Below are 57,287 nucleotides of genomic sequence, written 5' to 3' on the forward strand. Positions count from 1 at the left end.
AACTATAATATAGTAACATACATTAGTCAACAAACTATTCTATTTTCACTAAAGATGAAAATATGCTAAATCAATCTTTATCGCTCTCCCTATAATCCGCACGGTATTTCTCTTCAGTCGAAGAATTGCTCTTGGTCTGATCCTTATTTTTCTCTTCTTGCTGTTCCATATTCAGGTCCTCCAAGGGGATGGGGTCCACGGTCTGCTCTTCTTCATACTGGTCAAGCAAACTTTCCTTCTCCGTCGGGTATTGTTCGGGATTATCGTGCGCATGTGCCTTATTCGGTTCTTTATTCTGACCCTGAACTTGATTTTTCATTCTTAAACGCCTCCTCTGGTTTCATTACCCTTTCTTTACCTTTTCTGCATGTCTTCTAAACACAGCAAAAAGACCACCCCGAGGATTTGGGCAGCCTTCAATCTCAATAATTAAGCATCGACCTCTTCAAAACTTAATCTTGCTTCAAAAATAATATTCTGCACATCTGCTCCTGATCGTCCGCGAATCCAGATTACGCCATCTATCGCTTTTGTTCGTTCCACAACCAGTTCTTCCTGCATTCGAATTTCCCGGTGATACGATATCTGCATGCCTGTCAGACGAGCAGCAAGTTCTTCAGCAGTAAGTGCGTCACAGCACACATCGGCATATCTCGCATTATTCATATGACCGTTGCTGTCCGTGCTGCTGTATCGAACGTTCAGGCGATAATCTTCCTGTGGCTCCAGTCCTGATGGAAGCATCACTTTCTCCGGGGGTTCACCCAGCGATAATTCGGGATGTGACTTCACTTCAAACGGCAGTGCTGCTGGTCTGAGGAGCTTTCGTTTCTCCAAATCGACAAGCGCCCAGGAAGTCCGTGCCTCCGCGATGTGATTCCCCTCTGTGTCGGTAAGAACATAATCTCTCAGCCACATGACTCCTTTGTTGCCTTTATACCAGGTCTGGAGACTGACTTCTTCCTCCAATCGAGCTTGGCGGATTATAGTCAAATCCGTTGTAATTAACATCCAGCCCAGCCCCTGATCCAGCATTTCCGATACCGTAATACCCATCCGGGCCAGATCGCGGTCTGCTGCAAGCTGCATATGTTCCAGCAATGCGGAAGGCTTGTATAATGACTTATAGTCCGATTCGGATGATCCAATTCTGTACTGAAATGCATAAGGTAGTTCCGTTGTCATTCCATTAAAACCTCCTTCGGTTTGAACCAATTGTGTGTATTGATAAGGGTAAATATCATGCCGTATTCCATCACTGGGTCCTGTGTAAGCGAGTACGATATAGATCAGGTGCACAGCCCACGTTTTGTTTGAATATGCGGCTGAAATGTGACAAACGCTTAAACCCCGACAACCTACTTGCCTCAGTAACCGAAATATCCGGTTGAAATTGAAATAACAGTTTGGCCTGATTAATACGGCGGTCATACAAATATTTGAATATGGTGCTGCCTGTCATTTCTTTGAACAACCCCGCCAGGTAAGGCTTGGATAAATGAAGCTCGTTCGCCAGATCATCCAAACCAATATCCTGCATATAGTGCGTATCCACATAACCCATGATGTGCTGGACATGACGCTCCTTATCCGATGAAGGGCGATGATCCACCACGATCCCATGGCAAATGCCAGCCACAAAATATAACAGGTCGCACAAACGTACTGTCATTCGTTCCTGTCTGAACTCGCCTGAATGGACCGATAGCTGATCCAGGTTCAGCAGCAGGGATTCGAATTCCGCCCGGATGTCACCCGTCAGATTGATTCGGCAGTTTCGGAGCTCATCAAAAGGCATAAGTACCTCGCTGATTCGATCTGGATGAAGGCTGCTGCGAATAAGTGATGGATCAAAGTGCAGTGTTGTGCGTTCATATAAGCCGCCAGGTACCGGATGAGCCCGATGAAGCGTCATCCCATGCATTAGAATCAGATCGCCAGGTTCCAGGCTGTACACACGGTCACCTATAATATAGGTGCACTCTCCGGCATGAAAATAATAGACCTCATAGTGCGGATGAGAATGAAATCCGTCTGACGCCCCGCTGGAAAAATTGCGCGTGGAACGATAACTGTATTCCAGCGGTGCATTAAACTGATGCATACGTGTCATTTTGAGCGCCCCCTATGGGAGAGGTTTTCTTATCTAGAATAGAAGCCATGAACGTACCGCTGTTCACGGTTCAACTCATGGCCTCTTCAAAATCTCTATAATTACAACAATTGCTCAATGCTGGCCTGAACTGCATCCATGGAATCCACAGGTTCGAAGCGTTTGACTACTTGCCCGTCGGCATTGATCAGAAACTTCGTGAAGTTCCACTTGATTGCATCTCCGTGCAGCCATTCAGGTGCCTTGTCCGCGACCATTAATTTCAACAGTTTGGCTTGCACATCGGACTCGTCAAATCCTGCGAACGGTCCTGATTTTTTCAGGAAGTCATACAGGGGATGTGCCGTATCGCCATTCACGTCCATTTTAGAGAACATGGGGAATTTCACACCATAATTAATCTGGCAGAACGAAGCCGCATCTTCACTGCTTCCGGGCTCCTGTTCAGCAAACTGATTGCATGGAAAACCGATAACCTGAAGACCTTGATCCTTATACTTATCGTACAGCTTCTGGATATCATCGAATTGATGTGTATATTTGCATTTGCTTGCCGTATTCACAATCAGCACGGGCTTTCCTTCATATTGATAGAGCGGGAATCGTTCTCCGCTAGTTTTGGTAACTGTAAAATCATAGATGGTTGCCATAAATTGGTGCACCTCGTTGTTATGTAGTATGTAGAATGATACGTGTCCTCTATTATATACGAAATGATCTCTGCTGTATTAAAAAAGTATGGACATCATCATTTCAGTACTACCTTAATGGATAGAGCAGTTGGATCGGTTCTTTGATAAGTGTCTCTTGGAACAGATAATTATGATCCGCTCCTACTATACACAGAATTCTCTTATTCGGATTCGAATCCATTATGTTTTTCACCCGCTGAATCATGATTTGATTACGCACGACCCAGCGAATGTTGTGAGCTGTTGGATTGATCTGTTTTAACCATTCATATTTCAGGCGGGTCATCTCATCAAACTCCACCGAGTTGAAGGGGATGTCTCCAGCTGCATGTGTACTCATTTGTTTGAGAAACCATTCATCGTCTTTTTTCTCCAACTCTTTACGTTCCACTTCAGAGTAACCTCCAAACGGATCGAAATGATTCCACACATCTAGTTCAAACCAGTCAATGGGTACAAATTCAATCTGGTTTTCCTCACATAATGGAAATATGAGCTCCCAATATTCGCTTGCCGGCTCTCCCCAATATCCCTTACTATTGCGGTCCTTGATGTATTTCTGCCAGCTTAACGGATGTACTTCTCCGCATATGATATCCGGTTTAAATTCAGTTATAAGAGATTCGTATAGGGCGAGTGAACAATTATATTTTTCTCTCAATTCCGGATTATGAATGGTTCCAAGTATACCTACAACAGTCATTTTCTTCACCTTCCTCTAACAAAATAAGCTGCCCGTTGAGGCAGCGTTTTTTCCAGTTCTGAAGCATTTGCCATATGAAAATAAACCATACCATTTTCATAGAAAAAAAGTTAAAACTGACCTGTAGCAAGCATACGCTCTCTGGTAATAGGAATAAGAGATAACACAACCTCTTGAGCTGCGTTGTAATCATTGCTGGATAAGGCGTGCAGCGTATCCCGATTAATCCCGATCGCACTGTAGTGTTTGATATGTGGAGTTCGTTTGAAGCGGACGATGGAATACATGTAGAGTTTATCCCGAAAGGAATCAAATGTGTTCAGCATGACGCCATTATTCAAGGATTCAACGATCTCCCGCATGAAAAGAAAATGATGTTCGGTATATAAAGGATAATCATTCCTTTTCTCGGCGGTTCGCTGAACCTCCACATGAGCTGCGAGCGATTCCAGATTTAAATAGATCTCTCGGTTCGGGTTTTTCATCATTTCAAAAGAGTAAAAAAGCATAGACTGAATCTGTTCGATGAGATCAAGAAACTCCTTTCCTCCTACATCCTTAACCAAGACACCGCGATTTTTGAGAGCAGTTACATAACCTTCTGATTCAAGACGAGCAATGGCATGACGAATCGGTGTACGGCTCATCTGGTACTCCTCCGCCAATTCGTTCTCGGATAGCAGGGTTTCGGGCATTAATTCTCCGCAGACCATTCGCTCACGCAGCATCATGTATGCTGTATCGACAAGCGATATTTTGTTCATATCATAATCCCTTTCTCCCATTGATGAGGACTTCATTTGAATTTTAACGTGATCTACACATTTCACCCTATATTACCAGTCTTAGAAGAAGTTGCGCAACCAGACGGAGGCAAGAAGGAGTCCAGCACTGTATTCCAGTGTCTGGACTCCATTTTTTTAAACCAGGTATTTGTTTTGAAGAGCTGTCCTCTGCTCTACAGTAATGCCTAGTCCATCTGTAAGATAATGCTCGAAAGTCCCGTAGTTCTCGTCGATTGCTTCGAGTGCAGCTTGTATGAAGGCCGCTTTCATCATCTCCGGAATCGCTCCCTGTAGTTCAGGCATTTGATCCATATATTTCTGATAGTCCTCGTTGCTTCCCGATAGGAAACGCTGCATGAGTCCGTCCACTGCGAGATTCGTCAGCTCGTAGTCTTCAATAACAACTTCTCGCGGCACACCCAAGGTAAGAAGAATCAATGCACATACAACTCCGGTTCGATCTTTACCCGCGGCACAGTGGAATAAGGAAGTATCCCGCTCTTCTTTTAATAGTTCATTGAGGATAAGTGCACATTTTTCCGTATTTAATATCATGGCTTTGTAGCCGGCATGCAGATCATGTCCGATCTTCTGCATTTCCTCCGGACTTGCTTCCGCCATAAAGGGAATATTCGTGTTGATCGCATGACCAATGGCTGGGCTTGGACGGCTGGCTACTTCAAAATCGCTGCGCAAATCACAAATCCAGTCAATGCCTAGCGCAGATGCCGTTTGCAGGTCCTGCTCACTAAGCTCATGCAGATCAGCAGATCGCAGCAGCGTGCCCCAACGGGTCGTGCGGCCATCTTCTGTAAGGTAACCGCCCATATCCCGGAAATTAATTACGCCATCCGTGTAGATCATGCGGTCGTTAATGGTTGACACCGACCCATTCGTAAACTTCACATGATAATAGTTGCGGCCAGGAGACACCGTTCTCGTAAATACCGCTCCTGCCGGATCAATCTGTATATCTAGCAGCGTGCTGCTGGATTCAATAAATTCCGGACTAACAGAATGGTAAACTGCCTCCACCACCATGTTCTCTGCCATATTCCAGGCTAACGCTATCCCGTTATTTTCGCTATACTTAGCCTGAACCGTAGGGCCTTGTTTTAAAAGTGAATTAGATGTTGACATTGTTCTTCCTCCTCAAAGTAATATTCATCATTATGAATGTAATGGATTAGTTCTGACGTGTTTTAAGCTTCATTTTGTATCGGTTTGCCACAAACTCCACGCTGAATACCATGGCGAACACGACCAACCCGACAAATAAAGCTGCTGCAAAGTTATAGGATTTCATGGCATGAGTCATCTCATATCCAATACCTCCTGCGCCAACCGCACCAAGAATTGTGGATTCGGCAATACCGCCTTCTAGCTGCAGCACGCACCAGGCAATAAAAGCTGTCTTCACTGTAGGCAAAATACCTTGCATGACAATCTGCAGCCAGCTGGCACCCGTCGACTGCATCGCTTCGAGTACGCCCTTGTCGATTTCCTCCAGGGACTGGGCAAATACTTTGACAAGCATACCTGCCGCTGAGACAGCAATCGCAAGCACTCCGGGAAGCGGTCCAAGACCCACAGACACGATAAAGATGAGAGCCCACACGATCGTAGGAATCGCACGAAGCAAGGAAGCCGCACTACGAATGATCCAAGCAACGAACGGATGAGGCGTCAAATTGCTTGCAGCCAAAAAGGAGAGAAAGAACGCTACGACGATCCCCAGCACTGATCCAAGAATGGCAACTTGCAATGACTCTACAGCCGCGAGCAGGACATGGCGCCAGGCTGAGAAATCAGGTGGAAACATAGTTCCCATGTAACCGCCGAGTTTCGTAAAGCCTTGGGCAATCTTGGCATAGTCGAACTGCAGCTGGACGAGACTGAACACAAAAAGCACAGCAATTAGCGGCAGACCAATGACTAACAGCTTGTTCCTTTTCGGCTTGGGTGGCTCTGGCATGGAAGTATACAGCGTAAAAGATGGCTTCACTTCGTTCATTTGCATACTCATATGATTCGCTCCCTTACGCGATTGGTGATCGTTTCCACAACAAGAACGATAACGAGTACAAGCAGCACGGCCATGCTGGCTTCCTGATACTGAAACAACTTCAGTTTGGATTGCAGGATAAATCCGAGGCCACCGCCTCCAACCATACCTACAATCGTGGATGCACGTACGTTGATTTCGAAGTTGTACAAGCTCCAGCCGATAAATCCGGGAAGGAATTGTGGAAATACGGCTTGGGACAACACTTGAAAATAACTTCCGCCGGCAGCACGAACCGCTTCTACCTGCCCCATATCAATCTCTTCAAGCACCTCGGCAAAGGAACGCGTCAGCATACCGATCGAGATCAGGATCAGTGACATTGTACCGACTACAGCACCCAGTCCAAACGCTGCAACAAGCAGTATCGTCCAGATAATGACCGGAATGTTACGAAACAGCGATGTAGCTGCACGAACAAATACCTGAAGGTAAGGGTGCGGGCTTGTCGTGGCTGCGGCTAAAAAGGATAACATTCCTGCTACAACCGACCCGATGACCATCGCTACCACACTCATATAAAGGGTCTGCAGTGCAGGTTCTATGAGCTGGGAAAGCGAAGAAAGATCAGGTGGAAGAAAATCAAAAAAGATAAATCGGAAGCTCTCTCCTATCCCTGCGAATAAAGCTCCGAATGAAAACTCTGCGCCGATGGAAGACCAGATGATAAGAGCCAACAGCACGATAAAGAACAATATCGTCTGCATGCGTTTCATTTTTCGGGCAGATTGCAACTGAGCCGCATTCATGTCAGGCTGTCTCCTTCACTTGGGGATTGGTCTGGTTGTAAATGAGCCGGATCATATCTTCCGTCAGTTCTTCAGGTGTTCCGTCAAAGACCTTGGACCCTTTATGAATGCCGATGATACGTGTTGCATATTTCTTCGCGATATCCACCTGATGCAGATTGCACAGGCAGGCAATGCCTTCCTCTTTGCAGATCGTATACAGATAATGCATGATCGTCTCCGAGGAAGCAGGGTCGAGACTGGCTATCGGTTCATCCGCCAGTATCAAATCCGGCTTCTGCGAAAGGGCACGTGCAATGCCTACTCTCTGCTGCTGACCTCCACTGAGCTCATCTGCTCTCTTGTACATCTGTTCATGTAAACCAACACGGTGAAGCATGACCTTGGCTGCTTCTGTATCTGCTTTGGAGTAGAGACCCAGTGCGCCTTTGAGCGGATTCATGTAGCCTAATCGTCCATGCAGCACGTTATTAAGAACGGATACCCGTGTGACCAGATTATACCCCTGAAAGATCATACCCATATGGCGTCGAAGTTCACGGAGCTTTTTCCCCTTGATGCCCATGGTTTCACTGCCTTTAAACTGGATCTTTCCGTTTGTCGGCTCGATCATTCGGTTCAGGCTTCGCAGCAAGGTGCTCTTCCCGGCGCCGCTCGGTCCAATGACGACAACGAATTCTCCGGCAGCAATCGTAAGGTTCAAGTTATCAAGCGCTTTGGTTCCGTCAGGATATACCTTGGACAACCCTTCCACCTTTAAAAGTGTCATGTTATTTCCTCCTTATCTTTCACGTTTGAATTCTATTTCTTCAACAGTTCCTCTGGGGACATATCCAGTGCTTTGGCGACTTCCCGGATTGGATCAAAATCACTGTCACTGCCTTCTACAAAACGGGCTGCACCTACACTTTCGAGGAATTTAGGGTTTTTCGTATCATAGTCCAGCATGAGCTCACGCAGCTGTGTAACCAATTCTTCTGGCAAGTCTTGACGATAAAGCAGTGGAGCACCGCCAACGATCGGATCCGACTCGGCAATCACGCGGAAATCTTCTTCTTTAATAAGTCCTGATTCTGCCATCATCGGCACCATGAGACTTGACGTACCAATCGCATCCGCATTGCCGTTTGCCAGTGCAAGCAGTGATTTGTCATGTCCACCAGAGAACGCTACACTGCCGAAAAAGGAATCCAGCTCCTTATTGGAAAGACCCAGCTCTTTCATTAATGTGGCACGTGGGTACAAATTACCGGAGGTTGATGCTGGATCAGCAAACAAAAAATCTTTCCCTTTAAGGTCCTGTACACTTTGATATGGAGAGTCATTACGAACGAGGATGACCGTATTCGATTGTTGATCACTTTCGGAACGGACAAGCAGCTTGGCATTGGCTCGTTCCGTAGCGATGATGTAACCAAACGGCCCGATCAGTCCAATTTCGATTTTGCCTGCACGCAGGGCTTCGATGACCATGTTATAATCTTCAGCTACAAAAATTTCAGCAGGGATACCGGTTGCTTCTGTAATATCTGTTGCTAGCTGTTCCTGGGAACGGTTCATCTCGCCCTCTTCGCTTGGCATAATACCGATTCGGATGACTTCGGGCATTCCACCTTCACTCGAACTTGAGCTAGCTGAGGCCCCGCATCCCGACAGGATGACAAGCATAAATACAAGCGAGAGGATCAAGCTTTGATAACTTTTACGTTTACTATTTTTCACAATGTATACCCTCCTGAAATGTGGTTGATTTCATACCGGATATTTCTCTGGTACACAAGTAGGATACAAGTTGAATGTAAGAAGAATGATTTGGTAAATCATCGGATTTGTAAAACATTCAAGGGTATTAGTAGTCCTGAAATTAAATAAATGCACTAAATGATGTGATAAACAACTATCTTCAGGGAGGAGATTTGTTAGTTTCTGAATGGAAAGAGAAGTATCGATTTACTCATATAGGAGGGATGGATCATTTCCGAAACCTAAAAAAGAAGCAGAAAATGAACGGCTACACAAGCCCGTCATTGTCTGCTCATCCTTTAAATTATTTGGAAATAAAGCTGTGAAGGTTCTCTCTGCTATTTTACAATCCTGAGAAATCATAAGCTGCGTTTAGTCCTATTCTCTTTTTACAATTCCATAATAGATCCAGGTTTTCGTATTGACCCTCTTTCTTCACATGATCCATGAGGACACCTTCCTGGTTCATGCCAATCTTTTGAAGAACTTTTCCAGATGCCGGATTAGAAGCAAAGTGTCGCCCATATACTTTATGATATTTTTTCACATGGAAAGCAAAATCAAACATCGCTTGTGAAGCTTCTGTCGCATAACCCTTTCCCCAATACGCCTCACCGATCCAATAAGCAATTTCGCCATGATCATACCGATGATCACAAGATAAGGCTACCGCACCATATAGTGTTCCTGCTGCCCTATTGCAAATCGCAAATTCATAGTGTTTCCCTTTCTCGAAATTCTGTCGATGATACTGAATCCAGGATAACGCACAATCCAGCGTGTAAGGGTAAGGTAACGTAAGCGTGCTTTTATAAATATTGTAGTTGTTACACAGTTCAGTGACGGTGGCAGCATCAGATTCGTCGAACAATCTCAGGCACAGCCGCTCCGTAATCAACGTTTGTTGAATGTCATCATAATGCATGAGGGCTCTCTCTTTCCGCGATGCTTCACTTTTTATTTCCTTCATAAAAGTTATGAGTGGAGAAACTCATGTTTTTTGTTATCCCTTAAGATGATCAGTTTGTGATGATATGGATGCAATCTTTTTTCAAAATCCACCCGATTTCTCTCGAAATCCCTTGTCCATTTGTACATCATTTTTAACATCTGTACATCAGATGTGTAATGACTCTTTTCAATTCCTAGATTTTGTTTAATAAATCGCAAGAAAATTCTCATTTTCCGTTTCCACAACGGTGTATCCAAAAAGATGATCGTATCTGCCATATCCCATAAGCATCGGTAAGATGCCCGATCCGTTCCTTCGAATATCCATGCTCCGTGAAGGTCAATGTCCTGAATCACAGCAATTTGCTCATCCGGTGTACGTTTATTTCTACCATAAAGTGTCTCATGATGGACGATCGTATCCAGCTCATACCACGGTATATTTATTTTTTGAGAGATTTCCTTAGCCAATGTCGTTTTGCCACTTGCCACAATACCCAGGATTAAAATCTTTTTCATTTAAATCTCTCCTACGAATTACGCTCTTTTAACCGTTCCGAACGAAATTTTCATACTGGGTGCATACGTTAGCCAGGACTCCTGATTGAATCTCTTGGAAAACGTTAATTCAGCTTCATATTGCTCGCGTGCTTCCTCTGGCTGTAATTCTCTATTCACTAAGTTGTCTAAGCTCTCATCGGAATCATCAGGTTCCTGGCCAAACCCTTCTTCTCTCAATGAACCAAACAAAGCGCTTTTGCTGTCCATATCCATGTTCTGATCCAAAAAGTTAACCTTATCACTCATCCTGCACTCCACGTTCTGTAAACCCAATTGACTCATTCGTATAGGCAACCTTATCCCAATGTTCCCATCCTTACCTGTACGTCTGTAGTCGTTCTCAAATAGCTTTTGCAGGACGCCTAACTTCACTATTTGGCTTTGTTCAACATCATCCAGATGACAGTTCGCCATATTACCAATCCAATGTGGTTCGAAACAGATGACCTTTCCTTGATCCTTCACACTATCAATCATCTTCTGTAGGATCACTTCTGAGTTATTCATATGTAATAAAAAAGCATGACTCACGGCAATGTCATACTTCTCTTCTACGTCTAATTGTTCTATGTCCCCTGATATAAACTCAGTCTGAAATGGAACGTTTGAGAACATCTCTCTCGCTTCTTTTATCAATTCCTCCCCCTTGTCCACCCCCGTATAGCTTGAACCTTCAGGTAACAATGGAAGGAGTTTAAGACCTAGATATCCGAACCCGCAACCATAATCAATAATGCTTACAGGATTGGTGATTTTCCACACGCACTGTACAAGAAATTGCAGGTAATCATCATTATAATAGAGCCCCCGCGTATTCCTCAGATATTCAATTTTGTTGTCCCAATAGTATTCAGACATCATTCCATGCTCCCTCCCTTTGTACGTTTTTTATAGATCTACTGATATATCGTTATTTACCGTTCCCTCAAATCATTTGGAAGTCTTACCATGAATCGATCCTGGTTTCTATGGAATTGATACTGTTCGTATAGTTCATGTGCATCTAATGTTCCGAGTAATCCCATTACATTTTTGAAACGGTCCGATTGTGTAATAATTTCAATGAGTTTCTTGCCAAGTCCCTGTCCTCGATATTCCTCATGGATAAAAACATCACAAAGCCAAAACATGGTAGCCTCATCAGTTACCACCCTTGCAAATCCCACTTGGATCTCTGCTTTGTAGATTCCATAACATATGGAAGAATGGATGGATTTCTCAATGATTTCTTCTGAGCGCTTGTTCGCCCAGTAGCTCCTTGCAAGAAAGCCTTTTACCGTAGGAAGGTCAATCTTCTCTTTGTTATCACTAATAAGATATTCTCCATATACAAAATCCATTGACCCATCTCCTCCGGATATGTTTCGTTCTTCCTACGAAAATTTTCTCCCTAAAAACAATGCCAATCTGTGTTCTTTATAAATTGTTCCGCCTGATCTATCAATTGAATTTTTAATCTTATTTAATAAGATATCTTTTTGTTTATAGGGAAGCTGTCTATGCTTCGAATTCGTGTTAAGTAATGCAACGTAGTCGCCGCTTGAATATGTAAGAATTTCAGTATATTCTCGCACCATTACATTGGTGAAGATTCCTGTATCTTCCGTGATTGCTCTTCTTTCTTCGATGGTTTCTTCGGGGGTTTGGAACGTTGAATCGTCCAAATGTGGTGCAAGTTCTTTATAGTGAGATCGTATTTCGTTATGGAGCTCATCAAACATGGGCACATGTATGGTCCAAAAAAAGGCAATGGAACCCGAACTCTCAAGAAGTTCCCATACTTTACGATAACCAAACTTGGGTTCGATAAAATGAAATGCTGTGCCTGAAATGGCTAACTTGAAAGGACCCCTTCACCGCTCCATTCTTCAAACGAGCTATGAATCACCTTGATCGTTTCGTAGGATTTAAATTTCTCTGCAGTGAACTGGGCCAATCTGTCACCATATTCAATACAGGTAATTTGTTTGTAATCTCTTTCGATCATTCCTCCCGTGGCTTGGCCTGTCCCACAACCAATCTCCAGAATTTTATCTTCTCTATCCAGATTTGAATAATCAAATATATCGTTATACATTTCATTTGGGTAGGTAGGTCTATATTTTTCATATTCATTTGCAATTGAATTAAACGTCTCTTTATTCTCCAATTCAATAACCTCCTACGGTTCTAATTTAGTATTCATCTAAATGAACTGAAGTGAATGGCAAGTATAATCAAAATTGTTGGGTCATCCATTCCTCTCTTAATAATCCCATACGGATCGAATCATAGTATGTATTATTGTAGAGGCGGCACTTCCGAAGTCTTCCTTCCAGCTGCATACCCAGTTTCTCTGCGACCTTCATCATTCTTTCATTTCCTGACCAAGTTGTTAATCCTACTCGGACTATAGGTAGCTTATTGAACAAATAGTCGATCCACATCTTCAAAACAGCCGTTCCATATCCACCATTCCAATACTCAGGTTTATATATGACGATCCCCACTTCCATCCAATTGGACGGTTTGTGCTCCCAATAATAATTCACTGTGCCCACGATCTCATCATTAATTTGAATAATCATTCTGTGAGAGGGCTCACTGTCTTTTAGCATTTCCTTACTCGTATATTCTTGAAAATCAGTATAACTGACATGCTCCAATGGAAAATAAGGAGCGTCCCACTTTTTCCATTCCGGTTGTTCCTCTTCATATATCAGCTCGTAGAGCTGAGGGATATCATCGTGCGCTATCTCCCTAATTAGAACGTTATGATTTAACACCATGGTTTCACTAATGATCATAGAGTTTTAACTCCTATTCTTTTTCGATGTATTAGTCCTATGCCTATCAGTAAATCAGATAAGGGCCGAACTGCTCTGTTGCACCTACGGGTATAACGACGGTATCCAGGTTGTGTTCAGTTAATTGTGTAGTGGTGTTCGTATAATCTAACAATATAAATCACCCTTCTTTTAATCCATTTTGTTACTGAATTGTCTGTAACTCCATTACGTTCATGAAGATCCAGCTTTCACATCTATAATTCCAATTCATATTTAAGCTGTTTTTTGGAGTTGCCTCCGATTACTTCAACCTTTTCTTCCGTTTCTTTAAATCCACACTTCTCATAGAACCCTATTCCTATATCATTGTCTTTCGCTACCCAGGCAAACAGATACTTTATCGGTGCTAACACTTGAATATATCTCCGAATGAAGCCTGATCCAATTCCCAGCTTGTGATATTCTGGCCGTATATAGATTCGGGTTAATTCATACTCTTCTTCATGAACTTGAGTTGTTTGGGCAAATCCAGCGATGACGTTGTTATATTCTGCTATCAAAAACTTTCGTTTGGAACTTTGCTGGTCTCTCTCTACAGAACGACTTAAGTTCTCAGTCGAATAAGCAACACTTAGAAAGTTATGAATGTAATCTTTGGAGTATATGTCCCCATAAGTGAACATCCACGTATCACGAGCAATGGTTTGGATATGAGGGATATCCTCATTCGTAACAAATCGATATATAATCATGTGGTCACCCTTCTTCCAATTCACATTTTGACACCTATTTATCTCTCCTCCGATAACTTCCCGGAAAGCCGGAAACGAGCAGCACAAATCCGATAAAAAACAGGAAGTAAACAAGCAAGCCTGAACCATTGTCATTCATTGATACGATCTCTCTTGAATTGCCACCGGACGCATAACCTGCTTCCACAATCGCTGCAGATAGCCTTACGGAGATTCGCTCTATGGTTGCCAAGCCTACACTTCCCAACATCAGCGCCGCACCTAGTATCTTATTCGTATTACTCATAAGTTAGCTCTCCTATTCAGTAAATTCGACATAATCTCGTTATTTTCATTAAGGAAGATTACACTTGCAGAGACGATAAATTTCATAAAAATCCCCCCTTGTGATTGATTTACTACCGACTCTCAATTCTAAAAAATATCCTTCAAATCTATGTAATCATATTTACTATTATTTTTAACAACTCACCAACTTCATCCATGATAACCCATATAATGCCATTTGCGAAGCCATCTAATAAAAAAAGGCAACCTGGCTGCAGGCTGCCCTCTCCACATTGAAAATAACTCATGAACTATTGATTCACTTGAATAACGTTTACTTCGCGCCGGTGCTCCAGACAACTCTTTCACTCATGGCTTTATGCTGCGCAATCAGGCAAAGCTCTGCAGCTTTAAATGCATGTTCCTGTGTCATAGCTGTCTCCGTCCGCTCCAGACAATCCCGGATGAGATCTCCGAAGAACGGATAGCCGACCTGTCCTTTGACACTGTAACGGTATTCACCTTCATGGTTAACCAGATAGACCTGATCTCCCACCGGCTCTCTCGCGACGTCGATATATTTCCGCAATTCAATGTACCCGTCAGTTCCCAAGATGACAGTACGCCCATCTCCCCATGTCCCGAGACCGTCTGGTGTGAACCAGTCTACCCGGAAGTAACCGGAAGCCCCATTGTTTCCAATGAGAGACGCTTCGCCGAAGTCCTCCAGTTCAGGGAATTGTGGATGATGGAAGTTATGCACCCGGCTGAACGCCACTTCCGCATCCGTGCATGAAGCGAACGTGAGAAACTGTTCAATCTGATGACTTCCAATGTCACAGAGGATGCCGCCATATTTATCATGCTGGAAAAACCACTCCGGCCGGCCTGGAGCATTCAATCGATGCGGCCCTGTGCCCATCACCTGCACAACCTTACCGATGGCTCCTTGCTCAATCAGCTGCCCGGCATAGATCGCACTTTCCACATGCAGACGCTCACTATAATAAACCATGTATTTCTTCCCGGTCCGTTTCACTTCTTCCCTAGCCCTTGATAATTGGTCCAAGGTAGTGAATGGGGCTTTGTCCGTAAAATAATCCTTGCCTGACGCCAAAACTCTCATGCCTAGTGGCGCACGTTCCGAAGTAATGGCTGCTCCGGCCACTAACTGCACCTGATCATCTGCCAGCACTTGTTCTTCCGAAGCTGCGGCCTGTGCTTGTGGGAACTGTTTGCGAAATGCCTCCACTTTGGCTGGATCAGGATCATATACCCATTTGAGCGTTGCCCCTGCCTCAACCAAACCTCCAACCATACCATAGATGTGCCCATGATCGAGTGCTACAGCAGCAATAATAAACTCACCAGGACCGCATACAACCTCTTTTTTCACACTTTTGGGTGCATAAAACATTCCATCTTTAGCCACGTCATCTCCACCTTTTATTAGATTCAAGTACAACGATTGATATAACAGGCCTACTTAAATGTTTGCGTCAGGTCCGCAGGCTGGCTGCTGCTGTAACCTTTGTCTTTCTTGGTGTTCGAACTAGCAATACGCTCCTGCAAATGTTCATAAAATAACTCTTCATCGATAGGCAGCTCAACCCAATTGTCCGTCCAGGTCGAGAGAAGCATCGCATTGGACAAGGTTAATCCGTGTATACCTTCTTCTCCTGGAGCAATGAGCGTGGCACCTGTTCGGATGGCGTCAATCCAGTTACGAATCAGTCCTGGGTGGCCGGATTCAGTACCCGTAATCGGAACTTCACACTTCCAGCATTCCGGCTGTCCAAAACCTCCGGTAAACCGTTTATTGAATTCTGGCTCGGACTCCCGAAGGCGCCAGAATGTCAGCTGACCATCTTCAATCACGATTTTACCGCGGTCTCCGTTAACCTCGAATCGGTTGGTACCGGGAGCTTCACCCGTAGTAGTTACAAATACGCCTGTTGCTCCGTTTGCGTACTCCACATAAGCTGTCACATCGTCTTCCACTTCAATATCCCGGTACTTTCCGAACGAACAAAATGCACGCATTCGTACAGGCATCATGCCGATGGTCCACTGCCACAAATCAAGCTGGTGAGGATCCTGATTGATCAGCACGCCACCGCCTTCACCTGCCCAGGTTGCCCGCCAACCGCCGGAGTCATAGTAACTCTGGGATCGGTACCAATTCGTGATGATCCAGTTCGTGCGTCTTACTTCCCCCAGTTCTCCTGAAGCAATAAGATCTCTCAGTTTGATATACAGAGGATTCGTCCGCTGATTGTACATCATGGAAAACACTTTGCCGCTGGCTGCAGCAGCTTCGTTCATCTTGCGCACCTGTTTGGTGTAAACACCGGCTGGTTTCTCGATCATGACATGCAGACCGTGCTGAAAAGCCTGAATGGCCTGTTCCGGGTGATCATAATGAGGTGTTGCAATAATGACCGCATCAATGGTGCCGGATGCCATCATCTGCTCTGCATCCTGCCAGTAACTGACCGAAGCCGGGAAATTACTGGCTACCCAGCTCTCCATTTCCTTTCGGACATCACATACGGCTACCAACTCTGCACCAGGCACATCTCCGGCAATCAGCGTTCTGGCATGTGCGGCACCCATGTTTCCAATACCAATGACGGCTACTCGAATTAAACTCATACCTGTACCTCCTCTTCCACACGACGCTCAATTTCGCCAAATACCTCAGCAAAATGCTGTAACATCGCCTGAGAATTAAACTCTCCACTGAAATCTTCAATACCGTAGTATCCGTCATATCCCACTGATTTCAGGTCACGGAACACTTGCATCCAATCCACGATACCTTCAGTCAGCGGTGACCAATGACATCTCCATTTCGCGGATACAGAACTCCCTGCACTCTCTCCGCTTTGTTCCTCCTTGTACCAAGCTGCATTCTTCACATGGACGTGGGCAAGGTAAGGACCCAATAGTTCCAGTCCCATTCGATAATTTTCATATCCTTCGTGTACCATGTTGCCTGGATCATACAACACGCCAACATGCTGGGCATCCAGCGACTGCACCAGTCGGTAGGCCAGTGAAGCGGTTGGAGCGATCGTTTGGTGATGCGTCTCTACCACGGCTTTGACGTGATACTGCTGAGCCATCTCCTGCACTTCGGATAAATACCTAACTGCTCTGCTGTACAGCTCCGGATAACTGGTTTTACGGTCATATCCCGGCACACCTACACGCATCATGGACGCACCCAGATCAGCAGCTGCCTGAAACGCCTGCTCGGTCGCTTGAAGATCTCCACAGCTCAGATACGGTACTAGTGCAATGGAACGTCTACCGTGTTTTAAAGTGGCTTCACGAAAATCAGGGACCTGTTCCTCCCATTTGGCCGGATCGATTGAACTCCGATTATGCCTCCAAAAAGATGGTTCCTCCGTACGTGCGTCTTCCGGTATTCCGCGGAACCTCCACTCGATTCCGTCGATACCTGCTGATGCTGCCGCTGCAGCCAGTTCTTCTGCGTTCAGGTCAGGCGTCGCTACAGTAAATACAGACAGTTTCATCTTGGTCATCTCCTTATGTAAACGTATTCAAATTTATTGGATAAACGAATTGTATCATTCCTGCATATGCACAAATAGTGTTCTGCTCCAACAGATGAATTAGAGATAAACGTGAGGCAACATTCCCCATTCAGGGATAACTGTAACTTGGCTGCGGTGGATGTCACCATACTTCTCCAGGGTATATTCCTACGCAAAAAAACATCCCTGTTCAGATGTTCATTCTGAATGGGGATGTCATAAGTTATTTCATTAATTTAGTCGTTATCTATTTTCGATCAAAAAACACATGCTCAGCATGCAATTTTCCAAGACGAGTCGTCATGATTCCAAACGAATACTGCGGCTGGCGGCGCCGATCCGTCGGTGAACCCGGATTGAATATTAGCACATCGTTGACGGTATGCATCAAGGGAATGTGAGAGTGGCCAAATATGATGGCATCTACCTGCTGACCGGCAAATGTATGAATGGCATTCTGCTCAGTCGTTTTCGATCCCTGGTGGCCATGAACCAGACCTAGACGCAAACCGTCCGCCTCCACGATGCGGGAAAAGCCCAGCTTCTTGCCAATTTCCGGCGGATCCGTATTGCCTGCTACGCCTGCAACCGGAGCATACTCGCTTAACAGCTTGTATACACTCCAATCCGACCAGTCGCCTGCATGTAATATGAGGTCAGCCTCCGGCAGAGCTTGGAGCAATGGCTCCGGCAGCTGCTTAGCTCTTTTGGGCAAATGCGTATCCGAGATCACGATTATTTTCATATCCAAGCACACCTCCCTGGTTCAGACGATACCCTAATCAGCAGAAGGAGGCACAGTCTCCATCTGTGAGCAGGAACGTTCCATATCTTCAAGCGTAATGGATGCGAAGAACTGTTCGACTTTTGCCTCTGCCACCTGATACAGATTCGTCAGCAGACTGTCTATGCGAAGACCAACATCACAATTGGGGTTGCAATTGCCATGAATCGGAAATAGCGGACCTTCGTCCTTGGCAGCCTGATAGATCATGGCCAAGGTAATTTCACTAGCCGGCTTGGCGAGATAAAAACCTCTCGTTCCGGGAGAGGAATCGACCAGACCTGCCTTTTTCAGTCCGCCCAAAATACGTCGTACGACAACAGGGTTGGTGTTGACGCTTCCTGCAATCATTGCGGAAGTGATTCGTTCAGGCGCGCTGAAGGACAACAACAACAAACAATGCACACTGACCGAAAAATGTGTACTCATGATTAACCACCTTTAACGTAATATAATCCTGGTGCTTCAATCTATTCAGGGAACAGACTCTGTTCCGGACGTGCCTTGATTTTCAACTGCCGCACGCTGTATTCCAGCTGCTTCACAATATCATCCAGCTGTTTGCGATCGATTTTCGTCGGATCATCCACGGGTCTGGCCGTCGACTTAAGATCCCGAATGGTGAGCTGCTGCTCCTGCCATTTATCCATCAGATCAGCAATATTGGCATAAAAGCGTTCGTAATCCTTGATGACCAGGTCAAGATATGCATCGACTTCATCCGGATCATAGCCACGGAGCTTATAATTGAATTGTTTTTCATGAATTGATAAGGCATCGAGCTGTACGCCCAGTTGTTTAAACAATTGTCTCTGTTTATCCAATCTTCGTTTCATATGTTCATCCATCTTGACAACCTCCATTATAAGAAAAACGTCTATCGACGTATGTTCAAAAGCAGCCGGGACCGTCTCTTCAAGGAGCACGGTGCAATACGACTTCACGGGGAAATCGCGGCAGTTTCTCTCTCTATTTTTTATAACACATTATCGGCCAGATATAAAATCAAACGCCTCTTCAAAGACGCAAAAATGATTGTAAACCGCCAAAATCGGGTAAGGACAGACTACACACCCCTAAAGCGGGAAAGGAGCATGTCGTTATGAGTACATTAACCAAAGATCAACTTCAGGAACTTAAGAGCGCCCTTCTGGAGCAGCGGGATAATCTGCAGCGTCATTTTGAATCCAACATGGAAGATGGTGCTCCAACTGCGTCGCTCAAAGATTCTACAGGCGAGCTGTCATCATACGATAACCACCCGGCTGATGCGGGGACGGAGACGTTTGAACGCAGTCGTGATCTGGCCGTAGACGATACATTAACAGATGAATTTAACCAGGTGATCGATGCCCTGGAGCGTATGGAAAAAGGAACTTACGGAACATGTGTCACTTGTGGACAGGATATTCCGTTTGAGAGGCTTCAGGCCATTCCATACACGGCCTACTGTATTGACGATACACCGAACCGTGAGCTCAGCAATGACCGCCCTGTGGAAGAGCAGGTGATGACCATGCCCCCAAGTGGTGCCGGTGAGGTCAGACAGCGGAATGCCGGCAAGTTTGATCATGCCGAAGCCTGGGAAGCTGTTGAGGATTACGGTACATCCAATTCGCCAGCTACCGCAGCCAAACGTGAAGTTCGAGACTACGATGAGAACATGTAGTTCTGACAATGATTGCCGGCCTCTCTCTCCATGAATATAAGGTACGGTTGAGCAGTCATCATTGGTCCTCATCACACATCAAAAAGCCGCCTTCAGGCGGCCTTTTCTTTGTTGTCGCATCGGTCTCCCTAGATCAACTTTCCTTTGCATTGTCATTCGAATCGGAACTCTGATCTCCCGGCTGATGAGGTGGGACTTTACTTTTCTGTGCTCCAGTCGGTTCATCCACATGTTGGGACAACGTGGTAAACAGCTGAAAAACCTCCTGATCTTCCTTCTGTTCATTCCGCTTCGTATAAGGCTCACACATTTTCGTGATATCCCTGTACAGCTTCTCTACTTCCTCACGGCTCGCATATAACGTCATGTCCGAGATTTGTCCAAACATGTTCTCACCATGCTCCGCCTGTTTCATAAACATCTGGCGGCTCTGTTCGTACATTTCATTTAACAGTTTAAGCGTCTCTGAACGAAAAACCTGCTTCAGCGGCGAGTGGTCCTCATCTTCATGACGAAGATGAATTTCTCCCTGAAAGGGTTCGTAGTATTTGGCAATGATTCCATTAATCTCTCGTGTGGATACGATGGTAAGCAAACCGATCTTCTCCAGCTTTTTCACGTGATAATGTACTTTCGCGGGCACTTCTCCCAGCTTATCAGCTATTTCTTTCACGGTAGAAGGCCTTCCCTGTTTATTAAACATATTCAGGATCTGGATCCGATACGGGTCGGAGTAGATCTTGATCTCCTCGATCGTTGACAGTACTTTCTGCTGCATACCTGTATCCTCATTTCCGGGGTACCTGTTGTCCTTATATATGCATATTATACCGTTCAGTCCGGTCCCCGGTCAAAACAGGTCTTACAGAAAGATACAGGAATTAGGCTATAAACAACGCCGGAATGTTTTGCTGAGCAGGAGCCCTATGGCTGACATGGCAAGCAAAATGCCAAAAGCAATAAATAAGACAGGCGTGGACAGCACTTCTGCTGCAGCACCCGCAACCAGACTTCCAAGCGGTACAGCACTTACACAGAGCATACTTTGTAGTGCAGACACCCTGCCGAGCATACCGGCTGGCGTAACCTCCATTAGATATGAGGCAAGAGGTGTTGTAGCTAATGGTATGCCGAGCCCCATCATTAGGCAAAACATAGCTGCAAGCGGTAGTTGATAAGTTGACATATACGCAGGAAGCGCGGTCATGGCATAACTAAGACCCAGCATGATGATTCCACTAATAATCAATACACTCTTCCGATAGCTGCTGCCTCTGTGAGTCATCCACAATCCACTCAGCACCATGCCTCCCACCATTAACCCGCTAAGCAAACTTAAACCCCATGCTCCAGCTTGCAGAATATCGATAACATATGGAGTTCGGAGAACATTGAAGGGCATCAGGCAGAAGTTAACGAAGGCAAATAAAATGGAGGTAATCAGCAGCAGGGCGTGTTTGCGCATGAAATGAAAGGCTTCGACCATTTCAGAAAGCAAACTTCTGGGAGTATCTGTGGAAGATGACTTCTCCGCGGATACTTCTTCCGTACCGGGATCGGATGGATAGACAACCCGGCTCATTAGCACAGCACTTAATGCAAATAGGCCAGCATCCATCAAAATCGTCCACGTCATTCCGACAGTTGCAATGAGCGCACCTGCTACGGCAAGCCCGGCAAGTTCAGCCAGTCGAGTAGCCGACGACGACATAGCATTGCCGGAAAGCAGCATCGATTGCGGCAGCAATCGCGGTACACTGGACATTTCGGCAGGTGATGAGAAGCATTCAAGCAACGAATTCAGAATCGTGACGACGAACAAATGCCATACGTGCAGTTCTCCCAAACCAAATAACAGAGCAGTTATACCTACAAGCAGTCCCCGGCCCGAATTCGTCAGAACGATGACCTTCTTGGGAGACATGCGATCCACGACCGCTCCTGCAAAAAGGCCGAGCAGAATATTCGGCAGAAAGTTGACTGCGAGCAGCGTACCCATCAATAGTTTGGAACCTGTCAACATGTACACCATCCAGCTATATGCAATGGAGTCAATGGAATCACCAAACCTCGCTACCATCTTCCCCAGCATAAACTGCATATAAGGTTTAACTCGTATTAGCTCACCAATCCCTTGCTTATTTACCGCTGTGCCTTCGCTCATTATCCATTCCGCCCTTCAACGTTAAAATAATTTTAATGTTAATATTATTTTAACGGAGAATTTCTGGAAATCAACCCCTTCGTGAAAATTTTTTTAACGTTTAGTCGATTGAGTTTACACTAAAAAACTCCATCCTGAAGGATGGAGTCTGGTTTACTCATTTTTCTAATCGTTTTTTTAAATCAACGAAACGCGCTGCCGTGTCCTTGCCGATTGCAAACAGGCATCAATCACCCGCATATTCGCTATCGTATTATCCGGAGTAAACGGCAGTGGTGTTCCATCTAGCACAGCTGCTGCAAAAGTTTCCGCCTGCAGAACATAAGAATTGGATACGGATACCCGCTCTTCCCGACTGACCGAATCCGTGTGAACGATAATTTGCGGTGGGATATCACTATTTTCCCAGCCGAAGACTTTTGGCAATTCAATTCGTCCGTCTGTTCCGAGGATCTCCATCTCCGCCCTCCCGGAAGCCCACATGCCGCAATCAAACGTTAACGCCACGGATCCCGGAAATTCCACGAGCCCCGAAGCCATCATATCCACTCCATCATGTTCATCGGAAAAAAGAGCATGTACCGTAACTGCTTCGGGTTCCTGGCCCAGGTACATCCGTGCTGCGGAAATGGGATATACACCAAGGTCAAAGAGCGAGCCTCCACCCATTTTCCGTTTGAACCTTACATTATCCTTATCATCCGCGGTATTACATGTGAAGTTGCCATGGATGGCACGAACAGCACCAATCTCTCCACTCGCGATAATCTCCTGAACACGCCGATGCTTGGGATGATATCGATACATGATCGCCTCTGCAAATAGAACGTCGTGCTCCTTGCATACCTGAATCATTTCGGCAGACTCGTCCGCATTCAGTGCAGCTGGCTTCTCGCATAATACATGCTTTCCGGCCTGAGCTGCTTTGATCGTCCATTCCTTGTGCATATGGTTAGGCAACGGGATATATACGGCTTCAATATCCGGATCCGCAATGAGCTCTTCGTAACTTCCATAGCATCTAGCAATGTCCAATTCTTCGGCGAGCGCTTCAGCCTTCTCCTTGCTTCGACTCGCAATAGCAAGCACTTCTCCCCGTTCGGATTGCTGGATTGCCGGAATTACCGCATTCTTGGCAATGGTGGAAGTACCGAGTACTCCCCACTGTAGCTGCTTATTCATGCTCATCTTCCTTTCGTCCCGTAATTGTCCTCTTCTGCCTTGTGCAGCATGCCTAGACAACGGTCTAGGTCTGCCTTGACCTGCTTTTTGTACAATTCGGCTTTTTCCGCTCCATCATCCGTAAAGTGATATAAAACGATTTCCTGAAAATCCACTTTGGGATCGCTGCCCTTCAACTTCTTCGTCCGATAAAATACACCCTGCTGTACCAGTTCATGCAATGCCCGATATACCTCACTCTGAGGCGGAACATAACCGTAATCTTTAAATTCCTGCTTCATGGCCTCCAGCATTTCGTAACCATATCCTCTGTGCTGTTCAACCATGGTAATGAGATACAGCTTGATAAATGCCCGCTGGGCGATCATAAAAGCCATGCTTGTTCCCCCCTATCCTCTACCGCTCTACTTCATATTATAAAACTTGTGTTCGGTTTCTGCCATCATTCTCCGTTTTTCCCGGATAAGCAGCAGGTGAGAAAAAAGCACAGGATAGATACGCAGAATCGTGTGGTAGAACGCTATTAGGGTTATTATTATGAATTTTTCATATAATGATTTTTTAAGACGAAAATCCAATTAAGTTTCAGTTCGACAAAAGCAACTGCTGTCTTGCATCCACAACTATAGATCACTACCCTCAAGAAGATGACTTCTATTGTGAATTTTTCATTCATTGCCTCTTTCACTTTCTGAAATTGTCCTTCGGTACTGTGCCCACGATCCATTTTCCCCAGCTTACACGCGAAATGCACCAAGTGAGCACACAGGATAGAGCTAAAGCAAGTACCCATGTCAGAATCATTCGTACAGTCGGATTTAGGCCCCATGCAACGTAAACATATTCATCTGGAATATAACTGTAGCGCAGCATGAGCATATGCATGAGATAACCGCCATAAGAAACGCTGCCGATCCATCCAAGCCAGCCCACGGCCAGTTGATTATGCAGTTTGCCTGCGAGCTGATACATGACCATGATCGACGCGATTAGAAAGAGAGCCATATCCGGCCTGATCAAGCTAACGGTATAAAATGTGATCTGAATGCCTTCCGGCTTTTGAAATTCCAGCATTAATAGATATGTAAACCGAAGACCCATGGTTATAAACACCGTCCAATATACCCAGCGCAGCCGATGAATCCACTTGTTCCAGCTTTCAACAGATAATCCGGCAGCAGCACCTAGTACAAAATAAAAGAAGAAATACAGGAAATTGCGGTCGGCATAGGTTGTAAATAGATCGGTCAGTACTGGAATATGGAGTCGCTCCATGACTCGTGCAATATTCCCCAATTGATCGGCTAACAAGAGGTATGCAGCTCCTGTAATCAGGACAGCAATCAGGCGTCCATGTGAATCATAGCGGTTATATACATATCGTACGGCCTTTAGAAACAAGGGAAACAGCAAATAAAATTGAATTAGCATGATAATGTACCAAAAATGAGATGTGGTCTTGCCGGTAAGCAGCTTCAAACCAATCTCAGGGAGATCCTGCCAGCCAATGCCGGCCCACCCCTGTGGTGTCAAGGTGAAATACACCAGAGACCACACGACATATGGTGCGATGACATCCGTTAATCGTTTCTGCATGAAACGTCCGTATTTCAGCTGTTCTCCTGTGTTATAAAACAAAACCATGCCTGTGATGAAAATAAATAATGGGACGGCAAATTTGGAAGCCATCAGCAGGATTGCAAGCAGAACCCCATCTTCCAGGCCAGCTTCCGGAACCAGAGAAAAATGGGCAATGGAATGCTGGAGTACAACAGCTGCAAAGGCAATCCCCCTTAAACTTTCAATTTCAGCAATTCTTTCTTTACGTGGCATAACGTTCAGCCGCCTTTCTTGGTTTTACCGTAAAAAGTAAGTACAATGATAATCGTATAAAAGATGAACGGAGGGATTCCTATCGCTGATTCCGAACTAGATACCCCCACAATTGACTCCAAATATGTACAACAGCATATGGCCAATGAGCGAACGTTTTTGGCCTGGGTTCGTACCGGAATAGCCATGGCCGGTATCGGATTCCTGGCTGCCGGATTGGGATTCAATTCTTCCTCTTATGACCAGATTGCACACATTGCCGCCATTATAACCGGAGTGATCTCACTCGTCAGCGGCATAGCCATCATTCTGTGTTCTGCTGCTTCGTATCACCGCAAACGCAGGCAAATTAATCAGCAAACATTTCAAGCCTCAACCCGATTGATTCGCTTCCTGACGCTTACACTGTTGGTCATTGGCCTGGCACTTGCTGTTCTGCTCTATGTATTGTTATTCCCTGCTCCTTAGACTTACCTTTACACACAGTCAACACTGCATCATTATTCCAGGTGGAATTACAGGGACAAAAGCCGGCTTCCCCGAAGGAAACCGGCTTTTGAGCGCCTGACGGCTCACATTGACAAAATCATGAATTATATGTGTACTTCCTGTTTAACCTTGTAGAAAAATCAAGTGTACTAGCCTGAACCTTTCAAGCTTACAGGAACGTGTTGTTTCCAAATCGTGCTGCTTTATTCTGAGCTTCCAGTCTCCGCTCTTCCATGTCAAGATCCGTACGCTCTGCTGGCACATCTGTATCATGGGCTGCGTATCGATCACGATTCAGATAGCTGGTATTGCTAAATACATCATAGACATCCGAATCGCGATCGGTGGAGTCAACCAGGAGAAGGATTTTGCCGTTTTGTACATATTCCTCATACTGTCTGGCGTCCTCTTCGGGAATACCCAATCCGACAAGTCCACCGACCAAACCTCCTGCACCGGCACCTACTGCCGCTCCCGTAAACGCTGCTGCGATCGGACCCGCCGCCAAAATCGGACCTATACCTGGAATGGCCAGAGCCCCGATACCAGCCAACAGCCCGGCTACGCCACCTAATACGCCACCTGTGGCTGCACCTGCTGCCACACCTTCCGGCGCTTTGGTTCCCGTCTCTTCCCGGATGGCCTTCAACTCGTCCCGATCCTGCGTCACTACCGAAATCTCGTCTGAATTGAATCCTTGCGCTTTCAAGCCCTCTATGGCTTGAGATGCCTCACGTTCTGTATCAAAAACACCTACGATTTTCTTCTGCATAGTGAATTCCTCCTAATTATTTAAGAGTTCGCTTCGCTATGTTATTACCCGTACCATTCTCTTTCAAACGCTTCCAGCCATTATATCGTGCGCAAATACGAATAAATACAGCTTTATTCGCTGATAAAACATAAGCTTATGAAGTCATACTCATCAAAGGGTTTCTCTGAAAAGCCAGATCAATATCCAAGCTTTTGTATATGCATTGGTGAGCGAAAAAAAGTCTTAATGCTCTAGCTGCGCGGCTTCGCCCGATTGGTCGCTATGGCCTCCAATGGATTGTCTGGCCAGTAATGCTTTGGATATCGGCCTTTCAGGTCTTTTTTCACCTCGAAATAAGTCTCCCGCCAAAAGTTTGTCAAATCCCGGGTCACCTGAACAGGCCGGTGCGCAGGGGACAGCAGATGCAAGGTTAACGGCACCCGACCTCCAGCAATACGCGGTGTATCCTGCTGCCCGAACATTTCCTGAAGTCGTACCGCGAGTGTAGGATCTTCAGGTCGGCTATAATCAACCGGAATGCGTGATCCGCTGGGAACCTGAATATGAGTTGGCGCCTCCCGGTCCAACTGCTGCCGTTGTTCCCAGCTCAATCCGCTAAGTAAAACGTCCTGCATGGACAGTTTCTTCAGATCCGAAGCTGAACGCATTCCTGCCAAAAAAGGGCTGAGTTGATCTTCGAGTTCCGCTGATACATGATCCGCTGCGAGATCCGGCCACCCCGGCAGATGACGATGCAGAAAACGCAATCTGTCCGCCAGCTGCCTGGATGATTTGGTCCAAGGCAGACAATCCTGACCTTCTATGCGGATTCCGCTTAGCAGCGCCTCCAGCACCAGATCTTCCGGAGGCTGTGCGATACTGCTCTCCTTCATCAGGATTGCTCCAATTCGCAGCCTTCGATGAGCCCGCACACTTCGTGTGCTGCGATCCCATGCAATCTGCACATCCTCCTCTATGAGATCAGCACTGTAGTCCAGCAAGAGCTGCTCACCCACCGGTGCAGCCAGCAGAATGCGTGCATCCGCGCCCTGGTCGTCCGCCTCGGCAGCGACCAGATAGGCTGAACGGCTCAGCGACTCCGCCTGGCTGAGCCGTACCCCGCGGCCGCTGCTCAGCAGGTAGCGGCCGTCCTCCCGGCGCTGCCCGATCCGGTCGGGATAGGCGAAGGACAGCAGCAGTCCGCAGCTGTCCTCGTCCGGCCGTTCCGGATCCTCCGGCGCCGGGCCGAGAGCCGTGCGCAGCTGTCGGCTCTCCTGGAGGATGCGTCGTACGGCAGCGATGTCTGCGACCGCCGCTGCCGCTTGCGGCGTACCGCTGCTGTTCGCCATCAGCAGCGCTTCCACGCGCGGGCGCAGGTCAGTGCCCGCGCCTGCACTGCCACTGCTGCGGAGGCCGGCAGGCTCCTGCAGCAGTGCCGCCAGCATGCTGGCGTAGCTGGCCAGCCCAAGCTCCGCCGCGCGGAGCAGCATGCTGGCCAGTCGCGGATGCACGCCAAGCATGTTCATCCGCCGCCCGAAGGGCGTGATGCGGCCTGCGTCATCCAGTCCGCCCAGCTGCCGCAGCAGCGCCTGTGCCTGGCCGTAGGCCGCGGCAGGCGGGATGTCCAGCCACTGCAGTTCTGCAGGGGACTGGACACCCCAGGCGGCAAGCTCCAGCGCCAGCGGTGCGAGGTCCGCGGAGGCAATCTCCGGTCTGGCTGTCTCCGGCAGACCGTCATGAACCTCTTCGCTCCACAATCTATAGCACACCCCTGGTGCAATTCGCCCTGCACGACCCCGCCGCTGATCGGCTGAAGCCTTGGACACCGGCTGGGTAACAAGCCGACTCATGCCTGTGCGCGGGGAAAATACGGATGCACGACTCAGTCCGGCATCGACAACCACTCTGACACCCGGAAGCGTAAGGCTTGATTCCGCTATGGAGGTGGACAGTACGACCTTACGATTTCCTTCCGCAGCTGGGCGCACAGCCTCATCCTGACGTTCAATCGGCATGCTGCCATACAGGGAATGCACCTCGACATGAGAAGAAAGATTAAGCTTCGACAGTTCCCGTTCTGTTCGGTGAATCTCTCTGGCTCCTGGAAGAAAGACCAGTACGTCCCCTTCCTGCTGTGCCAGAGCTTTTACAACCGCTTGAGCCGTGAACTCCTCCAGCACAGCAGAAGCGGGTTTTGATACATAACGGGTTTCCACTGGAAACGTGCGTCCCGGACAATCAATCGCACGGGTCCCCTCGCCAAGCATTGTACAGATTGGGTCAGGGTCCAGCGTTGCCGACATAACCAGAACCTTCAGATCCGGACGCAGCATCGCCCGTGACTCCAGAGCCAGAGCCAAACCAAGATCCCCGTGCAGATGACGCTCGTGAAACTCATCAAAGATAATTATGGCTGTATCTTCAAGCCCCTGATCCTGCTGAAGCATGCGTGTAAGTACCCCTTCTGTGACAACTTCGATCCGCGTTGCCTGACTGACCCGAGTGTCCATGCGGACACGGTACCCCACCGTCTGTCCCACGTTTTCATTCAGAGCAGTGGCCATCCGCGCCGCGGCTGAGCGCGCCGCAAGTCTGCGGGGCTCCAGCATTATGATTTTACGCCCATTTAGCCATGGTTCCTCTAATAGGGATAGAGGTACTACGGTTGTTTTACCTGCCCCCGGCTCTGCAATAAGCACACCCGTATCCTGCTCTCGAAATAGCTGTTTCAGCTCAGGCAAAACCTGTTGTATCGGTAATTCTATATTCATATTATCGCTCCTAATTCATAAGGCACCATGCAATATATAATCAATCCAAAGTGAATGTTAGCATTATAACAAAAAAAGCCGTCCCAGAGGAACGACTACTTTGGATCAGATGTATTAACGCAGCAACGATTCGGCGCCATCAATGACAATCTCTGCACCCGTAATGTGTTTGGATTCAGACGATGCCAGAAACGCGACAAGATTGGCCACATGCTCCGGCTGTCCAGGGCCATCTGCAAGCGGCTGCTCCCCTTCCGGGAATTCCATTGGAATAACGATTTGGTGCAATTCATCCGTTTTTACGGTGCTTTGATCAATATTGGTTGCGATGGCTCCCGGACATATGACATTAACCCGGATTTTGAACCTGGCCAATTCCAGTGCAGCCATCTTCGAAAAGGCAACCTGTCCTGCTTTCGATGTACTGTATGCCGACATCCCAAAGCTGGTGAACCGTTGGTTACCATTAATGGAACTCGTAATAACAATGCTTCCCCCGCCGCGCTTCTTCAGATGTGGAAGAGCGTACTTGATTGTAAAGAAGGTGCCATCCAGATTGGTCGTAATGATCCGCTGCCAATCCTCCACCTGAATTTCCTCAATTGGAGCCGAGACACCATTAATGCCTGCATTGGCAAACACAATGTCCAAACCGCCGAACAGCTCCACCGTTTCCAGCACCGCTTTTTCCACCCGGGCCGGATCGGAGATATCCACATCGAACGCACGTGCAGCACCTGGATGTACGGCATTAATTTCGGCTTCCGTCTGAGAGATCCGATCATTCACCAGATCAAATAACGCAACGTGAGCACCTTCATTCGCCAATTTTAATGCCGTTGCCTTACCAATGCCGGAACCGGCTCCAGTAATGATAGCTATTTTGTTTGCAAACCGAGACTTGTCGTTATGTTGTGTCATGCTCCATTCCACTCCTTCTCAGCAATTATGTAAGAATGTACATCCAAGACTTGTGTATCAGCATGATGCAGCATGCTAACTAAGTAGATTCTTCACAAGATTACCCAAAAAGAGCGCCTTTTAAATCAATAACGACAAGTTTTTTCTCAGCTGATTTTTACCGCTAATTAAGTAAACTCAAGACGGATGACTTTTCGAAAGTTGTACATCTACCATTCCAGCTCAATGAAAGCGGCATCATCTTCAAGCCCGCCAGTATGTGCAGCATCCAGCAGTACCTGAATGTGTTCATCCGGGATATATGCCTGTATGGCATCCAGATCATTCAAACCATCTGTGTACAGCTGCAGACGACTTGGTTCATTGGATAGCTTCGCCTCATAAATATGAGGCTTGCCTCCAACTGGCCCTTCCAGGGTTGACCAGCGTTCATTCGTCCGGCAGTGGTTCTGAAAAGCTCCGGATTGTTCCTGACCATTGCGCCATAGACGTATGCGTGAATCCCCTTGCCAAGCCATCCAGATACGACTTTTCCCCATACCGCGGGACAGCTCAATTCGACCACACACATACATCGCCTGGCTTCCTCTGCTTCGCTTCTCCATTAACACTTCGCGTAAAAGCAGGGGCGAATTGTCCAATGGCTGAATTTTCTTTAGCTGCTCGGATGCGGGAACCGTCAGTTCTTGAAGCAGATGCTCCATCGCTTCTGCCGTAGGATTAGAGGTTGTTTCCAACCACTCGAGGAGCGCATTGCCCAGAAAACGCGCGGCAAAATCACCAAGGTAACTCATGCCTACACCATCACACATGACGAACGTACATACATTTCCGTCCATGCGAACGGCAGCAAAGTCTTGACCCGAATCCCCCTGATGAACCGTCTCTGCAGCTCTTCCATAGCCATAGCGACACTTAAAAGCACCCTGATAACGAGTAAGTGGCTGTTCTCCGGTCTGTGCGCTAACATAACGAAAGATTCCACGACGCTGCTTTCCTTGGCTTCCTCTCTCACCAGCAGGCAATGCTGCCAATCGCATCGTTCTCAAATAATCCCCTCCTATCTCACAGGCGTAGCAGCAGACATCTGAAACCCGATGGACACCAGTTCTGAACATGTGCCTGGCAGCATCATCAATGCACCGGGTGCGAGCAAATAGTCCGCCTCGACAAGCATTTCACGGTAACTTTCAGGCAGAACCGAAGACATATTGCGCAGCTTCTCTCCATGCTCATCCTTAAGTACGGTTTCCGGCGATATCCCTTTCCATCTTCTCGGTTCAGGGATAGGACCTTCCAATAGGTGATCGGATATAAAAATATTTTCGACGAGTACATTGCCATCAGGCACACTCATGCCCATAATTCGTTTGGCAATCGGTTCCGGGTCTTCGCCGGTAGCCACTCCATCCGTCATATGACAGACGAGCGGCGCAGGGCAATCCTGCATGTTCGGTATTTCAGCCTGCAGAATCTTCTCTGCCTGCAGAAAGGCTTTGGCCGAATCCGAGAAACGTTTAGGTGTCAGGTCTGGCAGCGAACCAACCGCTGCAATTTCGTCGATTCCCTTGATTCCATTCAACAAGTCATAGACGTCGTCGCTGTATGCAAGGATGGCAATCCTATAGCGAGGTGTCAATCGATTCCCTTTGGTTGAGCGAAACACCATCTGGCGTATGGCCAGGGCCAAGGCATCATAGACGACATCAATCCGTCTGCGGTTTTCCAGAACCATATTCATGGAGGCACTGATATCAATGAGATAAATAATAAGTGCGGGTGTACGCTGGGATGCTTGTATTGTATAGTTCATCTGGGCCTGAGCCACCTCCGTCGTTCACATAATTTACAAGTTGGGAAGATTATAGTTGTTATTGCTCAAAAATTTATTAATTGCACTCATTCGCGCTGCGACTTTTCCTACCCCTTTGAAATATGAGGCATCCGTGTTATACAAATTTTTAAAATCACGGGCATAAGACAATGCGTTTTCGGTCTTGTTACCTATTTGCGCATTATACGCCTTGTTATAGTGAGCAATCAGCGTAACCACGTTCTGAGCACGTTTTTTCTTGAGTGCAGCCTTGCGAGCAGCTTCCTCGGCTGCTTTTTGCGCTTCCAGTTTGCGCTGTGCTTCAGCCGCTGCCTTGCGCTCCGCTTCCTGCTTCGCTACTTGAGCATCATGCTCTTTCTTCCAGACCAGGTAGGCTTCATACTTCGCCTGCTTGTCATACTTCTCCTGCAGCGCCTTCTTGGCGGCTTCTTTCTTCTGCTGTTCCTGCTTTGCGAGATAAGCCTCGTATTTTGCCTGTTTATCGTATTTCGCCTGCAGAGCTTTCCGTTCTTCTTCCTTTTTCTGTGCTTCAGCCAATTTTTGCTTTTCCTCGGCTTCAAGCTTCGCCGCTTCGGCTTCCTGCTTCTTCTTCTCTTCTTCCTCCTGCTTCAGCGCAGCAGCTTTTGCGGCTTCCGCTTCTTCGGCAGCCTTGATCTCTGCCAGTCTTGCTGCTTCTTGTTCCTCCTGCTGCTTGACTTCGGCCTGATCAGCCAAAATTTTGACAGTCGGCACGGTACCGGCCAGCAATACAACAAGAACAGCGGAAGAGATCATGAACTTTTTGGATCTGTAAAAAGGAACGCGGACAGGCTGTGCGGCTTCTTCCTTGGGATTCAGTTTAGCATCCAGCCCGTTGATGGCAGCCTCAACTTCCATCTGCATCGCACTGTTAGCCGGAATGAAATGATACAGCGAACGGTATACTTCGAGGGCTGCTGCAGGCTTATCCTCATCCTCAAGAGCTCGGGCCTGCAGAAAGAGTCTGTTTACCACAGCTTCCTGTCCAGGAGGAACTTCAGGTATCGACGTGGACGAATGATGTCCATTAGCTGACTTCGAATCTGCTACGCCAGTATCCGGTGCACTTGTGACTGTCTGGCTCGCCGCTTCACCATTTGCCGCATCTGCTGCTTGGTCCTCAGGTTCCTTCACTCCGGCCGCTTCCGCCTGACTGGCATTAGCTGATGCCAGGGCAACAAACCATTCACCAAATGTGGGGCAGCTGCTCAGATCGTGACTCTCCCAGGCACGGATGAACAGATCGGATATTTTGGAACCCCATCGATTCTGGAGTGAATCCCGCATAGCAAAATATCGTTCACTCACCGTTTGCATTTCATGCTGGTCAAAATAACTTTCTCCCCATGCCTTCTCCACAATGGTCGAATCAGACCAGCTCAGCATCTCGGCGATAATAACTGCACCAGCAAAACGATCGGCATATGAGCTCCACAGACCACTGTGTACTGCCCGGTGAGCTGCATAACCAGGTGAACCGGCAAGTAGGGCATCTGGACGATCCATTTTAGAACCGTACATCTGCTCTACATCGACAAGTTCAACCGCGGATGGGGCTCCCAGGTTTTCCACTTCGGAAAAAAACGGAATCATCACATTGGGTGCGGACAAATCACAATGAGCAAGTCCTCGTTGCTCCATGGCCGAACCAGTCCCAGCTAGTGCTCTAGCCAACTTCAGACTTTCTTCTGCAGTCAGCTGTTTCTGATCACTGATTACGTCAAACCAGGTCAGACCCTGCACCCACGGCATCAAAACCGCGTACAACAAATCGGGATGTTCACCAATGAGCGCTCCGTTTCTTTCCGGAGTGAGCACATCACGCTTGCATACCTGCAAACCTGGCAGTTCACTATAAGGCTCCATATGCTCAGACTGATAGACCATAGCCGGGATACGGAATTTAGGGAAAAATACTTTTAGTGCTTTGGCCCCACTTATTGAACCATTTCGGGGTATCAACTGGTAAACGATCCCTTGCCTTCCGGCTTGGGCGTATGCCAGACCGGGCGCAGCCGGGTGCTGCCCAATGGTATAGGCAATGTCATTGATCACCACTTCATCCCCGGGATTCGGTTGAAAAGACATGCTCATCCCTCTCTCTGTCATTCTGTCATAGTGCAGCAAAAACCGGGAGTCGTAAAACGCCCGGTTTTTGCTGTAGTTATACATCTTCAGCTTGCTGCCTGCGTACGATTCAGTGCCGGGTCAGACATGACATCGGCCTGATCTATGTAAAGCAGTTTAGCGAGCTTGGTCAGCTGTACGGAATTTGTTGGCAATAGCCGTCAGTTCCGCGCTGATGCTGTTCAGCGTTTGAACGAATGATTGCATTTGTTTGCTTGCTTCCTGGAACTCCTGGAAGAAGCGTTGTTTCGTCATACCTTCCCATTGTCCTTCCATGCTTGTGATGGATTGAGTCAATGTAGAAACGATTTGCTGACTTTGCTCACCGCTTTGTTTGAATTGGTTGGAAACCTGATCAAGTTGTTCTGGGGTAACTAAAATGCGTCCTGCCATGTGTAAATTCCTCCTTGGTTTGTGCAATTAAATTTTTGCTTGTTCAAATTGTACTATACCAGGATCGATCGGACAAAAGCCGAAGGACCTAATCCTATTTACCCCATTTTTGGTGATTGAAACTTCCCCTAACAGACTATTTACATAAATAATTCACTTTCTGCTGTCCTTAATTTGCACTTCTGTAAACTGCCTAATCAGGATACCACAGGTTCGGTTCCTCTTCTCCCCCGAAAGGTGGGATCTGTGAATCTCCACGCTACAGGTTCAGGCTGCATCGCCTGGATCAATGTAGCCGGAGAACCGTCGGGCGGCGCAGCATCCTGCACCCGGTATACTGCCGCCACCGCGGAAAGGGGATCGGATACTATAGCAGCAGCTGCGGCGTGTGTAGGCATGATTTCCCCTACACGATTGTTTTCTAGAACGTTAAGCATATTGACCGCATTGCCATAGGCTGTGTTCACATGACTCAGCACTGTACGATACTCCATGTCTGCCTGCTGGAATAACAAGGCTTTGCGTCCCAATTGTACGCTTAAGTCCATAAAACGACGCACCGCATCTTCGCCAAGTCGCTTGCTGTGACTCCATTCACTCATCACCGCAGCCCGGGCCTCAATATCCCACTCCAGCGAATGGATTGCCTGTTCCAACACTGTCATCTTTTGCTGTATTTGCTCCGCCGCATACTGAATCTGCCTGCTCAGTGCCCGAAGCACATCCGGTTCCACACGAATGCGCATTTACCATCACCTTTCCTCTTCCCCTGCAGGCTGTTTAAGCCAGTCCAGCAGCATCTCGTGAAACTGTTCTCTCGTCGTCAGCGCCGCTACAAGCCAATCATCTGAAGCGGCTGTACTCATGCGGAACAACCAGTTGGATACAGAGCTAGCAGCGAATGCTGCTGACTGTGACTTCCAACCTTCTCCGTTCCATACAAGCAATCGCAGTTCACCATCTGATTCTTTGTTAACCAGACAACGTGCAAGAGCTAGCGAACCTTCCGGATCGTTCGTCTCCTGTGCCAGTTCATCAGCAACTGCAGATTCTTCTTTGTTGTTAAGCTCGTTCATAACATCATAGAATTTTTTCTTGGAGCACATCAATGCCGGCTTCTCCGCAGGTGAATGGCCACTCCATTTCATCCTTTGAATCAGGAAGTCAATCGCTTCACGAACGTTCCCGAGATCGGATAACCGGAAAGAGTCCGGTTCATCAGCAACACGGGAAACTTCAACGACCCGTTCGTCCGTGCAATGGATATAACTTTCATACGAAGTGCCACTGGATGTGTAGCGAATCCAGCAAGCCCTGTCTGACAATCCAGCAATGGCTACTCTGGAGAAAACGGTCGGTGTCATGATCAGCTCATTGCTGTCCTGATCCTGAATCAAATATCCCTTTTCGAGCAGAGAAGTTTTGACGTGCTCCCATTCCACAGCGATGTCTTCTGCCATGTAACCGCGGAAGGGGTCTTCAACGCCAAGCAATCGGTCTGAACCGAGAATCCCGGCCAGGAAAAAAAGTTCTTTTATTTGCAAAGTGACTACCTTTTGCTTGGAATCATGAACCGTCAACATTATGAGCCACCTCCCCTCAAACTACAACATGCCATCGGTCACGAATTTCAGAAATCCAATCTGTCATTTTCCAGGTGTCATCACATGGAACTGCACCTTTAACCCTGGAATATTTGCGTTTAACATAATAACCTTGACCTGGTGGCAGTACCTTCAGCCCACCTGAGCTGCCTCCAGATTCGGTATAAGGAATACGGAAGAACGAGAGATCGTTAGGGTCTAAAGTCCCGAACAACAATCCACTCTGGGAAGCCTTCACATCACTTACCCAGTCTGAACCAAACGTTGGGAAATCAGCTGGAACACCCGAAAGTATGACATGTATCCCGCGATCCCGTCCTTGACGAACAATCGCCCCCAATTGATCTTTCACATTAAAATCATTCAACTGTTTGGACAGAGTATCCGCATCATCGATGACAAGCACGATCTCCGGTCCACCCTTTAACTCGCCTCTTTTTAGAACTTCATCGTACAACTGTTGGATCACAGGCGCAAGCTGTTCTTCACGAGACACATGTCCGCGGACATGGGGCAAACTGCTGATCTCTCCCAGTCCTCCGGTACCATATCTCATATCTACCGTATATATTTGCACATCTTCAGGAGAAGCATGATACGCCAGAGATAACATCCATGTCAACAAAAATGTTGTTTTCCCGCCCTCCATGGGACTTGTGACCATAAAATGCGGACCTTCACGCAGGTTCAGCAGGAAAGGCTCGAGATCATCTGTCAACAAGCCTACAGGAACATTGACCGTCGAAAATTCTCCTGCTTGGGCAAATGCCCCCGTACTTACAAGTAAATCCTTGAGCTTCACTTCTTCAGGAAGTGGAGCAATCTGCGGAGCCTCTTCTCCTGTCCAGCTATCCCGAATCTCTGCGATCAACCCTCGGAGAGCAGACGAACGTTTCCCTTCATCCTCACCGGACGATGGTAAAGCCGCCTGGAACATTAATGGTGGTACCTGTCCTTTTACAAGACCTCTGCCTGGTGGAAGCTGGCTTGGTGCCTTGGAAGGCCGTCCAACTGCATAATAATAGTCACTTGGATCGGATAGTTCAAAGGAGACCGCGTTTGGTATGTTGCTTCTGAACTTCTCGAAGACATCTGTCACCCGATTCGCAGTCAGAATGAACGTAATTCCAAGACTTCCACCTTCACGAAGAATCGTTTCCAGCAGTTCATTCTCTTCTGGGTAAGCATTGCGGAATGATAGATAACCATCAATTACAACAACAATCTGTGGAACAGCTGCATGTGCTGTACGACGATAAGCCGAAATCGTTTTAACCCCTGCCTCCGAGATCATATCCTTGCGCTGTGCTGACAGCTTCAGAATATACCGGAATAGACGCTTGATCCGATCCTCCTCTTCGGCCATCAGAACGCCACCGATCTGCGGCAGTCCTGTAAAGTCCTTCATCATCCGTCCCATATCGATAATGTATCCATGCCATGGATCCGTACGACGAGAACGTGCGAGTGACATCAGCAAAGTCTGGACAAACGTCGTTTTACCCAAACCAGGCATGCCGTACACAATCAAATGCCCTTGATCTACAGGGAGTGCAAGTGGCATCTGACGCTGGTTAGGCAGATCGTCAAGCAGACCAACCACCGGCTTCAAGCCACTGGCTCCGCCGTCAAGCAGCAGCTCTCTGTGCTCTTCATCCTGCCAATCCGTCAGACTGTCCCATTCCAGCGTCTCTGGAAGAGGTGGCAGCCATGGACCAGGCAATCTTTTGATTCCTGCATCTGCGGCAGACTGTGCCACATAATCGATGAAGACCTGTAGTTGTTTAGGAACATCTTCGCCTTTGAGGACTGCCCTGCGTTCGCCAGTCAAAAGTGGTTCTCTCTTACCGTTAAGACGCACTTCCATGACAGGCAGTACAGTTGATGTGTCCTCCTGCTGGTTATAAGGTGCACCACTCCAGGCAAACTGCATTTCCTCAAATACCTCATCACTGCCGACCTGGAAATATCCGCGGCCCGGCTTGGTAATCCATGCTGCATTAGGGATTTTGATCATATCCCGGCTGTCTCCCTCGCTCTGTACACGAAGACAGATGCGGAAACGGGAGTTACTCCATATTTTGTCATCCACTACGCCTGCCGGCTTTTGAGTTGCCAGAATCAGATGGACACCCAGTGTTCGGCCAATAGCCGCAATACTAATCAACTCGTCCATGAATTCCGGCTGGTCCCGTTTCAATTGGGCAAACTCATCAATAATAATGACCAAATGAGGCAATGGCTGATCGTGTCTGGAACGTAAAATCTTGTAATATTCATCAATGTGCTGAAGGTTACCGGCATCATTCAATATCTTCTGCCTTCTGACCAATTCGGCCCGAAGCGAGATATTGGCACGTTCAATCAAATTGCCATCCAGGTTGGTGATCGTACCCACCACGTGAGGCAGGCCTACGAACGTATTGGACATCCCGCCTCCTTTATAGTCAATCAACATAAAGGCCAGGTCATGGGGATGGAACTCGGCAGCCAGGGAGGCCACAATAGACTGAATGACCTCACTTTTACCTGAACCCGTCGTACCTGCGATCAATCCGTGTGGGCCGTGACCCTGACGTTCAATTTTATCATGCAAGTTGATGGCAATTTTCTTGCCACCTGCGCGCACGCCCATGGGTACAGGCAGCGTATCCGGATATCGTGTCTGGCCCCAGCGGGTGATTACATCCAGGTCTTCAACACGTGAGGTGCCAAGCATATCAAATAACGGAAGGATTTGCGGGATGTCCGAAGCGGAAGATCGCTTCAGCCGAATGGGAGACATGTAACGCGAGAGTGCCTCAGCGGTCTCTTTTGATATCACATCTGGTGTGTACGTCTGCTGTACAACGTCAGCATCTTCCGTTTTTTTGATGTACACGCCCTTGCCTTTGGATGCTTCCATGATCAATTGACAATGCATCGGTAGGGATTCCTTGCGGTTCGCCAGAATAATGGTACACACATCGATCTCCTGTGCAGATTCAAGCAATAATGGAAGAAGAGGCTCTTCTTCAATAAGCTGTGTGTCCGAGAGAACCACCACATAACATGGAGTCTGCACACTTTTTTTGTATCGGTCCTCTTTGTTGTTCCGACGACGGTTTAACACGGAAAACAAGCTGTCCGCCAATTGATGCGCACCGCTGTGCCTGTCGGCCATATAGCGTTGTCCCTGATCTTCATCCCAGATATGGGGTAACCAGCGCAGCCAGTCCCATTCCTTCGCTTCTTTCTCTTCATAAAATGCAGCAATCTTCAATTCATCCGGCGAATGCCGCACCGTGAGTTGTGAAATGATGACGCGCAGGGAAGCAAGCACTTCCTCCCGATTCCCCACCAATCCCATCACTTTCGACTGGAACAGCGGGAGTGTAATGGAAGCATCGGATACCGTCTCAAATTCTGCTGCAAGTTCATGAGCTGCCTCAATTAATTCATCTTTTTCATAACCATCCACTCGTGGGACCTGCAGTTTAATTCGGAATGGAATTTCTCCCGTACCGATCCGGACCTGCAAGAAATCGTCATCTTCCGGTGAACGCTCCCATAAGGAGCTGTTGCGATTCTTCACGACTTGCAGACAAACATTGGGATCACCATGAATTTCGTACAGGCTCTTGACCTGCTCGGCTTGAGCTTCCTTGAGCTCTTCACGGTGCTTATCCAGTTGGGCTCGGTACATGGCCTTACGTTCTTCGATTTTTTTGCGATACGTCTTTTTGTTACTCAGATACACAAAAAACGGAATGGTATATGACGTAAGCATCATCATGACAGTCATCATCTGAAACATCATAAAACTGGGGTTGCCCATTTTGCCCGTCATGTTGATATATACGTAGAATCCAATACTGACCATCGTCATCATGATCGGTATTATAATAGAAATCATTGAAAACGTAGGTTTGCTCGGCTCCGTTGGAGGTCTGAGAATTTCCAGCCTTTCTTCCTTAAGAACCGGTGTCATTCTTGGAGAACGTTGATATAACACATTCACGAAGAGAAGACCTCCTTATAATTGGTTCGATAATGAATGTATACGTCAAGTGGACTCATTCGTTGCTGTCCTGCTGAAATAACGAACGTCTTCCGTATACAGGCGCTTCTTCCGTAGTGGTGGAGAATGCCCGCTGAACCCGTACACAGCTTCCTTGCCGCAGACCCGTTTCCATCAGCTGCTGCGAGTTCTGCGGAGAGAACCACAGACCTTCGGGAAATTTGGCTTCAAGGATGTATTGGATACCATCACCAGGCGCCTGTCCAAAGATCCGCACCCCCAGTAATGTTTTTAAATGTTCAATCGTACACTCATCCGGGACTTCAATGTCGAACCATTCACCTTCCTCCCGGCCGGAATACACGGTAAGAATCATCATAATCCCTCCATGGTCTCATATGTAAATTGTCCTAATGTCAAATTAAATCAAAAAAATACAGATGAATCGTTATTCCAACCCTATTTTCTTACATTAACACCCTGTTTGCAATGTACATCCTGTATTTTTGTTACATATGACCCACATAAATATTAAAATATCGTCCAATGGACTCAGAACTTTTGAGGCATTATTCACGTTAATTATTGCGAGGATGCGAAAACACTTCTTTTTCTTCCATATAAATGGGAGAGAATATTCTGTATTCGGGACTTCCTATTCCTTCGTCCACAATCAAATTGTGAACACTTTTCAAACATTGCCCACCTTTATGTTTTCATAAGCTGATTTTAAGGTAATTTTAAGCATTGGAATTTAATATAACCAGTATGAAATAACTCTCGTGAGGTGATTTCTAGTGAGAACACTAATAACTTTTCAAAACAAATCAATCCCTGTATATTTCAATCAAGAAAACAAACAACCTATGCAAAAGACATTAAGACTGCTCAGCAGTGCCCTTGAGCATAAAATCAGTAATGGTAAACGCGCTTTGCAAAAATGTCTGCACTCTTTGATTAGCATTGAGATTGTCGGTTGTGAGGCCATTCTGCACAGCCGCAGTGAAAATGACTCTCTAGCCTTGTCGCTGTATTAAAGCAGAGTCGGTAAAGAAGTTGCATATGCAAGGAAAAAGGAAGCTGTCCATGAAGACAAGCTTCCTTTTTTTGATGAAGGCAAGATTCCTCTATCTATTTTAATGCACTTTGCTGACAGCATAAGTAGTCTCATGCTCCTCAGCGATCTCAGCTCTGCGGATACGAATGACAAACAGCCGAACCAGATTGGCACGTGTATGCTCTTCCTGACAAGTGTTCAATTTTCTCAGAATAAAACGGTCAATGGACATGGAATTCAAGCCCCTTTACCTTTGGATTTACGGATCGGTACTCCCGTGTATCCATAAATAACCAGATTGAACGAGCCCCAAACAGCTTTTTCCTCGGATTTCTTCACGTCCTAAATCATGATGTAAAAACGTGCAAAAGCCCGTCACCTCAAGGCAGGAGCGGACTTTCGCATTCCTTGTCGATCTATCTCGAACGATCTGTTTAATTGATGCCAGGGAAATCCCGGTATTGGTGCTGCAGACTGATCCAACGGGTACGTGTGAATTTCTCGATGGCCCAATCGCCGCCAAAGCGGCCAATCCCGGAAGACTTTTCGCCGCCAAACATGACATGTGCCTCATCATTTACAGATTGGTCATTCACATGCACCATGCCGGATTCAATACTCTGAGCTACCCGGTAACCTCTCTCCAGATTGCTCGTAAATACAGATCCACTTAATCCGTATGGTGTATCATTCGCCAGACGGACAGCATCTTGCTCGTCCTCTGCACGCATGAGGACGGCCACCGGACCAAACAGTTCCTGTTGGACAATATCCTGTTCAGGTTTGACATCCACAAGCACCGTCGGTTCCAACACACTGCCCTTACCTGATCCGCCATGAAGCAAACGCGCCCCCTCTTCCTGAGCCGATTGGATCCATTCCAACAAGCGCTGTACTTCTTTTTCACGAATAAGGGGACCTACCATCGTTTCTGAATCTGCGGGATCGCCTGTCCGTATGCGCTTCGTTTTGTCCACGAACGATTTAACAAATTGGTCATATACATCGGCATGTATGATGATCCGGTTGAGTGCCATGCAGATCTGCCCCTGATGAAGAAATTTGCCAAAAACCGCAGCCTCGGCGGCTCGCTCAATGTCTGCGTCTTCTAGTACCACCATTGCATTATTGCCGCCAAGCTCAAGTGCTGTTTCTTTCAAATGTTCTCCTGCCAGCTTCCCGATCCCCTGCCCGACTTTGGTCGATCCTGTAAAGGAAATCACCTTGGGAATGGGATGAGCAACAAAATAATCTCCTATTTCCCCACCACTTCCGGCAACCACATTCAGGACACCTTTAGGTAAACCGGCTTGATGAAATAAATCCGCAATCAACCAGCCTGCCGTAATTGGCGTGTCCGATGCCGGCTTAATAACTACACCATTCCCGAGTGCAATGGCCGGAGCAACGGAGCGAAGACACAAATGGAGCGGGAAGTTCCATGGTCCAATGACTCCAACCACACCCTTGGGTTCGCGAATGACTCGGTTTTCTTTGCCTGGTGTGTTTGAAGGAATCAGCTCACCTTTCATTCTATATGGGAACGAAGCTGCTTCATCCACGATACGTTTCGCTGCGGCAAACTCCGATTCTGCCTTAATACGCGTGCTACCCGATTCTGTAATCAGCAGATTCAATATTTCTTCTTTGCGATCGGTCATCAAGGATGACACTTTTCGCAATATGCCTTCTTTTATACCTGGCAGGGACTTTCTCCATTCCAATGAGCTTTTTTGGGCGGCTTCGTATGCCCGATCTATGTCCGTCTTACTGGAAGAACGCCAGGTTGCAATCACTTCCCCCGTATAAGGGTTCATGTTCTCCATCGTTTTCTCACCGGAGCCTTCTACCCAATCGCCATTAATATACTGTTTGGTCCAGGTTGCAGATGTTTTCTCCATTAAAGTCATCTGGATGCGCCTCCTAATCAGGATTAGATGTTCTTCTTCTATAAGAAGTGTAGTACTTCATTAACCTGATTAAAGATTGCGCAAACGCGTCACTCAGACTCTACTATTCGGATGGAGGTGCCTCCTGTCGGGCAAAATCATTCAGCTTCTCCCAGCCGTAGGCTATCTCAATCAGATCTTGCCCTCCTATTCGTATGGGTTGTGTATGGACAGGACTTCCACCCATCTTTTCATAAAAACGGCATGCCGAATTTCGCTCCAATGCCCAGATCAACAGACGCTTCATGTCCAGAGAATGAAGATACCGAACAACTTGCACGGCCAGTTGCTGACCAATTCCCTTTTGTTGTACATCTTCCAGCAAATAAATGGCATATAACTCTGCATCATAAGGCAGCTTACCTTCGCGCTCCCTTCCTCCGCAGGCAAATCCGACAATATTCCCGTCCGGCTGTTCAGCCACCATCAGAATCTGATTTTTTTCGTCAGAGCGTATGGTTTGCTCCCATTGGGATATTCTTGTCTCCGTAGTCAAATGATCCAAAAAATCATCCGGTATAATATTGCGATATGTCGTCTTCCAACTCTCAGTATGTACATGGGCAATTCCTTCTGCATCCCCTTCACGGGCTTGTCTGATCTGTATCAACGAGCACTCACCTACCTCTCAGATTGTAGCGATTGTACATTATTATAAGCGTGATGATTCCATATTCCAAATCCATCCATAATGTCCAATTTAGGAGAGAGTAACGATCTGGCACTATGGCCGGATCGTTACTCTTGTGCCTATAGATACCTTTGAAGAGAGATCCAGCACGTCTGGATTGTACATACGGATACATCCATGTGATACAGACTTGCCGATGGACGAAGGTTCATTCGTCCCATGGATGCCATAATGAGGTAGAGATAACCCCATCCACAGCACACCAAAGGGTCCACCCGGATTGGCTTGTTTATTGACAATGGTAAATTCCCCGCTCGGAGTCTGAGTGAGCATCTTGCCTGTTGCCACAGGATAGCCCTTGATTACCTGATTGCCATCCAGAAGATATAACATGTGATCCGACAGATCTACAATAATTCTGTAATCCGGCATTATGACATCCCTCCTGACCTATTCTATGCTGAAGCCATAAGGATGCGCGCCTAATTTAGTGCTCTTCCCAATCGTTTACTCTCCGGGCATGTTTGGGTTTACGTGAATTTGCAGGTTTGCTTGTAGCAGTCCGCCGCTTGGAAGCAACTGCTTCTTTCCGCTGCTGATACTGCAATTCCTTCTGCATTTTCAGGTAATTGTTTAGCCTTTTTTCTTCCAGAGACCCATTTTGAATGGCTTCGGTAACAGCACAGCCCGCTTCACGTGTATGACTGCAGTCCACGAATCTGCAGGCTTCAGCAAGTTGCTCTATTTCACCAAACGCCTGGGAAAGTCCATCATTGCCCTCGTCCCACAGGTTCAGCTCACGCATACCAGGTGTATCAATGAGTACAGCCCCTTGCGGCAAAACGAACATCTCCCGATGGGTTGTCGTATGTCTTCCACGGCTATCGTCCTCCCGGACGGATTGGGTAAGCTGTACAATCCGTCCCATCATCCAGTTGACAAGAGTAGACTTGCCGCTTCCTGAAGAACCCGTCAAGGCTACTGTGGTCCCTGGCTGCAGATAGGTTTCAAGTGAAGCTTTTCCATGATCCTGGGCAGCTGACAGCGCCAGTACTTCAATGCCTGGGGCAATCCCTTCTACCATAGCCCTTTTTTCCTCAACATCAGTGCACAGATCACTCTTGCTCAAAACGATGACAGGTCTAACCCCTCCATTCCAAGCCATCATGATATACCTCTCCAACCGTCTAAGATTGAAATCATGATTAAGCGCTGCGACGATCAGCAACGTATCTACGTTTGCAGCAATCAGCTGCTCTTTCGTTACGGACCCGGCAGCCTGCCTGGATACACGGCTCTTCCTTGAGAGAATACTGTGAATTGTAGCCTCTTCTCCGGGCTCACCCGTAATTGCTACCCAATCCCCTACTGCAGGAAGTGTCCCAGTCTCCAGGTTGTCATGACGCATACGTCCCGATACCCTTCCCCAGCATTCGCCACCGGCTGTAATAAGACGCTGCAATTGTCCGTGGTCAGCTATGACTCGCGCAGGTTTTCTCATTTGCTGTTCTATTTCTGATTGCTGCCAAAAATCCTGCCATTTAGCAGACCAGCCATACTTCTCCAAGTGATTGTTCAAATTAGAATTTCCTCCTAAATTATGTTTTTATAACTACCTACCCATGATGTGAACGAGCCCTCCAGATCGGATTAAACGCAAATAAAATAAACCACGAGTGATAAACCACCCGCGGCAATTCGTAGTTAACAGAATCGAGATTCTCCTATAAGCACTATCCGCAGAACGTTAAGTTTAACAACCTGCAGCATGCAATACAGGACACCCTTCTTTTCCGGTAATCAAAAAAAGCCACGGGTGCGCCACCCGTGACTTCATCTGCACATGTAATTATACTCTATGCGAATGTGGACATACCTGTCCAATCCACATACATTTACATGCTTTGATCCGTTCCGGAGACGCTGTCCATATTCAAATTAACGTATACTGCCGTTAGGTTTGTCATATAACATCGCCTCCCTTGTAGATTTATCCAACATGTTACAGACTGCACTCTGCTTTTGTCAAGCCTAATTATATATTGCCTGCCTGTTTTAATTTCATTGCTTTCATATCTTATATGATAATCGTTATTTTACCTGATCCCAGCGTGTCCACATTTCCTTCGGATTAAGCTCGTAGATCCCATCTTCCCGATACATAAATTGATGCATGATGAACTCACGGCGAATGGTGGCAAAATCCTCATGGTACGTACGTATAAATTCATTGATTTCTTTCTCCGTATACTTGCGTCCGAATTCAAGCTGTTCAACCAGATGACCAAGCACGATCAGCTTCTTCTTGTACTGGGCCGGAATTTGACGCAAGCGTCCATCTTTGGAAAAGAAATTTCGCATGACCGATGCTTTTAGCGTTTCGTTCACATCACTCATATCCGCTACCTCCTCCCTTTTAAAAATAAAGTCAACGGAAGCCTGAGCATGCTCCCGTATAAAGGATGGGTTGAGAGAGAAAAACACTGTATTTTTCTCCCTCCGTTCCTTGATCAATGCCGCTTCTCTTAACTTAGATGCATGATGAGTAACTGTAGGCTGGGACAAATTCAGCTTCTCGGCAAGTGCCTGTCCGTGCAGTTCACCCTCAGACAGCAATAACAGCATACGAAGCCGAGTAGGATCAGCCAAGGCTTTGTGGTAAGCCACAATTTTCTCCAGTTGCATAGGCGTCGCCTCTTTCATTTAGATAAATATCTAATTTTATGTTAATCTTTTCTCTCTATAAAGTCAAACCTGTTATTCGGAATTTTCTTCCGTCAATTCCTGGCGTGAACTGGCATTACATGACTATTTACGGTAGGATAATATTGCTTGAATGAAGGAGGAGTAAGAACATGGAAGATGTAATTATCATTGGTGGAGGACCTTGTGGTCTATCTGCTGCCATCGAATGTGAACGGCTGGGTCTGTCAGCTGTCATTGTAGAGAAGTACAATATTGTACAATCCATCTATCTGTATCCAACCCATATGCAATTTTTTAGCACAGCGGAACTGCTCGAGATCGGAAATGTCCCGTTCAGTTCGCCAAACGACAAACCTTTCCGCTACGAGGCACTCGCCTATTATCGCAAAGTAGCCGAACACTTCGGCCTGCGTGTTCATAATTATGAGGAAGCCCGCGAAATCAAACGTAGAGACGATGCAACCTTTGAAGTACATACGGTCAACCGCCGCGGGGAAAGCATTGTTCATCAGGGACGCAATGTCGTTGTTGCAACAGGTTACTTCGACCACCCGAATTACCTCGGTATTCCGGGAGAAGACAAAGATAAAGTTACTCACTATTTCCGGGAAGCACATCCCTACACACGTACGCGTGTTGCAATCATCGGAGGCAGCAATTCCGCCGTGGATGCAGCGATGGAACTCGTCCGTGTAGGCGCCCACATTGACATGGTATATCGGGGTGCGGGTCTGTCCGAGCATATCAAGCCATGGGTACGCCCTCTATTTGAGAGCATGGTTCAGAAAGGCCGTATTACGCTCCATCTCGGTGCACGGGTTAATGAGATTTTGGATGATTCCATTCGCCTGCTTCATGCAGATGGATCAACAAGTGAACTTGATAACGACTTCGTTCTGGCTTTGACCGGTTTCCGTCCAGACCGCAAACTGCTTTCTTCCGTCGGTGTTGAAATGTCAGATGACTTGGACAAACCTGTGTATAATGTGGAAACGATGGAAAGCAGCGTACCAGGAGTTTACGTTGGCGGAGTCATCGCCTCAGGACGAAATGCCAATGAAGTATTCATCGAATCCGGTCGCTGGCATGGAAAATATATTGCGGAGCATATCGTAAGTCGGCAACGCGGGCAGGCTGAAGGGAATTGAAATCCATGGATATGACCTCTTTGCTGTTGCTCGTGTTTGCAGCACTTGGTATTATCAGCAGCAATACACCTGTGACTGTAGCTATGGTATTTCTGCTCCTGTTACGTGTATTGAATGTGAACCAAGCCTTTCCCTGGCTTGAAAAATACGGACTTACGCTTGGCATTATCATCTTGACAATCGGGGTCATGGCGCCTCTTGCCAGCGGCAAGATGAGTCTGCAGACGATTGGGGAGTCTTTCCTTCACTGGAAATCGCTGCTCGCCATAGGTGTGGGCTTACTTGTGGCTTATCTGGGTGGACGGGGCGCTACGCTTATGAGTACGCAGCCAACAGTTGTTGCCGGGTTACTTATTGGAACCGTACTTGGGGTTGCCTTATTCAAAGGAGTCCCTGTAGGACCACTGATTGCGGCAGGCATACTGTCCCTGCTGCTCGGCAAATCCTGATTAAAGTTGGGACTTGACATTCTACTGACTGGCTGTATTTCCCACCGTTGTATGATATACTACTATTCATGCAATTCATGCATCCATGTCCATAGCAGAGAAATCAATTTAATTTGTATTCGTTTGCATAACCAAATTGATTCACCTCGCAATTATTAATGGCCGCAGGAGGATTCAGGTACCATGTCACGTCAGTTTATTACAGAAGCCGTGATGGTGGCTATTTACGGTCAATTGCTCGCGCCGCCCGCGCCTGTTGAATATATTGTTCCTTATACCACCGTCTTGGAGTTATATGAATTTCAGGTCAGCCCGGATCCTTTGATGGATAACCCTGCTGATGATCAGCATGTAAAATCGAAAATTAACGAGATCATTTCTTATTTTGAAGAACCGCTGAATAAGAAGAAGATCGAACGTGCCCTATCCGTCCCTTGGGCAAAAAGCCCGTCCATCCTGTTTGGTGATCAGGTGTCCATCGCCATTATCAATGCGGTGGATACAGCACAGTATGGAGAGTATTTCGATCCGATTGAGACAGAGCTGCTGCTCACTTCACAGCGCCTGAGCATCCCAATTCTCACGGATCAGGTTGAACTGATCGCACGAATTATAGAGTCATCGGCCCCTGTGCAAGTATTTGATATTGATGACTTTGATTTTGCGATGGACGAAGAACCGCTCGATCAGGTCTAGCTGATCTGAAGAGTTCTGTATGCGCATGTGATATAGACCAAAGAAGCCTTCCCCCGTTGGAAAGGCTTCTTTGGTCTTGCCGTTTAATCCAATATTTTACGTTCAAGCAACATACGACTTAGACTGTTCAGCACCGGAAGTGATCTCGGGTCAAAAAACTTCAACCCTGCCTCGCTGTTTACTCGTGATTCCACCAGACGATCCTGAATGATTCGGGCTCGGAACAGGGCGATCACATAATAATCTTCATCCCCGCTGGAATGCAGCTGTCTCAGGTCAGGACCCGAATGCAGTGTTTCAAGTGTCATGCTGTTTGCTGTCCATCCCGTCTCCTCCCACAATTCCCGATGAGCTGTATCTTCAATCGCTTCGCCAGGACGCATCAGTCCAACGGGAATACGCCAATGACCTTGCTCGGCGTGCTGGATCAACAACAATTCACCTCGTTCGTTTTCAGCCCAAACTGCAGCCTTCACCACAATATGGGAGCGATGTGCAATATATTGGGCCAAATCTCGGGCTGGCGGATTCAATTCCTATCCCTCCTGTTCGAAGCCGGCAGAAGCCAGCGGTACAGTCCATGCTTAGACACATTTCAATTCAGTTCCTTCACCTCGTTACACAGGTCGAACTGAAGGTATCGTGAGAACAACCCTGATTAGACCTCAGTATAACGATATTCGATATCTTGTCCTTCTTCCACTACATCGACATGCAGCTTGTGGCCTTTCAGGTACCAATAATCGTGATCTTCCATAAAAAAGCGAATCCCCGAAACTTCTGTTTGTTCAGCCGGGTGACGCGGTTCCTCAACAGCGATTCCCAGTGAAAAACCAGGGTGGAGACCTCCGCCGGAGCTATAACGCGCGAAGAATCGGATGCTGTCTCCTTCGTTCAAGTTTAGTTCCTCTTTATACCAGCGGGCAGCGCGGTCAGATACATGTATGGTACTCATTTGATGTCAGCTCCTTCTCTATATATATGTTACATCATATCGCTTGATGGGCTTGAGTTCAAACATTACACCACAGAAATAAACAAAAAGAGCTGCTCATGCAATTGTGAAAAAAGTTTGACAGATCCCAAAAGGCGGTGTTAAGATGCAAACATACGAGATCCACATTCAATTTATTTCCAAAACAGAAAGGGTGATTACGGTGTTTAACATTCATATGGATGGTCTATTTAGCTCACAATTAAATACCGGAGCGCCCTCGAAATCGTTATTCCGTACTTAAGTCAGCACTGCAGTAATCCTGAATAAGGTTAACTGCTGCGCACACTTTCGATACTTATGTTCAGCGGTGGCTCTGCTCTCGGAGCCATGCGCCGTATGATTGATATCCAAGACATACCGCCTGCGTGCGGTATGTCTTTTTTTGTGGGTAGAAACCGGTACACATGAGTAGATAACGTATTTCACTGACACTTGAAAGGAAGGGATACCACTTGTTCTCTGTACTCAAAAACCTGGCCTGGTTCTTCCGGCTGGAACGCAAACGATACCTGATTGGTGTCATTTTGCTCATTCTCGTGGGTGTAGCCGAACTGCTCCCCCCTCGTCTGCTAGGCAATGCCATTGACGAGATTGTGCGCGGTTCCATTACTGGCGCCTCACTCACACGTTACATTTTACTTATTCTAGGAACAGTCGTTATTATCTATCTGACCACGTACATATGGATGCACAAACTGTTTGGTGGTGCGAATCTGGTTGAACGCTTGTTGCGATCGCGTTTCATGGATCACCTGCTGCGGATGACACCGCCCTTCTTTGAGAAGAACAGAACGGGAGATCTGATGGCTCGTGCGACCAACGACCTTCGTTCCATTGCTACCACAGCAGGCTTCGGCATGCTGACACTAACGGATTCAACTGCCTTTCTGGCTACCGTATTGTTCGCGATGGGTTTTCTGGTGAGCTGGAAACTAACCCTTGCTGCAATTCTGCCATTGCCATTTATCGCCATTGCCATGATGATCTACGGGAAAGCCGTCCATCAACGTTATACCTTGGCACAAGATGCGTTCGGGGATATGAATGATCAGGTTCTTGAATCCATCGCGGGTATTCGTGTCGTTCGCGCTTATGTTCAGGAACGTCTGGATCAGAAGCGGTTTGCTGATGTCACCGAAGACGTTTATCGCAAAAACCTGGCTGTTGCCAAGATGGATGCACTGTTTGAACCTACGATTCGGCTGTGTGTCGGTCTCAGTTATGTAATTGCGTTAGCCTACGGGATTTATCTCGTGTTTCACAATGAAATTACCCTCGGAGATCTCGTATCATTCAACATGTATCTGGGGATGATGATCTGGCCTATGTTTGCCATTGGCGAACTGATTAACCTCATGCAGCGTGGCAGCGCCTCACTGGACCGGGTTAACGAAACGTTATCTGTAGAACCTGCTGTCCAGGACGTTGATCAGCCAGCACATATTACGAATCCTGAAGAGATTTCGATGCAGGATGTGACATTCCGCTATCCAAGCTCCACTGTCGATAATCTTAGCCATGTCAGCTTCTCGCTTCGCCGTGGCCAGACACTCGGTGTTGTGGGACGTACGGGAAGCGGTAAGTCCACCCTTCTCAAACAGCTGCTTTATGAATACCCTGCCGGTTCCGGTACACTAAGCATATCCGGACATCCGATTCAGGAGATCGCCAAGGATGACTTACACAGCTGGATCGGTTACGTTCCGCAGGAGCAGGTGCTGTTCTCCAAGTCGGTTCGTCAGAACATTCAATTCGGCAAGCCGGGTGCAAGTGATGAAGTCATTATGGAAGCCATCCGTACCGCAGCCTTTGATGGAGATTTGGGTACATTATCCGATGGACTGGATACCCTTGTTGGTGAGAAGGGGATTGCCCTGTCGGGGGGACAGAAACAGCGGGTATCTCTGGCACGTGCCTTTATTGCCGATCCGGATATTCTGATCCTGGATGATGCCTTATCTGCAGTCGATGCAAGAACGGAAGCCAAAATCATTGAAAATATACGCAACAAACGCTCGGGCAAAACCACGCTGATCTCAACGCACCGCCTGTCCGCCATTGAACACGCAGACCGGATCATCGTACTGGAGCACGGGAAAATTACGGAAGAAGGAACCCACCAGGAACTGCTTGCCATGAACGGCTGGTACCGTGAACAATATGAACGGCAGCAGGTGGAATCCAATCTGTCCACGTAGGAGGTCAACGTTTTGAAGTCGAATACAGGCAAAAGGCTGCTTCAATATGCCCTGAAAGCCAAAGGTACTTTTATTGCGGCATTAATCATGTTAACGATCGGTGTAGCCGCTGAGCTCGCCGGTCCGTTCATCGCCAAGTCGATGATTGACAATCATCTGCTAGCCATTGAACAGCCGTTCTATGAGACGGAGGCTTCATCCGAAGCCGCTGCATACAACGGCAAGAATTACAAACGAGAAGGCAGATTCGAAGCCGATGAAGTGAAAGGTGCCGAAGTCAGAGTACTGCAGGCTGGCAAAAGCTTTTATTTCGTCAATGAACCCGTAACTGCACCCGATGGAGATCGTTCATATGAGAATGGAACTTTAACGGTTACGCGTGCGGGTGAAGTGACCGGCCAATATGCGGCAGAGCCGCTTTCCGCTGGTGAACTCTTCGCTTTTTACAAACCTGAAATGCCAAGCATCTATCAATTAATTGTGTATTACATGATCTTTCTCGTGATCTCGGTCATTATGGAGTTTGGTAAAACCTACTGGCTGCAATCCTCAGCAAATAAGGTTATTCAAAGGCTTCGTAATGATGTCTACGCCCATATTCAAAGGCTGCCTGTGCACTTTTTTGATAATCTTCCCGCAGGTAAAGTCGTTTCTAGAGTCACAAACGATACGGAAGCCGTTAAGGATCTGTTCGTTGCCGTGCTATCGAACTTTTTCTCAGGGATCATTACGATTACAGGTGTATATGTCGCCCTCTTCCTGCTGGATTTCCGCCTCGGACTGATCTCGTTGTTCGTTGTGCCGATGCTGATTCTGTGGATTGTGCTCTATCGTAAATTCGCTACCCGTTACAATACCATTATTCGTTCACGGCTGAGTGAGATCAATGCGATCATTAATGAATCCATCCAAGGGATGTCCATTATTCGCGTATTCCGTCACCAAAAGCAGACCAAACAGGAATTCGAAGATCTGAACGACGATTATATGAAACATCAGAACAAAATGCTGAACTTAAACGCCTTCACTTCTCACAACCTGGTAAATGTATTGCGGAATATCGCATTTGCCGTTGTTCTATGGTACTTCGGTTCCAGTGTGCTGGGCGGAACCAGTATCATCTCACTGGGTGTTCTGTATGCATTCGTCGATGTTCTGGGCCGTTTGTTCCAGCCGATCACCGGCATGGTCAACCAACTGGCGAACCTGGATTCCTCCCTCGTATCCGCTGGACGTGTCTTTGAGCTCATGGACGAACAGGGAGAACCTGTAACCGATGGCTCGATGCCGAGGTATAAGGGAAATGTGGTGTTTGACGATGTATCCTTCGCATATAAAAAGGACTTTGTGCTGAACAATATTTCGTTCAAAGCCTCCCAGGGCCAAACTGTTGCCTTGGTTGGTCATACCGGTTCGGGTAAAAGCTCAATTATTAACCTGTTATTCAGGTTCTATGATCCGCAAAAAGGCAAGATTACCATCGACGGTCAGAACGTCAAGGAGCTTCCGAAACAGTGGATTCGGCAGCATATGGGGATCGTGCTTCAGGATCCATATCTGTTCACCGGCACCATTGCGTCTAACGTAAGTCTTGGAGATGAACGTATCACTCGCGCACAGATCGAGCAGGCGCTTCGTGACGTGGGAGCAGAACGGATCCTGGCACATCTGCCTCAGGGATTCGATGAACCCGTTATCGAAAAAGGAAGTACGCTATCTGCCGGACAACGTCAATTGATTTCTTTCGCCCGAGCACTCGCCTTCGATCCGGCTATTCTTATTCTCGACGAGGCAACGGCCAATATCGATACCGAAACGGAAGCCTTGATTCAAAATGCACTGGAGGTCCTCAAAAAAGGACGGACCACATTCATCATCGCTCACCGCCTCTCTACCATTCGTTCTGCTGACCAGATTCTGGTCCTGCACCGCGGTCGCATTGTGGAACAGGGTGCTCACGATGAACTGATGGAACTTCAAGGACGATATTATCAGATGTATCAGCTTCAACAAGGCGCACAAGCGGTTGGCGGAGGAAATGAGAGCAGCAGCTCAGATCAGGTTATCCCTACAACCCCTTCCTTGGCTGGAGGTAATCTATAACTCTTTATTCATTAGACATTCATTGACTATACAATGTCCAAAGTTCTATTCCCGCCCTGTGCGCAGACTTTCCGGTCTGCGCACAGGGCGTTTTTCTGTTGTAAACAAAACAAAGTGTATAAGGAGGTTCATAAAACGAGGAGGCGTTTGATTGAAAACTGATGGACTTATCGCAGCTGCCCAGTTGTGCAAAAAGAAAAGACAACCCACAATTCGCCTGAAGGCTACTGCAGATTGTCTATCCATCCTTTTACCGTATACCCCATGTATAACACAGTCTCTCGTGCCAAAAATGGAATTTGGCTGCGCCAGGTCTGATAGGCTGTCGTTTGTGTTGGAGATGGAACAGCATCCATGCCTAGCTCGCTTGCCAGCTTCATGGCCCGTTTCATATGCAGCGGATCACTTATAATTGTATAATTTTGGTATCCTGCCTGATCTCCAATCGCAATGGTGTTAACCAGGTTCTCCTCTGTGATTCTCGATTGTGTTTCGATCAGAATATCACTTGGATCTACACCATGTTCAACTGCATAATCCCTTCCCACTTCCGCCTCAGAGCGCTCCCCATCACGTCCAGAACCACCGGTAAAGATGAGTATGGGTATTATACCCTGACGATATAATGCAATAGCGTGTTCAATTCGCTCTCGAAATACAGGTGAAGGACGATCCCCGTCCACAGCAGCACCAAGAATGACAGCTGCATCACTTTGTCTGGTCGATTGGTCAGATGTGTAATCCGTGATCAGCCAAGCCGTAACTAGGGCCCAGAGAATTCCTATCAGCACCAAGGATGTAATGGCAATGACCAGCCAGCTTCGCTTTCCTCTTCTTTTCCGTTTTCGTTCCCCCACCTTGCCTTCAATCAAGCTGATTCTCCTCTTCCATGCTTTGGGCATGCGAGCTCTCAGAATGCATATGTTCAAGTCGCCGCAGCGCCGCAGCCGACTCAGCATTTAATCCTAGCTGTGCAATCCAGGCGCCCGTGTATTGTTGTAGGCTGATCTCCAGCTCCTGAGCACGGTCTTTGAAATCCTCCAGTTCCTTGATCATGCGCGATCGTCCCTCAGGACTAAAGGTTTCGTGAATTCGTTCCTTGAAGTAATGGTGCACAATGCTGTTCCGCTGCTTCCACAATTCATTCAACTGACGGGTTTCTTCATCTGAAAACGTAAAGTGATGCTTAACCTCATGAATGAGTTGCCCAAGTGAACTGCTCATTTTCCGCTCATACAGATCTTCCAGGTCTTCATCGGATACAACTTTGCCTTGAGACATTTTCATCAACAGGATCAGATTGACGAGCTGCTGCTCAAGAGCCTGTCCATAGTAAACAGCTAATCCATAGTATGCAAACAATTCTCTGGAGTGTTCGCTATCCAGCATGTCACCATGCTGCATGTCTGAGTTTTGCAAAAGCGAGCGCCCCTTTCATTCCCGTACCCATTTCCCTTTTTATGTTCCTCTATCGTAACTAAAGAAAGAGCAACATTCAAGTCGTAGGGATTAACGGCTTCTAACTCCGCAAATCCCTTCTTTCAGCCAGCCATATATGAACGGAGAACAGGACGAATGCGTATATTACCGCCCAGAGGATTGGCAATAAGACAGTTACCCACTTCGCTTCTTCAAATAACATCATTTCACGCACAAGATAGAAAGCTGGGGGCGGGACTTTGCTTAACCATTGCAGCCAGTCTGGCAAATGAATTGCGAGTGAACCCTGAACAAATGAAAGGAGCAGCATAATAATCAATCCAGGGAGACTGCGACTAAGCCGGGGAATATACGATTTTTGAAAGAACAGACTTACAGCTAAACCCAGTAGAGATAATGCCAAATGTCCCGACCACGCCATCATCCACTCTCCGCCACTCGGCGGTCTCTCGAACATACCAAACATCACAGGATACAACACGGTGATCACCACAAGCGCACATTGCATCAACGAGGTGCACCATAATTGGCCTAGGATAACTTTTCGTCTGTTTCCTGCATGCAGAACAAGCAATTGAATTTGCCCTGCTGGCTCTGCATTCATTACGGTCAATCCCAGCCAGGCAGACCCAAAAAATAGAAGCATGGCCGTAACACTATAACTGTCCGCCACCGGGTTAGGCTGATATGAGTAGATCAGGAGCATGGCGATGATGTACATCACCACGGGTGCAAAATACTTCTGTGAACGGATGTACTGTCTGAGCAAATACCGGGTTAGATGAATCATGGAGCTTCTCCTTCCATCGTGTCCAACCGAGAATGGGAGGAAGCAGGTTCGGTGGCGCTTTTCTTCCGATGATCGGCCGGATGATGACCTTCCAGCAAACGCTCCATATGTACTCGGCTTTCCTCTTGCAAAACAGACACAATCGAACCACCAGCCGCAATAATTTCATGGATCACATGATCCGTGGTACTGCGTTCAACTTTCCAGTCCCATACTACTTCGTTGCGATCCCGCATCTCCCCATGACGATGGATCTGTAAAACACCTTCCTGTTCAACAAGTTTCGAATATGTATTTAGCAGCTCCTTATTCGATCCTTTCATTAAACTCTGGATTTGGACAATGGGCTCTCCGAACTCTTTTAGATCATCGCGTTTCCAATGCCGTAATACACGACCATTTTGAAGCACATAGACCTGATCGGCCATTCGCTCAATAAATAGCGGTTCATGACAAGCTGTCACAATGGAGGTACCTTCCTTTTTCCATTGCTGCAGCAGGGTTACGACCGCCTCCTGGGCAGGAAGGTCCAGGCCGGATAATGGCTCATCCAGCAGCATGAGCCCATCTGGACCTGGCAGCATCGCTTGAATCAAGTTAACCCTTTGAAGCGTTCCTTTGGATAACAGGGATAATTTCTGATCGAGCGCAGACCCAAGAAAAAGGATCTCACTCAGCTCGTTTATACGTTGTCGCAGCAGCGCAGGTCGGATGCCACGAATCCGGCCCATTTCCCACAAATATTCGGCTGAAGTGAATGGCAAACGTGGCAATCCGTCGAGTGCGTACATCTTCTTTTCTTTTATCGTCTGACACACCACACCATGATCAGGAACCAGGAATCCGGCCAAGGTGCGCAGCAAGGTGC

General features: G+C 47.1%; 62 protein-coding genes (1 of these 62 running past the window's edge). 8 read left to right on the forward strand and 54 right to left on the reverse strand.

The genetic code is table 11. From position 1 onward, the window contains the following. Positions 1–70: 70 nt before the first annotated feature. The 26 genes from AC3WQ3_RS11855 to AC3WQ3_RS11980 form a co-directional block, all read right to left on the reverse strand. On the reverse strand, positions 71–319 hold the full coding sequence (locus tag AC3WQ3_RS11855) for a YczO family protein (RefSeq protein ID WP_492472380.1): 249 nt from the start codon (positions 317–319) through the stop codon (positions 71–73). A 110-nt stretch (positions 320–429) separates the two neighbouring features. Next, positions 430–1,185 (reverse strand): acyl-[acyl-carrier-protein] thioesterase, encoded by a 756-nt coding sequence (locus tag AC3WQ3_RS11860; protein WP_492472381.1) that lies wholly within the window; start codon positions 1,183–1,185, stop codon positions 430–432. Positions 1,186–1,255: 70 nt separating this feature from the next. Next, positions 1,256–2,113 (reverse strand): helix-turn-helix transcriptional regulator, encoded by an 858-nt coding sequence (locus tag AC3WQ3_RS11865; protein ID WP_492472382.1) that lies wholly within the window; start codon positions 2,111–2,113, stop codon positions 1,256–1,258. A gap of 101 nt (positions 2,114–2,214) precedes the next feature. Beyond that, positions 2,215–2,763: a glutathione peroxidase gene (locus AC3WQ3_RS11870; protein WP_239298741.1), complete on the reverse strand. Its 549-nt coding sequence runs from the start codon at positions 2,761–2,763 to the stop codon at positions 2,215–2,217. 109 nt (positions 2,764–2,872) lie between these two features. Continuing rightward, positions 2,873–3,508 carry a hypothetical protein gene (locus AC3WQ3_RS11875; RefSeq protein WP_492472383.1) on the reverse strand — a complete coding sequence of 212 codons (636 nt, stop codon included), beginning with the start codon at positions 3,506–3,508 and terminating at the stop codon, positions 2,873–2,875. 110 nt (positions 3,509–3,618) lie between these two features. After that, positions 3,619–4,272, reverse strand: a complete 654-nt coding sequence (locus tag AC3WQ3_RS11880) for a GntR family transcriptional regulator (protein WP_164764153.1) — start codon at positions 4,270–4,272, stop codon at positions 3,619–3,621. A gap of 156 nt (positions 4,273–4,428) precedes the next feature. Next, positions 4,429–5,433, reverse strand: coding sequence for a tyrosine-protein phosphatase (locus tag AC3WQ3_RS11885; protein WP_492472384.1), 1,005 nt, complete (start codon positions 5,431–5,433; stop codon positions 4,429–4,431). Positions 5,434–5,479: 46 nt separating this feature from the next. After that, positions 5,480–6,319 carry a phosphonate ABC transporter, permease protein PhnE gene (phnE, locus tag AC3WQ3_RS11890; protein ID WP_251641866.1) on the reverse strand — a complete coding sequence of 280 codons (840 nt, stop codon included), beginning with the start codon at positions 6,317–6,319 and terminating at the stop codon, positions 5,480–5,482. Further along, positions 6,316–7,107, reverse strand: a complete 792-nt coding sequence (phnE, locus tag AC3WQ3_RS11895; protein WP_492472385.1) for a phosphonate ABC transporter, permease protein PhnE — start codon at positions 7,105–7,107, stop codon at positions 6,316–6,318. The genes phnE (AC3WQ3_RS11890) and phnE (AC3WQ3_RS11895) overlap by 4 nt, the downstream gene beginning before the upstream one ends. A gap of 1 nt (position 7,108) precedes the next feature. After that, positions 7,109–7,876 (reverse strand): phosphonate ABC transporter ATP-binding protein, encoded by a 768-nt coding sequence (gene phnC, locus AC3WQ3_RS11900; protein WP_492472386.1) that lies wholly within the window; start codon positions 7,874–7,876, stop codon positions 7,109–7,111. Between the two features lie 32 nt (positions 7,877–7,908). After that, positions 7,909–8,829, reverse strand: coding sequence for a phosphate/phosphite/phosphonate ABC transporter substrate-binding protein (locus tag AC3WQ3_RS11905; protein ID WP_246058076.1), 921 nt, complete (start codon positions 8,827–8,829; stop codon positions 7,909–7,911). A gap of 364 nt (positions 8,830–9,193) precedes the next feature. Next, positions 9,194–9,775, reverse strand: a complete 582-nt coding sequence (locus AC3WQ3_RS11910; protein WP_336779698.1) for a GNAT family N-acetyltransferase — start codon at positions 9,773–9,775, stop codon at positions 9,194–9,196. Positions 9,776–9,825: 50 nt separating this feature from the next. After that, complete coding sequence (locus AC3WQ3_RS11915; RefSeq protein ID WP_336779697.1) at positions 9,826–10,320, reverse strand: P-loop NTPase family protein; 495 nt, start codon at positions 10,318–10,320, stop codon at positions 9,826–9,828. Positions 10,321–10,338: 18 nt separating this feature from the next. Further along, positions 10,339–11,220, reverse strand: coding sequence for a class I SAM-dependent methyltransferase (locus AC3WQ3_RS11920; protein WP_492472462.1), 882 nt, complete (start codon positions 11,218–11,220; stop codon positions 10,339–10,341). Positions 11,221–11,276: 56 nt separating this feature from the next. Then, positions 11,277–11,702, reverse strand: coding sequence for a GNAT family N-acetyltransferase (locus AC3WQ3_RS11925; protein WP_336779696.1), 426 nt, complete (start codon positions 11,700–11,702; stop codon positions 11,277–11,279). Positions 11,703–11,735: 33 nt separating this feature from the next. Next, positions 11,736–12,083 carry a hypothetical protein gene (locus tag AC3WQ3_RS11930; RefSeq protein ID WP_336779695.1) on the reverse strand — a complete coding sequence of 116 codons (348 nt, stop codon included), beginning with the start codon at positions 12,081–12,083 and terminating at the stop codon, positions 11,736–11,738. Between the two features lie 113 nt (positions 12,084–12,196). Next, the gene (locus AC3WQ3_RS11935) at positions 12,197–12,511 is read right to left on the reverse strand and encodes an rRNA adenine N-6-methyltransferase family protein (RefSeq protein WP_336779694.1); all 315 of its coding nucleotides are present in this window, start codon (positions 12,509–12,511) and stop codon (positions 12,197–12,199) included. Between the two features lie 67 nt (positions 12,512–12,578). Beyond that, complete coding sequence (locus AC3WQ3_RS11940) at positions 12,579–13,142, reverse strand: GNAT family N-acetyltransferase (protein ID WP_419719984.1); 564 nt, start codon at positions 13,140–13,142, stop codon at positions 12,579–12,581. A gap of 242 nt (positions 13,143–13,384) precedes the next feature. Beyond that, a complete protein-coding gene (locus AC3WQ3_RS11945; protein WP_336779693.1) occupies positions 13,385–13,882 on the reverse strand; it encodes a GNAT family N-acetyltransferase in 498 nt (165 codons plus the stop codon). A 34-nt stretch (positions 13,883–13,916) separates the two neighbouring features. Further along, a complete protein-coding gene (locus tag AC3WQ3_RS11950) occupies positions 13,917–14,168 on the reverse strand; it encodes a hypothetical protein (RefSeq protein ID WP_336779692.1) in 252 nt (83 codons plus the stop codon). 315 nt (positions 14,169–14,483) lie between these two features. After that, entirely contained in the window at positions 14,484–15,566 is a 1,083-nt protein-coding gene (locus AC3WQ3_RS11955) for a Gfo/Idh/MocA family protein (protein WP_336780224.1), read from the reverse strand. Positions 15,567–15,631: 65 nt separating this feature from the next. Beyond that, positions 15,632–16,804 carry a Gfo/Idh/MocA family protein gene (locus tag AC3WQ3_RS11960; protein ID WP_336779691.1) on the reverse strand — a complete coding sequence of 391 codons (1,173 nt, stop codon included), beginning with the start codon at positions 16,802–16,804 and terminating at the stop codon, positions 15,632–15,634. Next, positions 16,801–17,691 (reverse strand): sugar phosphate isomerase/epimerase family protein, encoded by an 891-nt coding sequence (locus tag AC3WQ3_RS11965; RefSeq protein ID WP_336779690.1) that lies wholly within the window; start codon positions 17,689–17,691, stop codon positions 16,801–16,803. The genes AC3WQ3_RS11960 and AC3WQ3_RS11965 overlap by 4 nt, the downstream gene beginning before the upstream one ends. 268 nt (positions 17,692–17,959) lie before the next feature. Further along, on the reverse strand, positions 17,960–18,457 hold the full coding sequence (locus AC3WQ3_RS11970; protein ID WP_127536183.1) for a metallophosphoesterase family protein: 498 nt from the start codon (positions 18,455–18,457) through the stop codon (positions 17,960–17,962). Positions 18,458–18,490: 33 nt separating this feature from the next. Next, positions 18,491–18,925, reverse strand: coding sequence for an Rrf2 family transcriptional regulator (locus AC3WQ3_RS11975; RefSeq protein WP_336779689.1), 435 nt, complete (start codon positions 18,923–18,925; stop codon positions 18,491–18,493). Between the two features lie 41 nt (positions 18,926–18,966). Further along, positions 18,967–19,344 carry a DivIVA domain-containing protein gene (locus tag AC3WQ3_RS11980; RefSeq protein WP_095287646.1) on the reverse strand — a complete coding sequence of 126 codons (378 nt, stop codon included), beginning with the start codon at positions 19,342–19,344 and terminating at the stop codon, positions 18,967–18,969. 254 nt (positions 19,345–19,598) lie between these two features. Here AC3WQ3_RS11980 and AC3WQ3_RS11985 point away from each other — a divergent pair, with 254 nt between their 5' ends. After that, positions 19,599–20,165 (forward strand): TraR/DksA C4-type zinc finger protein, encoded by a 567-nt coding sequence (locus AC3WQ3_RS11985; protein ID WP_153978078.1) that lies wholly within the window; start codon positions 19,599–19,601, stop codon positions 20,163–20,165. Between the two features lie 133 nt (positions 20,166–20,298). On the opposite strand, the gene AC3WQ3_RS11990 is transcribed toward AC3WQ3_RS11985, so the two are convergent. The 5 genes from AC3WQ3_RS11990 to AC3WQ3_RS12010 form a co-directional block, all read right to left on the reverse strand. Then, positions 20,299–20,943, reverse strand: coding sequence for a helix-turn-helix domain-containing protein (locus AC3WQ3_RS11990; protein ID WP_492472387.1), 645 nt, complete (start codon positions 20,941–20,943; stop codon positions 20,299–20,301). 108 nt (positions 20,944–21,051) lie between these two features. Continuing rightward, positions 21,052–22,329 carry an MFS transporter gene (locus tag AC3WQ3_RS11995; RefSeq protein WP_492472388.1) on the reverse strand — a complete coding sequence of 426 codons (1,278 nt, stop codon included), beginning with the start codon at positions 22,327–22,329 and terminating at the stop codon, positions 21,052–21,054. 177 nt (positions 22,330–22,506) lie between these two features. After that, the gene (locus tag AC3WQ3_RS12000) at positions 22,507–23,511 is read right to left on the reverse strand and encodes a Gfo/Idh/MocA family protein (protein WP_492472389.1); all 1,005 of its coding nucleotides are present in this window, start codon (positions 23,509–23,511) and stop codon (positions 22,507–22,509) included. A gap of 2 nt (positions 23,512–23,513) precedes the next feature. Then, positions 23,514–23,888, reverse strand: a complete 375-nt coding sequence (locus AC3WQ3_RS12005; RefSeq protein ID WP_095287651.1) for a replication termination protein — start codon at positions 23,886–23,888, stop codon at positions 23,514–23,516. Positions 23,889–24,195: 307 nt separating this feature from the next. Further along, positions 24,196–25,344, reverse strand: coding sequence for an acyltransferase (locus AC3WQ3_RS12010; protein WP_492472390.1), 1,149 nt, complete (start codon positions 25,342–25,344; stop codon positions 24,196–24,198). A 63-nt stretch (positions 25,345–25,407) separates the two neighbouring features. On the opposite strand from AC3WQ3_RS12010, the gene AC3WQ3_RS12015 reads away from it, so the two are divergent. Beyond that, a complete protein-coding gene (locus AC3WQ3_RS12015) occupies positions 25,408–25,812 on the forward strand; it encodes a YidH family protein (protein ID WP_127536190.1) in 405 nt (134 codons plus the stop codon). A 190-nt stretch (positions 25,813–26,002) separates the two neighbouring features. Here AC3WQ3_RS12015 and AC3WQ3_RS12020 read toward each other — a convergent pair whose 3' ends face one another. From AC3WQ3_RS12020 to AC3WQ3_RS12070, 11 genes are all read right to left on the reverse strand, one after another. Beyond that, entirely contained in the window at positions 26,003–26,605 is a 603-nt protein-coding gene (locus AC3WQ3_RS12020) for a general stress protein (protein ID WP_492472391.1), read from the reverse strand. Positions 26,606–26,838: 233 nt separating this feature from the next. Then, positions 26,839–29,358 carry an ATP-dependent helicase HrpB gene (gene hrpB, locus AC3WQ3_RS12025; RefSeq protein WP_492472392.1) on the reverse strand — a complete coding sequence of 840 codons (2,520 nt, stop codon included), beginning with the start codon at positions 29,356–29,358 and terminating at the stop codon, positions 26,839–26,841. 114 nt (positions 29,359–29,472) lie between these two features. Further along, positions 29,473–30,279, reverse strand: a complete 807-nt coding sequence (locus AC3WQ3_RS12030) for an SDR family oxidoreductase (RefSeq protein ID WP_095287656.1) — start codon at positions 30,277–30,279, stop codon at positions 29,473–29,475. Between the two features lie 209 nt (positions 30,280–30,488). Next, a complete protein-coding gene (locus AC3WQ3_RS12035) occupies positions 30,489–31,319 on the reverse strand; it encodes a protein phosphatase 2C domain-containing protein (protein ID WP_492472463.1) in 831 nt (276 codons plus the stop codon). A gap of 20 nt (positions 31,320–31,339) precedes the next feature. After that, positions 31,340–32,092 carry a vWA domain-containing protein gene (locus tag AC3WQ3_RS12040; RefSeq protein ID WP_492472393.1) on the reverse strand — a complete coding sequence of 251 codons (753 nt, stop codon included), beginning with the start codon at positions 32,090–32,092 and terminating at the stop codon, positions 31,340–31,342. A gap of 33 nt (positions 32,093–32,125) precedes the next feature. Beyond that, positions 32,126–34,219 carry a protein kinase family protein gene (locus tag AC3WQ3_RS12045; protein ID WP_492472394.1) on the reverse strand — a complete coding sequence of 698 codons (2,094 nt, stop codon included), beginning with the start codon at positions 34,217–34,219 and terminating at the stop codon, positions 32,126–32,128. A gap of 156 nt (positions 34,220–34,375) precedes the next feature. Beyond that, positions 34,376–34,651, reverse strand: coding sequence for a WXG100 family type VII secretion target (locus AC3WQ3_RS12050; RefSeq protein ID WP_017689071.1), 276 nt, complete (start codon positions 34,649–34,651; stop codon positions 34,376–34,378). Between the two features lie 197 nt (positions 34,652–34,848). Beyond that, positions 34,849–35,397: a WXG100 family type VII secretion target gene (locus AC3WQ3_RS12055; protein WP_492472395.1), complete on the reverse strand. Its 549-nt coding sequence runs from the start codon at positions 35,395–35,397 to the stop codon at positions 34,849–34,851. 6 nt (positions 35,398–35,403) lie between these two features. Next, positions 35,404–36,234: a hypothetical protein gene (locus AC3WQ3_RS12060; RefSeq protein WP_095287661.1), complete on the reverse strand. Its 831-nt coding sequence runs from the start codon at positions 36,232–36,234 to the stop codon at positions 35,404–35,406. 16 nt (positions 36,235–36,250) lie between these two features. Then, on the reverse strand, positions 36,251–40,255 hold the full coding sequence (essC, locus tag AC3WQ3_RS12065) for a type VII secretion protein EssC (protein WP_492472396.1): 4,005 nt from the start codon (positions 40,253–40,255) through the stop codon (positions 36,251–36,253). Between the two features lie 55 nt (positions 40,256–40,310). Further along, positions 40,311–40,631 carry a hypothetical protein gene (locus tag AC3WQ3_RS12070; RefSeq protein ID WP_062326145.1) on the reverse strand — a complete coding sequence of 107 codons (321 nt, stop codon included), beginning with the start codon at positions 40,629–40,631 and terminating at the stop codon, positions 40,311–40,313. A 421-nt stretch (positions 40,632–41,052) separates the two neighbouring features. On the opposite strand from AC3WQ3_RS12070, the gene AC3WQ3_RS12075 reads away from it, so the two are divergent. Continuing rightward, positions 41,053–41,292 carry a hypothetical protein gene (locus AC3WQ3_RS12075; protein WP_095287663.1) on the forward strand — a complete coding sequence of 80 codons (240 nt, stop codon included), beginning with the start codon at positions 41,053–41,055 and terminating at the stop codon, positions 41,290–41,292. Positions 41,293–41,391: 99 nt separating this feature from the next. Here AC3WQ3_RS12075 and AC3WQ3_RS12080 read toward each other — a convergent pair whose 3' ends face one another. The 6 genes from AC3WQ3_RS12080 to AC3WQ3_RS12105 form a co-directional block, all read right to left on the reverse strand. Beyond that, on the reverse strand, positions 41,392–41,544 hold the full coding sequence (locus AC3WQ3_RS12080) for a hypothetical protein (RefSeq protein WP_170948036.1): 153 nt from the start codon (positions 41,542–41,544) through the stop codon (positions 41,392–41,394). Positions 41,545–41,746: 202 nt separating this feature from the next. Next, on the reverse strand, positions 41,747–43,222 hold the full coding sequence (locus AC3WQ3_RS12085; RefSeq protein WP_492472397.1) for an aldehyde dehydrogenase family protein: 1,476 nt from the start codon (positions 43,220–43,222) through the stop codon (positions 41,747–41,749). Between the two features lie 103 nt (positions 43,223–43,325). Continuing rightward, positions 43,326–43,871 carry a GNAT family N-acetyltransferase gene (locus AC3WQ3_RS12090; RefSeq protein WP_492472398.1) on the reverse strand — a complete coding sequence of 182 codons (546 nt, stop codon included), beginning with the start codon at positions 43,869–43,871 and terminating at the stop codon, positions 43,326–43,328. A 114-nt stretch (positions 43,872–43,985) separates the two neighbouring features. Then, entirely contained in the window at positions 43,986–44,324 is a 339-nt protein-coding gene (locus AC3WQ3_RS12095; protein ID WP_154893546.1) for a L,D-transpeptidase family protein, read from the reverse strand. A gap of 55 nt (positions 44,325–44,379) precedes the next feature. Continuing rightward, positions 44,380–45,471 carry a ribosome small subunit-dependent GTPase A gene (gene rsgA / locus AC3WQ3_RS12100; protein WP_492472399.1) on the reverse strand — a complete coding sequence of 364 codons (1,092 nt, stop codon included), beginning with the start codon at positions 45,469–45,471 and terminating at the stop codon, positions 44,380–44,382. A 512-nt stretch (positions 45,472–45,983) separates the two neighbouring features. Continuing rightward, on the reverse strand, positions 45,984–46,577 hold the full coding sequence (locus AC3WQ3_RS12105; RefSeq protein ID WP_095358552.1) for a DUF2087 domain-containing protein: 594 nt from the start codon (positions 46,575–46,577) through the stop codon (positions 45,984–45,986). A 170-nt stretch (positions 46,578–46,747) separates the two neighbouring features. Between AC3WQ3_RS12105 and AC3WQ3_RS12110 the strand changes: the two genes are divergently transcribed. From AC3WQ3_RS12110 to AC3WQ3_RS12120, 3 genes are all read left to right on the forward strand, one after another. Continuing rightward, entirely contained in the window at positions 46,748–47,746 is a 999-nt protein-coding gene (locus AC3WQ3_RS12110) for a YpdA family putative bacillithiol disulfide reductase (protein ID WP_492472400.1), read from the forward strand. A gap of 5 nt (positions 47,747–47,751) precedes the next feature. After that, a complete protein-coding gene (locus tag AC3WQ3_RS12115) occupies positions 47,752–48,195 on the forward strand; it encodes a DUF441 domain-containing protein (protein WP_095287669.1) in 444 nt (147 codons plus the stop codon). A gap of 183 nt (positions 48,196–48,378) precedes the next feature. Beyond that, positions 48,379–48,891, forward strand: coding sequence for an ADP-heptose synthase (locus tag AC3WQ3_RS12120; protein ID WP_095287670.1), 513 nt, complete (start codon positions 48,379–48,381; stop codon positions 48,889–48,891). 83 nt (positions 48,892–48,974) lie between these two features. Here AC3WQ3_RS12120 and AC3WQ3_RS12125 read toward each other — a convergent pair whose 3' ends face one another. Continuing rightward, positions 48,975–49,424 (reverse strand): NUDIX domain-containing protein, encoded by a 450-nt coding sequence (locus AC3WQ3_RS12125; protein ID WP_154893547.1) that lies wholly within the window; start codon positions 49,422–49,424, stop codon positions 48,975–48,977. A 125-nt stretch (positions 49,425–49,549) separates the two neighbouring features. Continuing rightward, positions 49,550–49,846 (reverse strand): HesB/YadR/YfhF family protein, encoded by a 297-nt coding sequence (locus tag AC3WQ3_RS12130; protein ID WP_095358555.1) that lies wholly within the window; start codon positions 49,844–49,846, stop codon positions 49,550–49,552. A gap of 494 nt (positions 49,847–50,340) precedes the next feature. Between AC3WQ3_RS12130 and AC3WQ3_RS12135 the strand changes: the two genes are divergently transcribed. Next, positions 50,341–52,086 (forward strand): ABC transporter ATP-binding protein, encoded by a 1,746-nt coding sequence (locus tag AC3WQ3_RS12135; RefSeq protein ID WP_492472401.1) that lies wholly within the window; start codon positions 50,341–50,343, stop codon positions 52,084–52,086. Positions 52,087–52,098: 12 nt separating this feature from the next. Next, positions 52,099–54,189 (forward strand): ABC transporter ATP-binding protein, encoded by a 2,091-nt coding sequence (locus AC3WQ3_RS12140; protein WP_492472402.1) that lies wholly within the window; start codon positions 52,099–52,101, stop codon positions 54,187–54,189. 224 nt (positions 54,190–54,413) lie between these two features. Here AC3WQ3_RS12140 and AC3WQ3_RS12145 read toward each other — a convergent pair whose 3' ends face one another. The 4 genes from AC3WQ3_RS12145 to AC3WQ3_RS12160 all read right to left on the reverse strand — a co-directional run. Then, positions 54,414–55,061, reverse strand: a complete 648-nt coding sequence (locus AC3WQ3_RS12145) for a YdcF family protein (RefSeq protein WP_492472403.1) — start codon at positions 55,059–55,061, stop codon at positions 54,414–54,416. Further along, positions 55,054–55,608 (reverse strand): hypothetical protein, encoded by a 555-nt coding sequence (locus AC3WQ3_RS12150; protein WP_246058078.1) that lies wholly within the window; start codon positions 55,606–55,608, stop codon positions 55,054–55,056. The genes AC3WQ3_RS12145 and AC3WQ3_RS12150 overlap by 8 nt, the downstream gene beginning before the upstream one ends. Before the next feature lie 100 nt (positions 55,609–55,708). Continuing rightward, positions 55,709–56,419 (reverse strand): hypothetical protein, encoded by a 711-nt coding sequence (locus AC3WQ3_RS12155; RefSeq protein ID WP_492472404.1) that lies wholly within the window; start codon positions 56,417–56,419, stop codon positions 55,709–55,711. Continuing rightward, positions 56,416–57,287: the 3' portion of an ATP-binding cassette domain-containing protein gene (locus tag AC3WQ3_RS12160; protein ID WP_492472405.1), read on the reverse strand. It continues 196 nt past the right edge of the window; the window shows 872 of its 1,068 coding nt (coding positions 197–1,068); its start codon lies off the right edge, out of view — the gene reads right to left on this strand; the stop codon is at positions 56,416–56,418. The genes AC3WQ3_RS12155 and AC3WQ3_RS12160 overlap by 4 nt, the downstream gene beginning before the upstream one ends.

The organism is Paenibacillus sp. FW104-T2, assembly GCF_058789975.1.

Bases quoted from the DNA above. Each gene is read 5' to 3' on its own strand.
- AC3WQ3_RS11855 (WP_492472380.1), bottom strand. From the start codon at position 319: ATGAAAAATCAAGTTCAGGGTCAGAATAAAGAACCGAATAAGGCACAT.
- AC3WQ3_RS11860 (WP_492472381.1), bottom strand. From the start codon at position 1,185: ATGACAACGGAACTACCTTATGCATTTCAGTACAGAATTGGATCATCC.
- AC3WQ3_RS11865 (WP_492472382.1), bottom strand. From the start codon at position 2,113: ATGACACGTATGCATCAGTTTAATGCACCGCTGGAATACAGTTATCGT.
- AC3WQ3_RS11870 (WP_239298741.1), bottom strand. From the start codon at position 2,763: ATGGCAACCATCTATGATTTTACAGTTACCAAAACTAGCGGAGAACGA.
- AC3WQ3_RS11875 (WP_492472383.1), bottom strand. From the start codon at position 3,508: ATGACTGTTGTAGGTATACTTGGAACCATTCATAATCCGGAATTGAGA.
- AC3WQ3_RS11880 (WP_164764153.1), bottom strand. From the start codon at position 4,272: ATGAACAAAATATCGCTTGTCGATACAGCATACATGATGCTGCGTGAG.
- AC3WQ3_RS11885 (WP_492472384.1), bottom strand. From the start codon at position 5,433: ATGTCAACATCTAATTCACTTTTAAAACAAGGCCCTACGGTTCAGGCT.
- phnE (WP_251641866.1), bottom strand. From the start codon at position 6,319: ATGAGTATGCAAATGAACGAAGTGAAGCCATCTTTTACGCTGTATACT.
- phnE (WP_492472385.1), bottom strand. From the start codon at position 7,107: ATGAATGCGGCTCAGTTGCAATCTGCCCGAAAAATGAAACGCATGCAG.
- phnC (WP_492472386.1), bottom strand. From the start codon at position 7,876: ATGACACTTTTAAAGGTGGAAGGGTTGTCCAAGGTATATCCTGACGGA.
- AC3WQ3_RS11910 (WP_336779698.1), bottom strand. From the start codon at position 9,775: ATGCATTATGATGACATTCAACAAACGTTGATTACGGAGCGGCTGTGC.
- AC3WQ3_RS11915 (WP_336779697.1), bottom strand. From the start codon at position 10,320: ATGAAAAAGATTTTAATCCTGGGTATTGTGGCAAGTGGCAAAACGACA.
- AC3WQ3_RS11920 (WP_492472462.1), bottom strand. From the start codon at position 11,220: ATGTCTGAATACTATTGGGACAACAAAATTGAATATCTGAGGAATACG.
- AC3WQ3_RS11925 (WP_336779696.1), bottom strand. From the start codon at position 11,702: ATGGATTTTGTATATGGAGAATATCTTATTAGTGATAACAAAGAGAAG.
- AC3WQ3_RS11930 (WP_336779695.1), bottom strand. From the start codon at position 12,083: ATGTTTGATGAGCTCCATAACGAAATACGATCTCACTATAAAGAACTT.
- AC3WQ3_RS11945 (WP_336779693.1), bottom strand. From the start codon at position 13,882: ATGATTATATATCGATTTGTTACGAATGAGGATATCCCTCATATCCAA.
- AC3WQ3_RS11950 (WP_336779692.1), bottom strand. From the start codon at position 14,168: ATGAGTAATACGAATAAGATACTAGGTGCGGCGCTGATGTTGGGAAGT.
- AC3WQ3_RS11955 (WP_336780224.1), bottom strand. From the start codon at position 15,566: ATGTTTTATGCACCCAAAAGTGTGAAAAAAGAGGTTGTATGCGGTCCT.
- AC3WQ3_RS11960 (WP_336779691.1), bottom strand. From the start codon at position 16,804: ATGAGTTTAATTCGAGTAGCCGTCATTGGTATTGGAAACATGGGTGCC.
- AC3WQ3_RS11965 (WP_336779690.1), bottom strand. From the start codon at position 17,691: ATGAAACTGTCTGTATTTACTGTAGCGACGCCTGACCTGAACGCAGAA.
- AC3WQ3_RS11970 (WP_127536183.1), bottom strand. From the start codon at position 18,457: ATGAAAATAATCGTGATCTCGGATACGCATTTGCCCAAAAGAGCTAAG.
- AC3WQ3_RS11975 (WP_336779689.1), bottom strand. From the start codon at position 18,925: ATGAGTACACATTTTTCGGTCAGTGTGCATTGTTTGTTGTTGTTGTCC.
- AC3WQ3_RS11980 (WP_095287646.1), bottom strand. From the start codon at position 19,344: ATGGATGAACATATGAAACGAAGATTGGATAAACAGAGACAATTGTTT.
- AC3WQ3_RS11985 (WP_153978078.1), top strand. From the start codon at position 19,599: ATGAGTACATTAACCAAAGATCAACTTCAGGAACTTAAGAGCGCCCTT.
- AC3WQ3_RS11990 (WP_492472387.1), bottom strand. From the start codon at position 20,943: ATGCAGCAGAAAGTACTGTCAACGATCGAGGAGATCAAGATCTACTCC.
- AC3WQ3_RS11995 (WP_492472388.1), bottom strand. From the start codon at position 22,329: ATGAGCGAAGGCACAGCGGTAAATAAGCAAGGGATTGGTGAGCTAATA.
- AC3WQ3_RS12000 (WP_492472389.1), bottom strand. From the start codon at position 23,511: ATGAATAAGCAGCTACAGTGGGGAGTACTCGGTACTTCCACCATTGCC.
- AC3WQ3_RS12005 (WP_095287651.1), bottom strand. From the start codon at position 23,888: ATGGCTTTTATGATCGCCCAGCGGGCATTTATCAAGCTGTATCTCATT.
- AC3WQ3_RS12010 (WP_492472390.1), bottom strand. From the start codon at position 25,344: ATGCCACGTAAAGAAAGAATTGCTGAAATTGAAAGTTTAAGGGGGATT.
- AC3WQ3_RS12015 (WP_127536190.1), top strand. From the start codon at position 25,408: ATGAACGGAGGGATTCCTATCGCTGATTCCGAACTAGATACCCCCACA.
- AC3WQ3_RS12020 (WP_492472391.1), bottom strand. From the start codon at position 26,605: ATGCAGAAGAAAATCGTAGGTGTTTTTGATACAGAACGTGAGGCATCT.
- hrpB (WP_492472392.1), bottom strand. From the start codon at position 29,358: ATGAATATAGAATTACCGATACAACAGGTTTTGCCTGAGCTGAAACAG.
- AC3WQ3_RS12030 (WP_095287656.1), bottom strand. From the start codon at position 30,279: ATGACACAACATAACGACAAGTCTCGGTTTGCAAACAAAATAGCTATC.
- AC3WQ3_RS12035 (WP_492472463.1), bottom strand. From the start codon at position 31,319: ATGCGATTGGCAGCATTGCCTGCTGGTGAGAGAGGAAGCCAAGGAAAG.
- AC3WQ3_RS12040 (WP_492472393.1), bottom strand. From the start codon at position 32,092: ATGAACTATACAATACAAGCATCCCAGCGTACACCCGCACTTATTATT.
- AC3WQ3_RS12045 (WP_492472394.1), bottom strand. From the start codon at position 34,219: ATGTCTTTTCAACCGAATCCCGGGGATGAAGTGGTGATCAATGACATT.
- AC3WQ3_RS12050 (WP_017689071.1), bottom strand. From the start codon at position 34,651: ATGGCAGGACGCATTTTAGTTACCCCAGAACAACTTGATCAGGTTTCC.
- AC3WQ3_RS12055 (WP_492472395.1), bottom strand. From the start codon at position 35,397: ATGCGCATTCGTGTGGAACCGGATGTGCTTCGGGCACTGAGCAGGCAG.
- AC3WQ3_RS12060 (WP_095287661.1), bottom strand. From the start codon at position 36,234: ATGTTGACGGTTCATGATTCCAAGCAAAAGGTAGTCACTTTGCAAATA.
- AC3WQ3_RS12070 (WP_062326145.1), bottom strand. From the start codon at position 40,631: ATGATTCTTACCGTGTATTCCGGCCGGGAGGAAGGTGAATGGTTCGAC.
- AC3WQ3_RS12080 (WP_170948036.1), bottom strand. From the start codon at position 41,544: ATGTCCATTGACCGTTTTATTCTGAGAAAATTGAACACTTGTCAGGAA.
- AC3WQ3_RS12085 (WP_492472397.1), bottom strand. From the start codon at position 43,222: ATGACTTTAATGGAGAAAACATCTGCAACCTGGACCAAACAGTATATT.
- AC3WQ3_RS12095 (WP_154893546.1), bottom strand. From the start codon at position 44,324: ATGCCGGATTACAGAATTATTGTAGATCTGTCGGATCACATGTTATAT.
- AC3WQ3_RS12105 (WP_095358552.1), bottom strand. From the start codon at position 46,577: ATGCAACTGGAGAAAATTGTGGCTTACCACAAAGCCTTGGCTGATCCT.
- AC3WQ3_RS12110 (WP_492472400.1), top strand. From the start codon at position 46,748: ATGGAAGATGTAATTATCATTGGTGGAGGACCTTGTGGTCTATCTGCT.
- AC3WQ3_RS12115 (WP_095287669.1), top strand. From the start codon at position 47,752: ATGGATATGACCTCTTTGCTGTTGCTCGTGTTTGCAGCACTTGGTATT.
- AC3WQ3_RS12120 (WP_095287670.1), top strand. From the start codon at position 48,379: ATGTCACGTCAGTTTATTACAGAAGCCGTGATGGTGGCTATTTACGGT.
- AC3WQ3_RS12130 (WP_095358555.1), bottom strand. From the start codon at position 49,846: ATGAGTACCATACATGTATCTGACCGCGCTGCCCGCTGGTATAAAGAG.
- AC3WQ3_RS12155 (WP_492472404.1), bottom strand. From the start codon at position 56,419: ATGATTCATCTAACCCGGTATTTGCTCAGACAGTACATCCGTTCACAG.